The sequence below is a fragment of the Pseudoclavibacter sp. JAI123 genome, assembly GCF_013409665.1.
Taxonomy (GTDB): Bacteria; Actinomycetota; Actinomycetes; order Actinomycetales; family Microbacteriaceae; genus Pseudoclavibacter.
Genome location: NZ_JACCCM010000002.1, coordinates 57,672 through 114,099, shown reverse-complemented (window position 1 = coordinate 114,099; position 56,428 = coordinate 57,672). Strand labels below are relative to the sequence as shown.

The window sequence follows — 56,428 nt, the reverse complement described above, 5'->3', positions numbered from 1 at the left end:
CGATCGCCACGACCGCAACGAAGACGGGCTTCTACGCCGAGGGGTACGTGCTCGAAGAAGGCGGGGCCGCCGAGCAGGCGCTCGAGCGCAGCCACAGCGCCGCCTTCGACGGGGCGAAGCTCGAATCGTTTGTCACCCCCGGCTACCTCGACGGGCGCGTCTTCGCGCAGTACGCCGACACCCCCGCCCTCGTCTACGGCCCCATCTCCGAGGCCATCCACGGCTACGACGAGCGCGTCGACCTCGAGTCCGTGCGCCGCATCACGAAGTCCATCGCGCTCTTCATCGCCGAATGGTGCGGGGTCGAGTAGACGCCGCGCTCGAAGCCTGACCTCATCGGCCGTGCGCGCTCCCCACCGCGGGAGCGCGCACGGCCGATTGCATGCAATCCCATCGCCGCGCTGACCGCACCGCACCGCACCGCACCGCACTACTCGTCGCAGCTCGCCGCTACGCGTCATCGCGCGTCGCAGCTCGCCGCAACGCGCATGCAGCGCACCTTCAGTGCGACCCGTCAGCGATCACGAACCCGCCCTCCCCGTCAGCGCCGACATAGAGCAGCTCGCGCGAGGCGACGTGGCCGGCCAGCAGCGGCACCCCCGTCGCCGCACACTCTTCGAGAAGGGCGCGCCGGGTCGCCTCCGCCGTCTCCTTCATCGAGCAGAAGCTCGAGGTGAGCCCCGGGTTCGCGACCTGCAGGACGTGGTGCAGGGCGTCACCCGAGATGATCGCCAGCGTCGCGCCCGACGAAGGGTCGAGGACCCGCACGACCATGTGCCCCGGAGTGTCCCCGGGCGCATGCTCGAGCACGACGCCCGGCGCCGCCACGTGAGGAAGCCCCACCACGTAGGCCTGCTCTGCGGCGAACACCGGCGCGATCGAGTCGACCCAGAAGTCGCCGTTGCGCTCCAGCATGCCCCGCGCGTCCGGGCCCGTGATGAACGTGCGGTCCAGCTCGTTGAAGAGGTAGCGCGCGTTCGGGAACGTCGGCACCCACGCGCCTGCGGCATCGGCCGTCGTGTTCCAGCCGACGTGGTCGCAGTGCAGGTGCGTGTTCACCACGACGTCCACGTCCGCCGGATCCGCGATGGAGGAGACCGCTTCCAGCCAGTTCGTCTGCAGCCCGCTCCACATCTCCCGGCGACGAGGCTTCCCGTTCCCCACACCCGCGTCGACGACGACGACCTTCCCACCGGAGCGCACCACGTAGCTGCTCGAGGCCATAACGAGGCGGTCGCTGCCCGCCTCGTAGTCATCGGGCCCGAGGGCCGCGATCTGGGGCCTGAGAGGGTCGGTACCGAGGAACATCTCCTCGACCGGCAGCATGGCCGACCGGTACTCCTCGACGCGGTAGACCTCGGTGTCACCTGCACTCAGCAGCGGCCGCATGATGCCCTCCTCATGGTCGTCGCCGCGCGGAACCGGGCGGATCGCGCGGGATAGCGGGCCCAGTGGCCCACGTCCACTCTCGGTTGAGGATGTTGCCTGGAGGTTTCATTGCATGCAATGAGTGTTACCAGCGCGTAAATATGCACCTCTGCCGACAAGATTGCATGCAGTTTGGCATTAGCGTCCATTTCACCGGCTCAGCACATAGCCGAATCGGGATCGAACCCAGCTCCCCCAGCAACACCGGCGCCAGCTCTCGACCTCTCACCTCGACAGCAGCCCGATCCCCAGCACACTCCTCCCCAGCTCACATCGCTCCAGCCCAGCACCTCACCTCTCAGCACTCGGAAAGGACGCCCATGCGTTCCCACAGACTTCGCGTCGGCACCGCCGTCGCCATGCTCGGCGTCACGACGCTCGCCGTCACCGCCTGCTCCACCGGCTCATCCTCGGCCTCCGAAGACACCGCGTTCGCGGTGAACATCGCCGCCCTCGAGGGCGCCCCGACCTTCGACCCGGCCGCCAACATGCGCGGCTCCGCCTTCAACTACGCGGCCGCCGCCTACGAGAGCCTCGTCACGAGCGACGCCGAGGGTGCCCTCCAGCCGGGCGTCGCGACAGCCTGGGAGTACACGAGCCCAACCGAGCTCACGATGGATTTCCGCCTCGACAGCGTCTTCGAGGACGGCACACCGATGACGGTCGAGCTCATCAAGGCCAACCTGGAGCGCTACCAGGAGACGCCAGGCACCTACCAGGCGCGCCTCAACTCGATCGACTCCATCGAGGTCGTCGACGAGGACTCGCTAAAGTTCACCCTCAACACCCCGGACCAGTCGCTGCCCGAGGCCTTCTCGCTCACCGTCGGCATGATGGTCAGTCAGGCAGCCCTCGACGACCCCTCGCTCCTCCTCACCGACACGTACGGCTCCGGCCCCTGGATCCTCGACACCTACACGGAGGACAGCGAGTACAGCTACATCCGCAACCCCGAGTACGCGGGCCCCATGGACGTGCAGGTCGACGAGCTCAACATGTTCGTCATCACCGACCTCACGGCGCAGCTCAACGCCCTCCTCGCCGGCGACGTCGACATCATCTCCGCCCAGTGGAGCCAGCGAGACCAGGCGGAATCCCAGGGCTTCGCGGCCGCCTCCAACGAGTCCAACGTCGGCGGCCTCATGCTCTTCGACCGCGGCGGCGAGGTCATCCCCGAGCTCGCCGACGTGCGCGTCCGCCAGGCCATCAACTACGCCCTCGACCGGGATGCGATCGGCACCGCCCTCTGGAGCGACTACCAGCGAGGCACCTCCTCCGTCTTCGGCAAGTTCACCTCCGCCTACGACGAGTCGCTCGACGACTACTACGAGTACGACCCGGAGAAGGCGAAGCAGCTCCTCGCCGAGGCCGGATACGCGGACGGGTTCGAGCTGCCCATCCTCAGCCGCACCATGTTCGGCGAGAACAAGCGACTCGAGGCGACCATCCCGTACCTCGAAGCCGTCGGCATCACCGCCACCCTCACCGACCGCACCAACGACTACTTCGACGCCATCAGCAACAAGGAGTTCGGCGCCTCGCAGGGCCAGCAGAACGGCGGCATCGACTCCTACGTGAACAGCATGAACATGCTCGCCCCGAACGCCCAGCTCAACCCCTTCGGCACCGACGACCCCGAGTTGACCGCCCTCATCGACGACGCTTCCAGTGAGCTCGACGCCGACGCGGCCGCCACCAAGTGGCAGGCGGTCAACAAATGGGTCGTCGAGAACGCCTGGTTCGCCCCGGTCGCGTTCTACCACACGCACACGGTCTGGGATGCGGAGAAGCTCGGCGGCGTCGAGCTCGCCGCCGGCCAGGTCTTCCCGCTCCCCTTCAGCTGGACGCCCGCCGAGTAGCTCTCCCCGCCGGCTGACGCTGGCCGCAGCCCCGGATGCGCGGGGAGGCTCCCCTCCCCGCGCATCCGCCAAGCACGCTCACCACAGCACCCGCTTCAACCCGAAAGGAGCACACGTGGCCCTCTACATCCTTCGACGAGTCGGCATCACCGTGCTCATGGTCTTCCTCGTCGTCTCGGCCGCCTTCTTCCTCGTGGCCCTCATGCCGAACGACGTGACCCAGACCATCCTGGGGCCCGACGCCACCCCGGAGGCCCGAGCGCAGCTGCGCGACGAGATGGGCTTCAACGACCCGGTGCTCGTGAGCTACGTGACCTTCCTCGGCGGCCTCCTCACCGGCGACCTCGGCGTCTCCTACCTCAGCCAGCAGTCGGTGACCGCGCAGGTGCTCGAGCGCCTCCCCGTCACCCTCACCCTCTCCATGGGAGGCATCCTCCTCACCACGGTGCTCGGCATCGTGCTCGGCATCCTCGCCGCGAGCCGAGGCGGCTGGCTCGACACGATCATCCGCGGAGCCGCAGGCGTCATGCAGGCCATCCCGAGCTTCTGGCTCGCCGTGCTGCTCGTGCTCGTCTTCGCCGTGAACCTCAAGCTGTTCCCCTCCTCAGGATGGGAGCCATTCACCGAGGACCCGGCCGAGTTCGTGCGCCGCATCACGCTCCCCCTCATCTCCATCGGCATCGCCGGCACCGCGGCGGTCGCCCGCCAGGCCAGGGTCGCGATGATCGACGTGCAGGGCCGCGACTTCATGCAGACCCTGCGGGCCACGGGCCTCCCCGAGTGGCGCATCGTGTGGTTGCACGGCCTCCGGAACGCGGCCATCCCCGTGCTCACCGTCATCGGCCTCCAGTTCGTGGCCCTCTTCGGCAGCGCGGTCCTCATCGAGCAGGTCTTCGCGCTCCCCGGCGTCGGCAAGCTCGTCGTCGACTCGGTCAACCTCGGCGACATGCCCATCGTGCTCGGCGTCGTCGTCGCCCTCAGCGTCGTCATCCTCGCCATGAACCTCGTCATCGACATCCTCTACGGCATCATCAACCCGAAGGCGAGGCTCGCATGACCCGCGTCCGACGCACCGACACCGCCCTCTCCAGACTCCTCAGCAAGCCGGGAGCCCTTGTCGCCCTGGCGTTCCTCGTCCTCCTCGGCCTCTCGGTGCTCTTCGCCGACCTCGTCGCTCCCCTCGACCCGCTCGCCCAGGACCTCGCCCTCGCACGGCAGATGCCGAGCGCCGAGCACCTCCTCGGCACCGACGACCTCGGGCGCGACGTCTACTCGCGCCTCATCCACGGTGGCGCCGCGACCCTCGGGGGCGCCGTCCTCGCGGCCGTCGTCGCCATGAGCATCGGCATCCCGCTCGGCATGATCGGCGGCTACTTCCGCGGCTTCACCGACACGCTCGTCTCCCGCTTCGCCGACTTCTTCCAGGCCCTCCCCACCATCGTCATCCTCATGGCCGTCATCGGCGCCTTCGGCAACAACACGACGGTCGCCATGGTCACCCTGGGCGTCGCGATGAGCGACGGCTTCGTGCGCCTGGCCCGGGCGACGACCCTGCAGGTGCGGCGCGAGCTGTACGTGGATGCGGCGAACGTCGCCGGCATCGCCCCCGGCCTCATCCTGTTCCGCCACGTGCTCCCGAACATCCGCGGGCCGCTGCTCGTGCAGCTCTCCATCACGATGGGCGCCGCCCTCCTCATCCAAGCCGGCCTCGGCTTCCTCGGCCTCGGCACCCCGCCCCCGGCGCCCAGCTGGGGCGGCATGATCAGCGAGGCCAGCGAGCTCATCTACCTGCACCCGTGGCTGCTCGTGCCGAGCGGCGTCATCATGATCCTCTCGATCCTCTCCTTCAACGTCGTCGGCGACGCGCTCGCCGGAAACCGGCCGGGCACGACCCTCGTGCGCTCCTTCTTCCGGAAGAGGACGTCAGCGCCAGTGGCGGCGAAGCCGGTCGCGGTCGACGACCCACAAGCTGAGGTCGACGACGCCATCGTCTCGGTGCGCGACCTGAGCGTCTCGTTCACCGACAGCAACGGCGAGTTCGCAGTCGTGCAGGGCGTCTCCTTCGAGGTGTCACGCGGCGAGGCGCTCGGCATCGTCGGCGAATCGGGGTGCGGCAAGTCGGTGACCGCGAAGAGCCTGCTCGGCCTCGTCGCCCCAGGCGGTCGCGTCTCGAAGGGCGAGATCCGCGTCGACGGCACCAACATCGTCGGGCAGACCAACAAGCAGCTCCGAGCCGTCCGCGGCTCGAAGATCGCGCTCGTCTCGCAGGAGCCCATGACGGCCCTCGACCCGACCTTCACGATCGGCGCCCAGCTGCGCGAGGCGATCGCCCACCATACGGGCCGGAAGGCCTCCGAGGCACAGGAGCGGGCGCTCGAACTGCTCCGCCTCGTCGGCATGCCCGACCCGCAGCAGGCCGCGGCCAGCTACACCTTCCAGGTCTCCGGCGGCATGGCGCAGCGCGCCGCGATCGCCATGGCCCTGACGGGTGACCCCGAGGTGCTCGTCGCCGACGAGCCCACCACCGCCCTCGACGTGACGGTGCAGGCGGAGATCCTCGACCTCCTCCGGCGCCTCCGCGAGGAGCTCGGCCTCGCCGTCATCCTCGTCACCCACGACCTCGGAGTCGTCGCCGACACGTGCGACCGCGCGATCGTCATGTACGCGGGCCAGGTCATCGAGGAGGCCGACGTCGACACGCTCCTCACCGCCCCCTCCCACCCGTACACGCGGGCCCTCCTCGCGGCCATGCCCGCCAATGCCGTCGCGGGCGTGCCAATGGACGCCATCAGCGGCGCAGTCCCTGCGCCCCGCGACTGGCCGAGCGGCTGCCGCTTCGCCGACCGCTGCACCTTCGCGAACGAGCGGTGCCGCACCTCCCCGGTCGCCCTCACCCTGCTGCGCCCCGGCGCCGGCCAGCAGCGTCCCACCGCGGGCATCCAGCGCTCGGGCATGGCCCGCTGCGTCCGCGTCGAGGAAGTCGCCAAGGCGACCAGCACCGGCTCGGCCCTCCAGAACTCCAGCGCGAACGAGAGGAGCATCGCATGAACGAGGACCTGCTGCGCATCGACAACCTGCAGATGCGGTTCAAGAACCCCCACGACCGCAAGCAGACCGTCCACGCCGTCGACGACGTGAGCTTCACCGTCGCCCCCGGCGAGATCCTCGGCGTCGTCGGCGAATCGGGCTCGGGCAAGTCCACCATCGGGCGCTGCCTCCTCGGCCTCGAGCGGCCGAGCGGCGGGAGCATCCACTTCGGAGGCCGCGACCTCACGAAGCACTCGCTGCTCCGCAACCGCCGCGACATCGCCAAGCAGCTGCAGGTCGTCTTCCAGGACCCGTACAGCTCGCTCAACCCGTTCCGCACGATCGGGCAGACGCTCGCGGAGCCGCTGCAGGCAGCCCTCCGGCTCTCCGACAAGCAGGCGGATGCGCGGGCTCGCGACATGCTCGAGACCGTCGGCCTCCCGAGGGCCGCCGCCGACCGCTTCCCCGGCCAGTTCTCCGGCGGACAGCGGCAGCGCATCGGCATCGCGAGAGCCCTCATCATGCAGCCGCAGCTCGTTGTGCTCGACGAGGCCGTGAGCGCCCTCGACCTGTCGACGCAGGCGCAGATCCTCAACCTGCTCGCAAAGCTCGCGAAGGAACGGGGCCTCGCCTACATCTTCATCGCCCACGACCTGGACGTCGTCAGGTACATCTCCCATCGGACCCTCGTGCTGTACCGCGGCCGGATCATGGAGCAGGGACCCGCCGGCGACGTCCACCGCGCTCCCCTGCACCCCTACACGGCGGCCCTCAACGCGGCGGCCCCCGTCACCGACCCCGTCGAGCAGCGCAAGCGCCGCGCGGCACGCGCCGCGGCAGCCGAGAGCGCGTCCGCGTCCGCAGCCGCTGCTGACACGGGTGACGGCGCCGCCCCAGCCACGCCGGTCGCCGTCCCCGCGACGGGCCAGGTCGGCTGCCCGTTCGCGGCCCGCTGCGCCTTCGCACAGGAGGTCTGCCTCACGAAACGGCCAGCCGACACCCCTGTCGGCGACCGCACCGTCGCCTGCCACATGTACGACGCGACAAGCGGGCACACCCGACTCGGATCCGGCATGCCGGCCACCGAGCTCATCGCGAGTTGACTCCCTCCCCTCTCACCCACATCACGTTGATCAATCCAGCCGCGACGCCCCGCGCCGCAGCCAACCCGAACACGAACACGAACACGAAGGAGCACGTCAATGCCTGACGTCACCGGATACCGCGCGAAGATCGGCGTCATCGTCCCCTCGACCAACACGGTCGTGGAGCACGATGTCAACAAGCTCGCACCGCACGGCATCACGTTCCACTGCGGCCGCATGCACGTCGAGCAGCAGGCGATGGGCGACCACACGACCTTCATGGGGCTGCAGACCCAGATCCGCGGCTCCATGTCGGTTGCCCTCCGCGACGTCATGACCGCGCAGCCCGACCTCATGATGATGGGCATGTCAGCCCCCACCTTCAGCGGCGGGGTCGCAGGCAACGAGGCCTTCCAGAAGGAGGTCAGCGACCAGATCGGCGGCATGCCCGTCACGACCGGGGCATCCGCCTGCCGTGCCGCCCTCGAAGCCCTCGACGTGAAGAAGATCTCCGTCTTCTCCCCGTACCAGCCCGTCGCCGACGAGTGGGTCGACCAGTACTTCACCGAGGCGAACTTCGACGTCGTCAAGGTCACGGGCCTCCGCTGCCCGACGGCCACGTCGATCGCGAGCGTCACCCCCCGCGACCTCGTCAAGGTGCTCGAGGAGATCGACACCCCGGAGACCGAGGCGATCGTGCAGGTCGGCACGAACCTGTCGTTCATCCGCATGGCCGACGAGGCCGAGACCTGGCTCGGGAAGCCCGTCGTCGCCATCAACACCGCCACCGTCTGGCACACCCTACGCCAAGCCGGCTTCACCGACACCGTCGGCGGCTACGGCACCATCATCCGCGAATTCTGACCGCCACAGCGCACCTAAAGGACCACACCATGACTGCTTCCCCCCAGTTCGATGTCATCGTCGTCGGCGGCGGCCCCGTCGGCACCACCACCGCCCTCAAGCTCGCGAAACGGGGCATGACGGTCGCCCTCTTCGAGAAGCGCGAGGCGAGCACGCTCGAGCACCGCGCATCCACGTTCCACCCGCCGACGCTCGAGATGCTCGAGGAGCTCGGGCTCACGCAGCCCCTCATCGAGGCCGGGATCATCGCCCGCTCCTACCAGTTCCGGGATGCGACGATCGGGAAGATCGTCGAGCTCGACTTCGCGGTGCTCGACGACGACACGGCCTACCCGTACCGCGTGCAGGTCGAGCAGAGCCGCCTCACCGCGGCCGCCCAGCAGGTGATCGCCGGCGAGCCCAACGTCACCTCCGCCCTCGGCGCGGAGGTCATCGCGATCCGCGAGAACGACGAGGGCTTCGAGGTGGATGTGCGCGGCGAGGGCGGAGAGGTGACCACGGCGACGAGCACCTACCTCGTCGCGGCGGACGGCTCCCGCTCGATCGTGCGCGAGCACTACGACATCGACTTCTCCGGCCACACCTACCCGGAGCGCTACCTCGTCATCACGACGAGCCTGCCGCTGCACGAGATCCAAGAGGACCTCGCCGTCGTCAACTACGTCGCCGACCCCGAGAACTGGCACGTGCTGCTGCGCAACCCGAGCGGCTGGCGGGTGCTGTTCCCCTGCGACCCCGCCCTCACGACCGAGCAGCAGACCGACCCCGCCTACGTCGTGAGTCAGCTTCGGCGTGTGGTGCCCGAGCTCGACGGATACCCTGTTGTGCACGTCACCGTCTACGAGGTGCACCGCAAGGTCGCGCAGACGTTCCGCAAGGGCAACGTCTTCCTCGTGGGCGACGCGGCACACGTCAACAACCCGTTGGGAGGCATGGGCATGAACAGTGGAATCCACGACGGGCTCCTGCTCGCCGAGCTGCTGCCCGGCTACGCCAACGGCGAGATCTCGAGCGAGTCGCTCGACGACTGGGCCGAGAAGCGCCGCGCCGTCGCCCGCCACTACGTCGGCGAGGAGACGGAAGGCAACTGGAACGCCCTCCGCGACACGAGCGAGGAGCGCCGCGCCGCGAAGCGCGCCGAGTGGGAAGCCCTCGGCCGCGACGAGACCGCCCGCCGCCAGTTCCTCCTCACGTCGTCCATGCTCGCGAGCGTTCGATGATCGAGACCCCGACGCACGCGCTGCTGCCCGAGAGCCTCACGGGCGGCGACCTCGCGTACGCCGAGCTTCGCTCGCGCATCATGAGCGGCGAGTACGCACCGCACACGGTGCTGCGCGCCCAGGCGCTCGCCGCCGAGTTCGGGCTCAGCAGAACCCCCATCCGCGAGGCGCTCCAGCGCCTCGCGGAGGCGGGGCTCGTGGCGTACATCCCCAACAAGGGCGCCACCGTCATCGGCTACACGACCGAGCAGATGGCCGAGACGTACTTCGTGCGCGCGTCCCTCGAGAGCCGCGCCGCCGGCCTCGCCGCCGACCGCATGACGGACGCGGATGCCGAGCTGCTCATCGACCGCATCGAGCGGATGGACCCCCTCGTCCACGCGAGCGACCAGGACGAGATCGTCGAGCTCGGCCGCCTCAACCGCGAGTTCCACGAGCACATCGTCAAGGTGTCCGGCAGCCTCCAGCTGCAGACGCTCCTGCGCAGCGTCAGCCAGGTGCCCATGATGATCCGCAACTACCAGGCGTACGGCGACACGTTCCGCATCCGCTCGAACCACCACCACCGCGACATCCTGACCGCCCTGCAGTCGGGCGACTCCCTGTGGGCCGAGGTCGCGATGCGCTCCCACATCCTTGCCGCGCGCAACGCCGTGCTCCAGGGGCCCGGCACCTCCCTGCACGCTGACAGCTCCCCGCACGAGGACTGACCCATGTCGCGCACCACCGGGCCCACCACGGGGCCCGAGCAGCAGCATGCCCTGATACCCGCGCCAGACGAGACATCTGAGGCGGACGGAGCGGCCGCCTCAGCCTCAGCCTCAGCCTCCGAAGCACCGACCCACGTCTGGCGAACCCGACGCCCCGGCCGCACGGCGACCCTCGCCGGCATCGGAACAACCGTCGTCACCGCGCTCCCCGTCTTCCTCGTCGGCGGCCTGTCCATGCAGCTGCGCGCCAGCACGGGGCTCACCGAGTCGATGCTCGGCATCGTCGTCGCCGCCTACTGGGGCGCCTCCGCGCTGCTCTCGCCCCTCGCCGGCAGCCTCTCGAGCAGGCTCGGCTTCCGCTGGGGCATGGTCATGGCCTCCTCGATCGGCGGCCTCGCCCTCATCGGCATCGCCGCCTACACGCCGACGTGGCAGTGGCTGCTCGTGTGGCTCATCCTGGCCGGCGCGGGGAACTCGCTCGGGCATCCGCCTTCGAACGCCCTCATCGGTGCAGGCGTCTCCACACGGCGACGGGCCCTCGCCTTCGGACTCAAGCAGGGCGCCGTGCCCCTGGCGACCTTCAGCGCGGGCCTCGCCGTCCCCGCCCTCGGCCTCACCGTCGGCTGGCAGTGGACCTTCGCGATCGCGGGCGCGCTCGCCGCCGTCGCCGTGTGCTTCCTCGCCTGGCGGGTGCCGCGCACCAAGCGCGCGCCCCGCATCGCACGCCGACGCCCCGAGCGACTCCCCCGCGACCTGCGCGTCTTCCTGGTCCTCGCGTCGGCCGCGAGCGGCCTGGGCGCCGCGCAGTCAAGCGTCATCGGCGCCTTCACCGTCACTACCGCCATCGGCGTCGGCTACTCGGCAGCCGTCGCGGGCCTGCTCCTCAGCCTCGGCTCGCTGTCGAACATCATCGCCAGGCCGCTCGCCGGCTGGCTCGCCGACCGCGGGATCGGCGGCACGCTCACGACCGTCTCGCTCATGATGCTCTCCGGCGCCGTCGGCCTGACCGGCATGGCCCTCGCCCTCCCCTGGAGCTTCGCCGTCGGCGTCGTGCTCGCGTTCGGCCTCGGCTGGGGATGGAGCGGGCTGCTCCACTACGCCGTCTCCAACGCCGTACCGCGCTTCGCCGCCCAGGCCACGGGGCTCGTGCAGTCCGGCGCGTACATCGGCAGCGCCGCCGGTCCGCTCGCGATGGGATTCGTCTTCGAGTACTTCGGACCGAGCACCGGATGGATCGCCTCAGCCGGAATCGCCCTCGTCGCCGCCACCGCGGCCGCCATCGCCGCCCGCTTCCACCCCAGCCGCCGCCAGGCCCGCGCCGCCGCGCGAGACAGCGCGGCCCGGGTTGGCGCGGCCCGGAACGACGCCGCCCGGTGAACTCGCGCGGCGCTCCGAACCCGCCCGGCAGAACGAACCCTCTCGCCTTCCGCTTCCAACTCAAGCTCCTCCGCAACCCCACGAAGGGAACCACCATGACCACCACCACGCCAACCGCATCCGCCGCCGAGAACCAGGCCGGGGTCCCCGCCGACAATGACGCCGTGTCGGCCAACAACGACGCCGTGTCCGCCGACAATGACTACGCGGCCGCGGGCTTCGGCCAGCGCCTCGGGTTCGGGAAGAGACCCGCCCTCATCGTCATCGACTTCGTGGACGCGTACCTCGTCGAGACGTCGCCGCTCTACGCGGGCGTCGAGGACGAGCTCGCCTCGGCCGCACGCGTGCTGCAGTCGGCGCGCGCCGCCGGCATCCCCGTGCTCTACACGGTCGTCGAACAGGACACGGGGCCAACCGGTGGCGGCGTCTTCGCCCGCAAGGCCGCTGGCCTCGCGACGCTCGCGACCGGCTCCCCGCTCGGTGCCATCGCCGAGCCCCTCACCCCCGCCACGGGAGAGCCGATCCTCTCGAAGAAGTACGCGAGCTCGTTCTTCGGCACCTCCCTCGCCACCGACCTGACCGTCCTCGGCTGCGACAGCGTCATCCTCGTCGGCCTCTCGACCTCGGGATGCGTGCGAGCCACCGCCGTCGACGCGTGCCAGCACGGCTTCATCCCGCTCGTCGTGCGCGACGCGGTCGGCGACCGCCGCGCGGAGCCGCACGAGGCGGCCCTCTTCGACCTCGACGCGAAATATGCCGATGTCGTCAGCGAGCAGGACGTCGTCGACTACCTCGCTGGCCTCGCCGCCGGCCCCGCAGCCAGCTAGAACCCAGCCTCCGCGCCGGCCTTCGCGGCACGCGCCGCAGGAGAGCCCGCTCCGTCAACGTTGTGGCGAAGTGCTCTCGGGGCCACTCCCGACCGCACTTCGCCACAACTCTGTCCGCCGGATGCGGGTGGGTGCGGTCCGCCGGATGCGGGTGGGTGGGCGCGCGCGCGATGCGGAGGCGGGCGGACGCGTCAGCCGGCGACGACGTGCGCGCTGCTCGCGGCGGCGAATGCCTCGTCGGCCGACAGCGTCGGGTCCCAGAGCTTCGCGATGATGCGCGCCCCGGAGACGTTCGCGCTCTCGGGCGAGCAGAGCCAGACCGCCGGTGCGGCCATGACCTCGGGCGACAGGAGGTTCCCGTCGGCGCCCTTCCGGTCCGGGCCAGCGGGCAGCAGCTCGGTGTCGGCCGCCCCGCCCGGCAGCAGAAGGTTGGCCGTGACCCCGGTGCCGGCGAGGTCGGTCGCCCAGGAGCGTGTCATCGCCTCGAGCGCCGCCTTCGACGGGCCGTACGGGGCGTAACCGGGGCGTACCATCGTCTGCGCACTCGTCGACACGTTGACGATCCGTCCGTCGCCCTGCGCCAGGAAGCGCGGCATGACGGCCTGCGACATGACAAACGGCCCGTTGACGTTGGTCTCGATGATCTGCGCCCACGTCGCCGGGGGCACGTCCCAGAAGTGCACGGGGTCGGTCGTGAAGGTCTCGCTCACGAGCCGCATTCCGCGCCCCGCGTTGTTGACCAGCGCGTGCACGCCCCCGAAGCGCTCGGCGGTCGCGTCGACCACCTCTCTCGCCCGGTTCGGGTCGCCGACATCGGCGATGAGCGGCAGCAGCAGCTCGGCGCCGCCGGGAAGCTTCGCCGCGTCAGCCACCACCTCGTCGAGGGCAGCGGATGTCCCGCTCGCGGTGATCGTGACGGCGTAGCCCTCGGCTCGCAGCGCGAGGGCCATGACGCGGCCGAGGCCGCGCGACCCTCCCGTGACGATGGCGACTCTGACGGTGGTGGTGTGTGCATCCATGCATCAAGATTGCGTGCAATGTGTGCCGCAATAACCCCGAACCGGCAATTTTTCACACGATCGCAACATGGATTGCATGCGATGTACGCAATCGGAGCCGATCATGGTCACATGCATCTCGACTCCTTCATCAACGGGCGCCGCATCGGCTCCCCCGCCGCGATCGACGTCATCAGCCCCATCGACGGGTACACGGTCGTCGGGTCTGTGGCGATGGCGAGCGCCGACCAGGTGCGCGATGCCCTCTCAGCGGCACGCGACGCCGGTGCCTCGTGGGCGCAGGTCCCTGCGACCGACCGCGCACGTCAGCTCATCGACGCGATCGAGGACGCGGCGGCGATCCCCGACCACTCCGGGCAGCTCATCGCGAGCGAGATGGGCAAGCCGGCGCAGGATGCGGACGGGGAGTTCCAGTTCGCGCGACGGCTCGCCGCGTTCTGCGCCGCGAACATCGAGGCGATCTGCGCAGACCAGGTCATCGACGACGACGAGGGAACGCTCCTGCGCATCGTCGAGCCGATGGGCGTGGTCGCCGCGATCACGCCGTGGAACGCACCGGTCATCCTCGCCGCCCTCAAGGTCATCCCGGCCCTCATGACGGGCAACACGATGGTGCTCAAGCCCTCGCCGCTCGCGCCGCTCGCCGTGACGGCCTTCTACTCGGCGATCGCCGCCCGCCTCCCCGATGGGGTCCTCAACCTCGTGAACGGCCAGGGCGAGACGGGGAGCGCCCTCGTGGAGAGCGCCGACGTCGACCTCATCTCCTTCACGGGCGGCCCCGCCGCGGCTCGTGCGATCGGCGCGGCGGCCTCGCGGACCATCCGCCCCACGGTCATGGAGCTCGGCGGCAACGACGCCGCGATCCTGCTCGACGACGCCGACTGGGGGCCCGAGCTGGCCGAGCGGGTCGTGTTCGGCGCGATGCTCACGAGCGGGCAGGTGTGCATGGCGATCAAGCGCGTGTACGTGCCGCGCGAGCGCCACGACCAGTTCGTCGTCGACCTCGTCGCGGCGGCCGAGCGGGTCCTCCGCATCGGCGACCCCAGGCTTGAAGGCGTCACCATGGGCCCCGTCATCAGCGCCGAAGCGCGCACGCGCCTCGAGGCACTGCGGCAGCGGTCGGTGGATGCGGGCGGCACGGTCACCGAGCTGGGCTCACTCGACGAGTCGGTCACCCCGGGCGGCCACTGGGTGCGGCCGACGATCGTCACCGGGCTCAGCGACGCCGACGAGCTGGTGCGTGAGGAGCAGTTCGGTCCGATCCTGCCGATCCTTGCCTACGACACCGTCGATGAGGCCATCGAGCGCGCGAACGGCGTCGAGCACGGACTCGCGTCGTCGGTGTGGAGCGTCGACATCCCGCGAGCGCAGGCCGTCGCGCGGCGACTGCGTGCGGGCTTCACGTTCATCAACTGCGCCAACCGGGCCGGCGTCTCGCTGCGAGCCCCCATGGGCGGTCGCGGAGTGAGCGGCCACGGCCGCGAGTTCGGGGACCTCGGGTTGTCGGAGTACGTGCAGAGCCACAGCATCAACTACCCGGCGACGGCACGCGTCGGCGCGGCGATGGCCGCGAACCGCTACCCGGGAGCCTGACCGGCACGCGACGGGCCGGGGCGGCAGCCGGGGCAGGCGTGGCGAGCGGCGCAGGGCGGGTCAGCGCGTGCCGGCCCCGTGCATCCACTCGTCGCCGTTGCCGCTCAGGGAGTCCTGCACCGCTTCCTCGGCGTCGGCGAGCGCCCGTTCGGCGGCGTCCAGCTCGAGCTTCGTGGCCCGCTCCGCCTCGAGGCGCTCACGGTCAGCCGCCTGACGTTCGGCGCGATCGCGCAGCGACAGCGACTGCGAGTCCGGCTGCTGCAGGTCCTCGCTGCGCAGGGCAGCGAGCCGCGAGCGCAGCTCCCGAGTGCGCAGGTACGCCTCGCGGACGCGGAGCATCAGATCGGGTTCCGACTGCTGGCCTGCTTCGTCTGCGCGCGCGTTCACAGGACAGAGCCTAGGACGTTCCGACGTCGCGGGCGAACACGGAGCACCACCGGGGTCCGCGGCTGGGGCAGAACGATTCGCTGCCGGCGACTCAGGCCGCGAGGGAACTCGTGCTGACGGGCTCCGGGCAGATGCGCATGCCAGCCGGCGAGCTGGCCGAGCTGATGATCGCGCGCACCCATGCGTCGTTGATGGCGGGCATCCGCCCCCCGACGAACCGGAAGCGCAGGTCGGTGGCCGGGCTGATCCACAGCGTCTCGCGGCCGCTGCCCTGCCCAGCGGGGCGCGAGATCGAGAAAGCGACGCTCTGCCCGGCCCGCAGCAGACTCAGCACGGCGATCTTCAGGTGCGCGAGCGGACGGTCGTCGATCTCGAGCTCGTGGCTCTGGCTGCCGTAGTACATGAAACCCATGGGGCCGCCTTCGACTGATGAGGAACCAAGGCGACGGATCCGTCTCGACCGCTCGGTGTGCGCCCCGAACCAGTGAAGGAGGGGCTGGGAAACCGAAGTCCTTCGAGTGTTGCACGCCGCCCGCGCAATGCCTATACTTCCGCCGATTCCCACATCACCGCTGGCTCAGTTCGAGCCGCAGTGCTGCCGACGCCGCGGGCGAGATGTCCGATTCGCCTCCGTCGGAATCGACGCTCCGAGCTGCTGACTGCTCGTCGCCTCGGAGCAAGCGCATCTCGTACGGTGGATGCATGACCGAAGGGACACCGCGACGCGTCGCGCTCATCACGGGCGTGGGCCGCCGGCGCTCGATCGGGGCCGCGCTTGCGGTTGGCCTGGCTCGCGACGGCTGGGACCTGGCGCTCACCTACTGGCAGCCGTACGACGACCGCGTAGGGCTCGAACGCTCCGGCGATGACCCGCGGGCCGTGGCGGAGCTGTGCCGTGATCTCGGCGCGTCCGTCGAGCTCGTCGAGGGGGACCTGAGCGACCCGAGCATCCCAGCCCGACTCGTCGAGGAGGCGCGGACCCTCGGCCCCCTCGCCGGGCTCGTGCTGTCGCACGCAGAATCCGTCGACAGCTCCATCCTCACCACGGACCTCCAGAGCTGGGATCGCCACTTCGCGGTCAACGCCCGCGCGACGTGGCTGCTGATCAAGGCGTTCGCGGAACAGCTGCCCGCGGTGCCCGACCCCGGAACCGCTCGCGCCAGCATCGTCGCCCTCACGAGCGACCACACGGTGGACAACCTGCCGTACGGGGCCAGCAAGGGCGCGCTCGACCGCATCGTCACGGCTGCCGCCGTCGAGCTCGCCGACCGCGGCGTCAGGGCCAACGTCATCAACCCTGGCCCCATCGACACGGGCTGGATGGACGACGCGACCCGGTCGTGGTGCACCGACGCGACCCCGGCGGGTCGCCTCGGCACTGCCGAGGACACCGCCAACCTCGTGCGCTTCCTCTTCTCGCCTGCGGGCGCCTGGATCAACGGCCAGGTGCTCTCCAGCAACGGCGGGTTCACGGTCGGGTAGACCGCATCCGCAACGCGCATGCGTTAGACATGACGCATGACTCCTGATGAGCCTCGCCGGACGATCCGCATGTGGATTCTCGCGAGCGTGATCGCCCTCGTGTTGGCGGCACTCGCGACGTGGCTGCTCTTCCCGGTCTCGCTGGACACGTACTGCGGTCGAACCGGGTTCGGCCCTCTGAACTGCGGCGACGTGAGCTACTCCGCAACTGGAGCGCCGACGAGCTTCGCTCTCTGGATGCGGGGAGCAGGCGCAGCCATCGCGACGCCGCTCGCCGTTGTGGTGGTCACCAGCTTCGTTCGGAAGCAGCGCGCCATGCGCGCCGAGCACGCCCCAGTCCCACCGGCGAATGAGGGAGCCCAGAGCACATGACACCTCCGTTCCTCCGCCCACGATCGACCGCGCGCATCTGGCTCTGGACGGCCGTCATCGTGGTCCTGATCTCGCTCGTCCTGGCGCCGACACACGACTACACGATCTGCGTCGACAACTACACCGACACCTCCCTCTCCTACTGCGAGAGCTACCCGCTGTCCCTTGCCGGCAACCGGACCCACGTGTGGGTCTGGCTCGCCGCAGTGGCCGTGACGGCGCTCACCGGCTGGCTCCTCGCTCGGCGCCAGAAGGCGCGCGACCCGCGATAGGCGCAGCGTGAATCGCTCCGGCGTCACCGCACTTCCGCGCGCGACCTCGCCTCGACACCCTGCCGCTGCCCAGCGCGCCGCACCCGCTTCGCCCGGAGCCGGGCCCGCGGCCGCAGCGAGCTCACGAACGCCGCGAGGATGACCGCCGACCCCACCCATGCGGCGACGGCTCCCGGAATGGGCACGACGAGGCTCGTCCACAGCAGCACGCTGAGCAGTCCGAGCACGTACGCGGCCCCCGCCTTGAGGTGCCGGAGCTTGGAGAGCCCGTCCGCCGAGACGACGCCGGACGTGAGACCCGCGAGGAACACCGCCCCGATGAGCACCGCCGTGCCAGCGACCATCGCCTGCACGGCGGGCACCGGCACGATCGTCACCGACTGCAGCGTCGAGACGCCGTCGGGGATCTCGAAGACAAGGAAGATCACGAGCGCCCGCTCGACGATGACGGTCGACGCGTGCGCGTGCAGGCGGAAGGCGCCGGTGCCGCCGCGGGCCCACTTCGAGACGCCCTTCGACAGCGCGTAGGCGAGCCCGCCCACGGCGCTCCAGGCGAGCACGTGCAGCCGGTCGGCCGGCTCGACGAGGGCTGCGACGAGCAGGGCACCGGCGGCGGCCGTCGCCCACGACCAGGCCCACGGATGCTGCACTCGCGCGAGCGACGCCTCCGCGGCCCCCATCCACGGTCGCCTGGTGAGCCGGTCAGTGTTGAAGAGGTACTCGGCGAACACGAGCCACACGAACACCGCCCCGAACGCGGCGATCGCAGGGCGCACCTCGAGGAGGTCGGCCGCGAACTCGCTCGGCTCGACCACCGCCTCCACCATCGCCCCGCCCGCGTCGCCCTCGTCGGTCGCGACCGCCAGCGGAGGCAGCAGCAGCCGCACGGTCACGACGCCGATCACCAGCCCCAGCGAGAGGAAGAGCTGCCGTGCGCGGGAGTCGATGCGCGACGCGACGCCCGCCATCGGCACCGACGAGTCCGCCGCCATCGCGATCTCGAGCGTCACCAGGAGAACCAGCGCCAGCGCTACCTGCGGGCCGAGTGCGACCCCCGCGACGACCGCCGCGACCGCGGTGAGCAGGGCGGGAACGATCACGATCTGTCGGAGTGCGCGCATCCGGGGTTCCTCTCGTCGCTGTTCGTCGAGCGGAGCCCCATCGCACCAGGACGCCCAGACGAACAGACGAAGGTGAACGCACGCTGGCTGTCTGCGTCAGACAACTTCCGGGGCCGCAGCGCCACTCACGATTCGCGCAACGTGAGCCTGGGACTCGTGCGAAAGCGTGGTACACGGGTCGATGAGGTAGACCGTGTCCGTCCTCCTCAAAGGCACATACTCCGAGCACAGTGCAGAATTCCGACGATCGAGTCGACGCGGAAGACGCCCCCGGCGCCTCTGAGCGCTCCTCGCGCCCCAGGATGCGATGATTCCCACCGTTTTCCCCGCATGTCCGGATAATTGAAAGCACAAACACCTCGTACTGAAAGAATCGTTGCACAATCTGCCCGCCCAACTCATAATTGAGATCATGAATCGTTTCGTCGAAAAGATGCTATGAGTATTGCAAACGACGCTGAAGCAAGAAAAGCTCTCGATGAGATCGGCGAGATGCAACGGTCTGTGGAAGACCGAACCGTTACACCAGATTCCGTAGCAGGAGCAATGATCGAGCGACTAGACGGGGTCGTGTCCCTCTACAGCGACAGTTCAACTCTCTATGAAGCCCTAGTTGAACCCATCACACTCTGGGCTGCCTCCTCACTTGGCCCGCGATTCATCATGGACCCCGAGTCGGCGGATGGCAGACGCGCTAGAGAATTATTCGACGAGATTGGCGCTTTCCACGAGCGCAACCTGCACCGCAAAAGGGAGTAACGGAGCCCATAAGTAACTTGGGAGAGACTCCAGCACTTCAGAAATCAACGCAACCACAAATTCCCAATTGAGAGGACACAGCCATGACCGATCCCCGCCGCGCGCAGCAACTGAGGACAGCGATCAACGACCTCGAGGCCACAATTCGCGGAGAGAAGGGGAAAGTTGCTGATCTCCGCGCCATGGGCCGATCGGACGTGGAGTCCACCATTCGAAACCTCCTGCTGGATATTCGACACAACGAAGAGCAGATCAAACAGCTTCGCATTGAACTAAATGCCTAAGCGAAGTTGATCTCCATGCAAGCGCGGAGATGAACTCAAGAGTCGCGGCTCTCCCTGCTAGCTTGAGCGCGTGGCCTCGCAGATCCCCCCGCAGCTCGCCGACCGGCACACGCATCTCCTGCGCCGCCCGGCCACCGAGAGCACGCCGGAGTTCGACCTGAGCTACGCGCGCACCGGGCCCCGAGCATCCACCCCCGTCGTCGTGATCCCGGGCGGCCCCGGCCTCGGGTCGCTCCTCCCCTACCTCGGCTTCCGCCGGCGCGCAGCCCAAGGTGGGCTCGACGTGATCATGGTCGAGCACCGCGGCGTCGGCTTCTCGCGCGCCGACCTGCGCGGCCGCGACCTGCCGGCGTCGGCGATGCGCATCAGCGACGTCATCGACGACATCGCCGCCGTGCTCGACCACGAGGGCATCGGCCAAGCGCATATCGTCGGCGCTTCCTACGGCACGTACCTCGCCTCGGCGTTCGGGGCCCGCTACCCGGAACGCGTCGCCGGCATGCTGCTCGACTCAGCCCTCCAGTCGGCCGAGTCGCTCAACCTGGAGCGCCACACCGTGCGCGAGCTGTTCTGGCGCGGCGACACCGCCACCGCCGAGGCCGTGCACGCGCTCATCGACCAGGGCGTCGACTCGCGCATCCTGCTCGACGTGGCCAGGGCCGCGTACGAGCTCGGCGGCGACGAGCTGCTCCTCCCCGTGCTGCGGCAGCGCGCCAACCACGCCCACACGGCCGCCTGGAGCGCCCTGCAGCTCTACGCGACCCGCGACCGCTCGATCGTGCGGTTCCCCGGCATCTACGAGTTCGACCTCGCAGGCGTCATCGGCTTCCGCGAACTCGGCTACGGCGGCACCCCGGACGGACTCCCCCTCGACCCCGCCCTCACCTACTCCGAGATCGCCGACCTCTTCCCCGCCTTCGCGGGCGAACCCTTCGACCTCGCCGCCGAGACGCCGAAGTTCACGTGGCCGCTCGTGCTGCTCGTCGGCACACGCGACCTGCGCACCCCTCCGCCCATCGCCCGCGCCGTTGCGGCGACGGCCCAGGATGCGGTGCTCGTGCACATCGAGAACGGCCACTCCGCCCTCGAATCGCACCCGCTCGCACTGCTCAACGCGATCCGCGCGCTCGTGCGGGACCGGGAGCACGCGCTGCCCGGAGCCGCGGCTGCGATCAACCGGCTGCCGCGCCGGGGACTCGCCGCGCGCATCCCGGAGCTGCTCGGGGCTGCCACCCTCGTCGAGAGCACGGTTCGGCCGTAGGGGACGCGCGCGGGCAATCGCGCGACGAGACCCTCAGGCGAGCGAGGCCGGCCTGCGGGCGAGGCCGCCTTGCGGGCGGGGCCGGATGGACCCCGCCCGCCCGGCGACTACTCGCTGATGACCGCGTCGACCTCGACCTCGAGCAGCAGGTCCTTCGCGACGAGGCCAGCGGTGCCGATGAACGCGCACGCCGGGCGGATCTCGCCGAAGACCTCGCCGTGCACGGCACCGACGGCGTCGAAGTCGCGCTCGATGTCGACGAGGAACACTCGCGTGCGCACGACGTCGCTCAGCGAGGCGCCCGCCTGCTCGAGCGCGGCCCCGATGCGTTCGAAGATCTCCCGCGCCTGCTCTTCAGCATCGACACCCGGAGCCGTCGTGCCCGCCACGAAGACGAGGTTGCCGACCTTCACGGCCCGCGAGTAGCCGACCGTCGCCTCGTAGGGCGAGCCGGAGGAGATGTTCGTGCGTTCGGTCATGGGGGCTCCTTCAGGTGAGCAGATGGGGTGTCCGGCCGATGGTGTCCGGCAGCGGTGTCCAGCAGGAGCGAATCTCCGGCAGGAACTGGAAGCATGGCAGACGTTGGTCGTCCTGCCGGCACTGGTGCGCCCGGCAGGCCGCCGCGGCCCGTCGAGGGCGTAGGCGCGAGCTCGCATCTGCAGCCAGACCGCCAGGGCGGAGGCGGAGACCGACGCGCAGGCGAACCGGTTCAGCCGTTGGGCGCGACGAGCACCTTCGCGTGCTGGGTGCTGCCCTCGGCCAGGTCTGCCAAGAGCTGCGGCAGCTCGTCGAGCGTGATGATTCCGGTGATCAACGGGCCAGCATCGACGGCGCCGCCCGCGAGCGCGCGCATGGCTCCGACGAAGTCGCTGTGCGTGTAGGCGAGCGAGCCGATGACGGTGAGCTCCCTCGACTGCCAGTCCCCGTAGGACACCTGCGAGTCGGTCATCGGGTAGCCCAGCAGCGCCAGGGCCCCGCCGCGGCGCACGAGCTGCGCGCTCGCCTGGAAGAGGCCAGCCGCACCCGTGCACTCGTAGAGCACATCCGCGCCGCGACCGTCGGTCGTCTCGAGCACCCGCGCCCTGAACTCGTCACCGGGTTCGAAGACCTCGGTGAAGCCGAGCGCTCGCGCCGTCTCCCGCCGCGACTCGGACGGCTCGACCACGATGACGACTCCGGCACCCGCGTGGCGGGCGTGCTGGGCGGTGAGCAGTCCGATCGGGCCCGCCCCCTGGACGACGACGACCGCGCCGAGCTCCTGCCGCGCCCGCCGCACCGCGTGGAACGTCACGGCGGTCGGCTCGACGACGCCGAGCTGCTCGTCGGAGAGGGCGTCGAGGGCACGCTGCACGCGCCGCTCGGGAACCAGGAGGTGCTGCGCGAACCCGCCGTGCTCGGGCGCATCCGGGTCGACCCCGTTTGCCTCGGCGAACGCCGTGTCGCACTGCTCCGCGTGGCCGGCCCGACACATCGAGCAGTCGCCGCAGGCGGGGCCGACGCTCGCGACGACCCGGTCGCCGACCTCGACGGTCGAGACGTCCTTCCCGACCTCGACGACGGTCCCCGACCACTCGTGGCCGAAGACGGTCTTCGGGATGAACTGGGGCGCGCTGTACCCGTGCGTGTCCGTCGCGCAGACGCCGCAGTAGCGGATGCGCACCAGCACCTGGCCGGGGCCGGGTGAGGCGAGCTCCTCGTCGCGGAGGAGGACGGTGCTCGGGGCGGTCACGGAGGCGATTCGGGTCTGGGTCACGGTCAGCCATTCTATCGGCCGCTCACATAGCGAACTGGGGCGCGACGTCCCCGTCGCACCCCAGTCACGCCAGCCCGGCCGCCCTACTCGATCGCGCCCCGCACCGGCGGCGCCGCGATCCGGCCCTGCTCCGCCTCATCGCCTGACGCGGTCGCCGACTCGGGGTTCTCCTCGTCGTCCTTCACCACGTCGAGCATCCCCGTGGTCGCGTCGGTGTACCACTCGGTCAACGCCGGATCGTCGGAATCGAGCCAGGCACCGGCCCCGTGCTCCGACTCGACGACACTCGCACCGAACACGAAGTCGTCGCCGTGCTCCGCGATGCCCGCGCGCACGCCCTCGTCGATGGCCTCCTTCGCGAAGCGCCGGCGCATCATGTACGGGTCGGTGCGCAGATCCTTCGCCCACGCCCACATGATGCCCATGACGACGAACGCGAACGGCAGCGCCGTGACGACCATGATCGCCTGGAGCCCCGAGAGCGCATCCCGGCCGCCCGCCAGCAGCAGCGAGACCGCGATGAGGCCGAGCATGAGGCCCCAGAAGATCGTCACCCAGCGCGACGGCACGGGTTTCCCCTGCTGGCTCATCGACCCCATGACCATGGAAGCAGAGTCGGCCGAGGTGACGAAGAAGATCACGATCGAGACGAGCGCGACCAGGCTCGTGATGAGCCCGAACGGCAGCTCCTGCAGGAGCGCGAACAGCATGAGCTCCGGCGAGCCCGCCTCGCTGATCGGCACGCCCTGCGACTCCATCCACATGCTCGTGCCTCCGACGACACCGAACCACAGCGTGCAGATGATCGACGGCACCACGATGACGACCGTCACGTACTGGCGCAGGGTGCGGCCGCGGGAGATCTTCGCGATGAAGAGACCCACGAACGGCGTCCACGACACCCACCACGCCCAGTAGTACGTCGTCCACGCCTGCATGAACGCTTCCGTGTCACCGCCCATCTCCGTGTTGCGCATGAGCATCGTGCCGAGCTCGCCGAAGAACGCGACCCCGGATGCGGGAACCAGGTTCAGCAGCAGCAGCGTCGGTCCCGCGATGAAGATGAAGACGCCGAGGAGGCCGGCCACGACCATGTTGATGTGGGAGAGCATCCGGATGCCCCGCTTGACGCCCGAGACGGCAGACAGGATGAAGAGGGCCGTGAGCACCGCGATCGTCGCCACCAGGAACCCATTGCCGAGCTCGCCGAGGCCCGTCACGACCTGCACGCCAGAGGCGATCTGCAGCGCGCCGATGCCGAGCGACACGGCCGTGCCGAAGAGGGTCACGAGGATCGCGAACACGTCGATGATCGGCCCGAACCAGCCCTGCGTGCGCTGCGAGAAGACCGACTCGAAGAGCGCCGAGATGAGCGGTGCCCGGCCGCGACGGTACGACGCGTACGCGATCGCCCCGCCGACGAGCGCGTAGTAGGCCCAGGCCATGGGCCCCCAGTGCAGCACGGTCTGCGCGAGCGCCGTCTGCATCGCATCCACCGTGCCCGAGTCGACGTCGAAGCCGTGCGGTGGGGCGAGGAAGTACGTGAGCGGTTCCATGGGCCCGTAGAAGAGGAGGCCGATGCCGATACCCGCGGAGAAGAGCATCGCGATCCACGACACCATCGTGAACTCGGGCTTCTCGTCGTCGGCACCCAGCCGCACTCCGCCGGTGCGGCCGTATCCGACGACCAGCATGAAGACGGCGACGGCGATCGTGAGCACCGAGAACAGCCAGCCGAAGCTGCCCGTCACCCAGTCGAGCGAGATCGCGCCGACGTCCGAGAGGCTGTCGGGGGCGAGCAGGGCCCACGCGATGACCGCGACGACGCCCGCACCGGCGATGCCGAACACCGACCAGTTCGTGCGGAACGCTCGGCCGGTCGACTCGACGCCGATGCCGGGAACAAGCGCCGGGTGCATCGGGTCAGGGTCGATCACCTCGCGGATGATGCGGGTCACGGGGCCACGTTGGGGCCCGAACGAAGGGGGCTGCTGTTCGAACGAGGAGGGTGGTGTGTCCTGTGAGCTCATGGCGCGGGGAACGTCCGTTTCTCTCGGGGGAAGGCAAACGGGGTGCAACGTTACCCGAAGGGCTTTCCGCGGCCGAGTCGAGTTCGCACCGCTGCGACCGTCCTCTGACGCCGCGACGGGCGCTGAGCAACCTCGGAGGCCTGCGCGCGAGACTTGGCTGAGTGAACCACCTCACACCCCAGCATCGAGGAGACCCAATGCCGCTCAACATCGCCGACCTCACGATCACCAGCCCCGACTTCGAGGCCGGAAGCCGCCTCGCGGACACGTACAGCGCGGACGGAGCCAACACCGCCCCTCGGCTCGAGATCACGGGCGTCCCGGCCGACGCCGTCGAGCTCGCGCTCATCGTCCACGACCCGGATGCGCCCCTGCCGCTCGGCTTCACCCACTGGATCGTGTACGGCCTCCCCGCCCAGGACGGCATCATCGACGCGAACGCAGACCATGCCCGCGCCGCCACGAACAGCGCGGGCAAGGCCGAGTACATGGGACCACAGCCTCCAGCGGGGCACGGCGACCACCACTACTACTTCACGGTCTACGCGCTCGACCACCACGTCGAGGGCACGCCGACCCGCGAGGAGTTCCTCGACGGGTACGCGCACGCGATCCTCGAGCAGAACCGACTCGTCGGCGTGTACTCGAACTAGGCGCATCCCGGAGATCGCGCGACCCCGGCCGCGATCACAGGCAGCGCCCCGGCAGCTCCCCCTACATTGGGGGCCGTGACCCACCCCCGCGATTCCTCCCAGGGTGTCGAGGGCGAGCTCGCCCAGGACACCACGTTCGACGACCGCGTCGTGCGAAAAGCCGACTCCAAGGCGGCGGTCGCCGTCCGCCAGGGCGTCCAGCGCGTCGGCGACAGGGTCGGCCCGAACAGTGCGCTGATCCTGCTGCTCGTGATCGGCGCTGCGATCATCCTCGGCCTGAGCATCCTCGCCGCCGAGATCTACGAGGCCGTCACCGACCGGGACGGCGTCGCGGGCCTCGACCAGCCGCTGCTCGACTACGCGATCACCCTCAGATCCCCGCAAGCCGACGCCATCATCACCGCGTACACGGACATCGCCGGGCAGATCGGCATGCCCGTCATCGCCGTCGGAACGCTGCTGATCCTGTCGATCCGCCGCCGCTCATGGACGCCGGTCATCCTCATCGTGGCGGCGGGCGGTGGCTCACTGCTCATGACGGTCGTCGGCAAGAACTTCATCGGGCGCGTGCGCCCCGAGCAGTCGGAGGCCGTGCCCCCGTACGAGACCTCCGCGTCGTTCCCCAGCGGGCACACGCTCAACGCCGTCGCCGTCATCGGCGTCATCGCCTACCTGCTCATCCTGCGCCGCCAGACCCGGCGCGCCCGAGTCCTCATCGCCCTCGGCGCCGCACTCTTCGCGCTCACCGTCGGCCTCTCACGCGTGTATCTGGGACACCACTGGTTCACGGATGTGCTCGCCGGCTGGGTCCTCGGAGCCGCCTGGCTCGCGTTGGTCATCTGCGCGCACCGCCTGTACCTGCTCATCCGCGAGCAGCGGCATGCTCGCCAGCTCGAGCAGACAGCCCAGGACAGGGCCGCCTGAGGCGCAGTCTGAGGCAATCCGTCTTGCCACGAGTCTCCCAGGAGGCACAGACGACTCGTGGATCCACGATCGCTACGGTCGCCGGCATGGTTAATCTCAAGAAGCGGGTGTCCACTGTCATCGCCGGTGCCGTCGTCGCGGGTGGCCTCATGTTCGGCGGGGCGACCGCCGCCCAGGCGGTGACGCCCAACTACAGCGTCGGCCCATTCGCCACGGCAAGCGAGTGCGAGGCCGCGAAGATCACCTATATCTCCTCCTGGACGAAGATCAGCCAGGGCTGCACGTACTACCCGCAGCAGGGTGGCTTCGTCGACAACGGCTACTACTTCCACTACCGCGCGATCGCCTGATCGAGGTCGCCGGCACCGCGCGGCTCAGCAAGCGATGCCCTCCGCCACACCGTACGTGGCGGAGGGCATCGTCGTTCCCTGGCCACCGCGGCGACCGAACGTGCTGCGAGCGTCACTGCGGCTCGGCGGCAACGCGCGCAGCAAGCGCGGCAGCTCAGGCGGCGGGGCAGCTCAGACGCGCTGCTCGTGCACGGCCTCGAGCGCCGCGCGATCCTCCGGCAGCATGCCGTCGATCGGCTCGCCGTTCCAGACGATGTCCGCGCCAAGAGCCGCGAGCAGCTCCTTGCGCTCCCCGTGCGAGAGCTGGGCCCCGTGCACGATCGTCGCGGGACTCCACAGCATCGCGAGCTCGTCGTGCCAGCCAGCGCCGACGTCGCGCACGTGCAGCAGGTCGTGGAGTGACTTCGGGAGGTGCTTGATGGGCTCGGCGAACGCATCCGCGAGCACCGCGAGCTTCACCTGACGCTCGACGCCCGGCGCGACCACGAACGGCTCCGGGTTGCTGCCCTTGAACGCCTCCGAGACCTCCTCGGCCTCGAGCAGGATGACACCGCTCGTGGGCCGCGGGTTGCATTCGATCGCGAACAGTCCGCCGTCGTTGTCGACGAAGTCGAACGACAGCTGCCCCGTGTAACCCGGGTCGAGGGTGTCGACGAGCTTCTGCGTGTAGTCGAGCGTCTCCGTGCTGTCGATCGCGAGGAACGAGATGCCGGTGCTGTGCGCCCACTGCTCGGGCGCGCGGTAGGTGCAGTGCGCGGTGACACGGCCATCGACGACGATGCTGTACGTGCAGATCATGGGGCCGTCGACGAACGGCTGCACGAGCCACGGCTGGTCGGGCGTCGGCACCGCGTCGTCCACCGACATCTTGCCGGCGAGCGGTCCGGTGTTCGTGAGCAGCCCCACGCCGCCGCGCGAGAACGCGGCGCGCGCGAAGTACCTCGGGTACTGGTCGATCGCCGCCCGCAGCTCCTCGGGGCTGTTCGCCACGATCGTCTCCGGCACGGGCACGCCGGCCTCGATGGCGAGGCGCTTGAAGCTGGCCTTGTCGTGCAGACGGGCGAGCTGCTCGAACCCTCCCGTGAAGACGCTCGTGCCGTCCGGCAGCTCGTGGCCGCGAGCCGCGAGGTAGAACGCCTCCTCGAACGTCGGGATGACGACGTCGATCCCGTGCACTTCCACGATATTCACGAGGTCTTCGATGAACTCGTCCGTGTTGAACCGCGGAGAGTTCGTCACGAAGTGCCCCGCGAGGTACTTCGAGTGATTGCCGATGGCACCCGCGTAGGTGTCGCTGGCGAACACCGTATGGCCCGTGCTGCCCAGCTTTCGGATGATGTCGAGCGCGAACGTGTTCCGGGAACTGGTGACGAGTACTCGCACGGGGAGATCCTCTCGAAAGGGTGGAAGCGGGTCACGCCAGCCTAGTGAAGCACCCGTCTCAGCCTCGCCCCGGGGATCACGAGAAACTCCCCGTCGAACTCCCCACTTCAGCACCTCGGGCCGACGTGCCGGACCACGCTCCCCGTCGATGTCGGTGGCCGGTGCTGTACTTGGCGCATGGAAACTCAGGGGTGGGTTGCGGTGAGCTTCGTGCTCGGCGCAGCCGTCGCAGTCATCGTCGCGCTCGTCTTCAGGTCGCGGGCGAACAAGCGCTGGAAGACCACGCTCGAAGAGCGCGAGAACGCCGCGGAGGCAGAACGGAAGGCGCTGGCCGCCGGCGCAGAGCGGGCACACGCAGCATTCGACGAGCGACAGCGGGAGCTCGTGCGGACCACGGAGGCTCGTCTCGAGCAGCTCGCGCGAGCACATGACGAAGAACTGCAGCGGCGCCAGCTGGTGCTCGAGCGCCACCAGCAGCAAGCCAGGCGCTCCCTGGAATATGAGCTCATCTCGAGGGCGGCGATCCTTCAGAGCTGCGGGACCCTGGGACTGGACGGGGTGCTCGCGACCAACACGTGCATCCTCGTCGAGGAAGGGTTGAGCACCAACAGATACGTGACGCAGATCGACCACGTGCTCATCACAACCGCCGGGGCGCTCATCGTCGAGCACAAGCGCTGGCGCGGAACCATCTTCGACGGCATCCGACCGAGTGCCGCGAGCGCCTCCTACAAGAACCTCATCGACGACTCCAGACTCGATCCACCCTTCGCCGTGCAGATTGCACCCCGAGGCGGGCCTTTCAGAGGCAGTGAAGAAGAAGCCGGCGGGCTCGCCGTGCGCACGCACCTCGGCTCCAAGTCACCACGGAAGCAGGTCAGGGCGCAGGCCGTACACCTCTCCAAGCACCTCGACGAGCAGCTCGGTGGCGCCCCTTGGATCGATACGTGCGTGTTCTATTCGAGTTCCGACGCGACCGTCTTCACCGAGACGCGAACCGGCACCACCCCAGAGGACCAGACAGCCGTCGTGGCCGGCGAGCGAGAGTTCCTCGACCTCCTCGTGCTCCGAGAGCGGACCAAGCGAGAGCGCCTCGACCGAGACCTCGTAGAGCGGATCGCGGCCCTCCTGCACACGGGCGGGGCCAAGATCGATAGCTTCGGAGCGTTCTCGCACGGACCGGCCGCGATCCTCGCCAGCCAGATCGACCCGCCGATGGATACCCCGGCAGCCCCGGCGATGGCGGATGCGCCTCTGGGCTGACCCGGAAAACTGCTCTGGTACGCGAAAAGGCCCCGCGTGGCGGGGCCTTTTTCGTGTTGCTGCTGTTGCTCAAACTGGCTGGGGTACCTGGACTCGAACCAAGAACAAAGGTACCAGAAACCTCCGTGTTGCCAATTACACCATACCCCACTGGCACCGAAGCGCCTCAGAGAGCATAGCGCACTCCGCGAGGCTGGACAAATCAGCGCGTCGCCCGGGCCCCGAGCGCGCCTGACTCGAGGCCGAGGAGGTCCCGGTCCACAGCCATGCCGGTCTGCGCACCGTTCCCCGCCGCGACGATGAGCATCTGCGGCCCGGGCCCCGTCAGCTCCCCCGTCGCGTAGATGCCGGGCACGCTCGTGCGACCCAGCTCATCCGCCGCCACGAGGCCGAACGCGTCGAAGTCGACACCGAGGTCGCTCGCGAAGTCGAGCTTCGCCACGTAGTTGGGGCGCACGAAGACGGCCTCGGTCGTCACGACGTCGCCATCCTCAAGCGCAACCCCCGTCACTCCCCCCGGCCCGCCTTCGACATCGACGACGGCCCGGTTCTCGACGACGACTCCGCGCTCGATGAGGTCGAGCTCCTGCAGCTCAGCAAGCTGCCCTTCCCCCGCGAACACGGTCAGCGCGCCGGTGAAGCGCGTCAGCTGCACCGCCCGCTCGTAGAGATCCGTCACCCCCGGCGCCGCGATCACGGAGACCCGGCGGTCGCGCTGCGTCCACCCGTCGCACTCGACGCAGCTGTGGATGCTCGTGCCGTAGAACGCGCGCAGCATCGGCAACGCAGGCAGCACCTCCGTGAGGCCCGTCGCCAGGATCACCGAACGCGCGAATACCGCCCGCGCTGGCGTGCCGCGCACCCCCTTCGCCTCGACCGCGAACCGGTACGGCACGCGTACCCCATCCCGGCGACGAGATGCGATCTCTCGCGGGTCAGCGCTGACACTCGAACCGTCAGCCGCGGGGACGCCACCCGCCACGAACGCGAACGACCCCTCGAACGCGGCCCCCTGCGAGGCCTCCGCGCCCGCCGATTCCTCGTCGCTCAACGCGCGCACCCGAGAGACCTGGGCGAACTGGATCTCCGCATCCTCGTACGCCTCGACGTCCTCACGCCCCAGCCTGCGCAGCTCGTTCGGGGCGGTGTGGTCGCGCGTCAGGAAGCCGTGCGCCTCGAGCGTCGCCGAATGCCGGGGCCGATTGCCGTCGAGCACCAACGTCGAGTACCGGTGCCGCGCGAGGATCAGCGCCGCCTGCAACCCCGCAGGCCCACCCCCGATGACAACAACGTCGTAGTGCGTGCCCAAGGCCTCGGTCATGCAGTCCTCCCGGAGTCTCCCGCCCGCCGGCTCAGGCAGGCGGGCATCCTCTGAGGGTATCCTCACCCGTCCCGACGTGCGAGGGCTGGCGCGATCCGCGGGCCTCTGGGCGCCATCGCATCAGCCCACTCACGCCGACCGTGCGACTTCACCAGCCCCTCGCCCTCGGATACAAGTCTCGGGATGGGTTAGACGCTTCGGGATGGGAAAGAAACCATCCCGAAGTGAATAACCCATCCCGAAACGAGGTGCGTGCGCGCCCGACGTGCCGCCGAGCGTTCCGCGACACCTGCGGGCGCCATCCCATCGGCCCACTCACGCCGACCGTGCGACTTCAGCAACCCCTCGCCCCCCGACACAAGTCTCGGGATGGGTTAATCGCTTCGGGATGGGAAAGAAACCATCCCGAAGTGATTAACCCATCCCGAGACGAGGGGGTGAGTGCTCGGCACGCGCGAGCGGACACGCGCGAGCGGGTGAGCGCGCGAGCAGCGCGGGCTACGCGGCGAGGCGCGAGGCGAGCGAGCGGATGCGCGCGAGCGACTGCTCGCGGCCGAGCAGCTCGAGCGACTCGAAGAGCGGCGGGGAGATCTTGCGGCCGGAGACGGCGACGCGGATCGGGCCGAACGCGACGCGCGGCTTGAGGCCGAGGCCGTCGATGAGCGCGCCGCGGAGCGCCGCTTCGATCTGCTCCGTCGTCCACGCATCCGGCGCGTCGAGCGCGTCGAGGGCCGTGATGGATGCGTCGAGCACGCCCGAGACGTCGCCCTTCAGCGAGCCGACCGCCGTGTCCTCGACTTCGAGGTCTGCGGCGTCGACGAAGAGGAAGCCCAGCATCTCCGGGGCCTCGCCGAGGAGCTGCATGCGCTCCTGCACGAGTGGGGCCGCGCGGCCGAGCAGCTCGAGCTGCGCATCCGTCGTCTCGAGCGGGAGCACCCCGGCGAGCTGCAGCGGGGCGACGAGGCGTGACGCGAAGTCGTCGGCGCCGAGCAGGCGCATGTGCTCGCCGTTGATGGCTTCGGCCTTGGTGAGGTCGAAGCGCGCCGGGTTCGGGTTGACGTCTTCCACGTCGAACGCGACGATCATCTCGTCCATCGTGAACACGTCACGGTCGGCGGCGATCGACCAGCCGAGCAGCGACAGGTAGTTGAGGAGCCCCTCCGGCAGGAAGCCGCGGTCGCGGTGGTGGAAGAGGTTCGACTCGGGGTCGCGCTTGGAGAGCTTCTTGTTTCCTTCGCCCATGACGTAGGGCAGGTGACCGAAGCGCGGGATGAACTCGGCGACTCCCACGTCGATGAGCGCGTGGTACAGCGCGATCTGGCGCGGCGTCGACGAGAGCAGGTCCTCGCCGCGGAGCACGTGGGTGATGCCCATGAGCGCGTCGTCGACGGGGTTCACGAGCGTGTACAGCGGCTTGCCGTTCGGCCGCACGAGCACGAAGTCGGGGAACGAGCCCGCCTTGAACGTGATCTCGCCGCGCACGAGGTCGTCGAAGGAGAGGTCGGTGTCCGGCACCCGCAGGCGCAACGCAGGCTCGCGGCCCTCGGCCTTGAGGCGGGCGATCTCGTCGGCCGACAGGTCGCGCTCGTAGTTGTCGTACCCCATCTTCGGGTCGCGACCTGCGGCGATGTTGCGCGCCTCGATCTCCTCACCCGTCGCGAACGACTCGTACAGGTGACCGGCGTCGCGCAGCTTCTGGATGACGTCGAGGTAGATGTCGGTGCGCTGCGACTGGCGGTACGGCTCGTGCGGCCCGCCAGCGTTCACGCCCTCGTCCCAGCCGAGGCCGAGCCAGCCGAGGCCGTCGATGATCTGCTGGTAGCTCTCCTCGGAGTCGCGCTCCGCATCCGTGTCCTCGATGCGGAACACGAAGGTGCCCCCGGTGTGCTTCGCGTAGGCCCAGTTGAAGAGGGCTGTGCGGATGAGCCCGACGTGCGGGGTCCCCGTGGGAGACGGGCAGAAGCGGACGCGGACATCGCTGCCCGTTGCGGTGGTTACGAGCGAAGAAGAGGATGCAGTCATGAGGCCCCCAGCTTACCGGGGCGAGCCCACGCGCCGGGAGCTCCGTCGGCAGCTCAGCTGGCAGTTCAGCCGAGCACCTTCCGCCAGGCGCCCTCGCTGATGAACGGACGGAAGCCGAGGGCCTCGTTGACGTTCAGCATCGGCCGGTTCTCTTCGGCGTTGTACGTGTAGACCCGCTCGACGTCGGGGTGCAGGCTCCTCCACGCGAGCAGGTTCTCCGCCTTCACGAGCAGGCCGAGCCGGTGGCCGCGGTGCTCGCTGAGCACGAGCGTGTCCTCCTGGTCGGCCCGCTTCGTGCCGTCGGCCATCCGCTGCAGCTCGGTGAAGGCCACGAGCTCGCCGCTCGGGAGGTGCTGGATCGCGCCGACCAGCACCTGGTCGCCTCGGGCGGTGGCGGTCGACTCGAGCTCCTCGCGAACGCGCTTCGCGTCCCACGACTGCTCGTCCTCGGCGAGGTCGCCCTGCGGGGCGTCCGTGCTCATCCGCGCCTTGAGCTGCGCGTAGCCGTCGATGTGCTCCTCGGGCGTCGGGTACGACCATGAGACGTAGCGGTAGTCGTCGCCGGCGACCTCGGCCGCGCCGTCGCGCAGCCCGCGGAGGCCGGCGTCGCGCTCCTCCCCGAGCTCGAGCACGCTCATCCGCTCGACCTGTCCCAGCTCGAAGCCGCGCCCGACCAGCATCTGGGCGGCCGGATCGAGGGCGGGGATGTCACCCACCCCGGTCGGTGACGGGATGCGCGGCCCGTCGACCTCCCGGTGCACGACCCAGGTGCGGATCTCGGTGCGGCCCGCTTCGCGCACCAGGCGCTCACCCAGTTCGTAGGCGGCGGCCCCGAACCCGCGGCCCCTCGCCTCCGGGTGGATCTCGAGCATCATCTTCGCCATGTGGACGTCCTCCGTGAGCGGGAGGTCGAAGAGGACCCGGCCGACGAGGCGTCCGTGCTCTCGGATGAGACGACCGTCGCGGCGCTCGTAGTCGCTCGCCTCGTAGCCCGGGAGCAGCACCTCAGCAGGCAGGACGAAGTCGTCGTTGCGATACGTCTCCCGGGCGACGGCGTTGCGGAGCGCCGTCATCTCGTGGAACGACTCGGCCGACGCATCGCCGAGCGATGAGGGGATGGCCAGGGGTTCGGCGGTGAACCCGTCTGGCTGACTGGCGGCGGGGGCAGTGGTGTCGAGCGACATCGGATGCTTCCTGTTGGTGCGGTGAAGCTGCGGCATCGCAGCCGGCCAGAATATCGATGGCGGCGCGCTCAACTCAAGCGGGCTGCGTGGCGACCGTCCGTCGCGCATCGCGCTTCAGGTACACAACGACCAGAACCGTTCCAGAACTGGACGCCGGGGTAAGGCAAGGCTTATCTTGGCTCGGTGACTGCTTCCGCTGCTCTCCAGACCCGCCCCGCCTACCGGCCGTACTGCGCCGAGGTCCGCTCGGTGCAGCATCTGTCGCCGGCATTCACACGGGTGACCTTCACGTGCGAAGAGTTCGAGCACTTCGGCACCACCGGGCTCGACCAGCGGATCAAGCTCATCCTCCCCATGGCCGACGGCACGACCAGCGACTTCGGGCAGCGCGACCCTGAGGTCCTCGACGCCGGCCTCTGGTACGAGCGCTGGCGCGAGACGCCGACGGCGCAGCGCAGTCCCCTGCGCACCTACACGGTTCGCCGCGTCGACCCGGACGCGCGCGAGATCGACGTCGACTTCGTCGTGCACCACGGTGCTGGCCCCGCGGGAGCCTGGGCCGAGACCGCGAAGCCCGGCGACGACCTCGTCATCGTGGGCCCCGACCAGCGCAGCGAGCACTCGCACCTCGGCGCCGACTGGCACCCAGGCACCGCCAAGCGCCTGCTCCTCGCGGGCGACGAGACCGCGGTCCCCGCCATCGGCTCCATCCTCGAGTCGCTCGACGAGCGGTGCGACGTGGACGCGCTCCTCGAGGTGCCGACGAGCGCAGACATCATCCGCATCGACGCGCCCGCGAACTTCCGCATCACCTGGCTGCCACGCGACGGCGCCAAGCACGGGGCGCGCCTCACGGAGGCCCTGACCAGCTGGTGCGAGGCCTCCCCCGACGCGCTCGCGCAGGCCGCATCCCCACGCCCGCAGCAGATCGCCGACATCGACGTCGACGTCGACCTCCTCTGGGACAGCCCAGAGGACGGCGAAGGCGAGTTCTACGCGTGGATGGCCGGGGAAGCGGCGACCATCAAGACGCTCCGCCGCCACCTCGTGACCGTGAACGGCGTCGACCGCAAGCGCGTCGCCTTCATGGGGTACTGGCGCCTCGGCCAGTCCGAGCACCAGGAATGATCGCGGGCGCACGCGCGCGCCGCATCCGCCTGGTCGCCGTCGGCGCCGTCGCGCTGCTGATTGCCGCCGTGATCCTGAGCCTCCTCGTCGGAGCCCGCCCCATCGCCCCCTCCGTGGTCCTGGATGCGCTGCTCTCTCCCGATCCAGAGCTCGCGGACCACACCGTCGTGCGAGACCAGCGCATCCCCCGCACGCTGATCGGTCTCCTCGCGGGCGCGGCGCTCGCCGTCGCGGGCACCCTCATGCAGGGCATCACACGCAACCCGCTCGCCGACCCGGGACTCCTCGGCATCAACGCGGGGGCCTCCGTCGCCGTGCTCGTGGCCATCACGTTCTTCAGCATCTCCGCGCCGACCGGATTCGTGTGGTTCGCGTTCGCGGGAGCCGCCGTCGCCGCCGTGGTCGTGGCCTTCGTCGGCACTCGGGGGCCCGACGGCGACAATCCGGCGAAGCTCGCGCTGACCGGGGCCGCGGTCACCGCCGGCCTCACCGCCGTGACCACCCTCATCCTGACGACCTCCATCGTGGCGCTCGACGTCTTCCGCTACTGGCAGGTCGGAGGGCTCACCTCGCGTGGCCTCGACACCGTCGCCGTCGTCGCCATCCCGCTCCTCATCGGCGGCATCATCGCCGTCGCGAGCGCGCGCGGCCTCGACCTCATCGCCCTCGGCGCCGACACCGCGGCAGGCCTCGGGCAGAACGTGGCCCGCACCCGCGCGCTCGGCATCCTCGCCACCGTGCTGCTCTGCGGGGGCGCCACCTCGATCGCCGGCCCCATCGTCTTCATCGGGCTCCTCGTCCCCCACGCGCTCCGCGCCATCGTCGGCGACGACTACCGGCGCCTCCTCCTCATCGGCGCGCCCCTCGGCGGCGCCGTCCTGCTCATCGCCGACATCATCGGACGAGTCATCGCCCTCCCCGGCGAAGTGCAGGCCGGCGTGGTCGTCGCCTTCGTCGGCGCCCCGGTCCTCATCACGCTCGTGCTGCGTCGGAAGCAGGTGGCGCTGTGACCGGATGGGATACGCGCACGCTCGCCCCCGCCGCGGAGCACGCAGGGGCCGACTCGCCACTCGAAGCGGTGCGAGCCCGCGTCCGCCGCCGCCGTTCCGCCGTCTTCGTCGGCCTCAGCGTGGCCCTGGCCGCGGTTGTCCTCGTCGGCGTGACGACGGGCGACTACCCGCTGACGCTCGAACAGCTCGGCCGGGCACTCCTCGGCGGCGGCGACCGGCTCGAGACGTACGTGCTGTTTCAGGTGCGACTCCCCCGGGTCCTCATGGGCGTCCTCGTCGGAGCGTGCCTCGGCGTGGCCGGTGCCCTCTTGCAGGGCGTGCTGCGGAATCCCCTCGCGAGCCCCGACCTCCTCGGCATCAGCGGAGGCAGCAGCGTCGCCGCTGTGTTCCTGCTCCTCGTCTTCGGCGTCACGGGGCCCTTCCTCGCAATCGCAGCGTTCGCCGGAGGCCTCGCGGTCGCCGGCGTCCTCCTCCTCGCGGCTGGCCGGCGCGGCGAGGCCGGCTTCCGCCTCATCCTCGCCGGCATCGGCATCTCGTTCCTCTGCGTCGCCATCATGAACTACCTCATGGTCCGCAGCCAGGTCGAGCTCGCCCAGGCCGCGCTGCTCTGGGTCACGGGCTCCCTCGCCTCCACCGCCTGGTGGCACCTCCTCGTCGTCGGCGTCGTCGCCCTTGCGGCGCTCCCCGCCGTGACGCTCTCGGCCCGCTGGCTGCCCATCACGCAGCTCGGCGCATCCACGTCCGCCGGACTCGGCGTCAGCACCAGTCGGGTGCGGATGATCGCGGTCCTCACCGCGGTCCTGCTCACCGCCGCCACCTGCGCCTTCGCGGGACCCATCTCCTTCATCGCCCTGTGCGCGCCCGCCATCGCCAGGTCGCTGCTCGGCCACGGCGCCATCGGCGTCGGCGCGAGCGCGCTCACCGGAGCGGCCCTCCTCACCGGCGCCGACCTCGTCGCGCAGTTCGCGATCCCCGAGACCTCACTGCCAGTCGGAGTCGTCACCGGAGCCGTCGGCGCCGTGTTCCTGCTCTGGCTCCTCGCCTCCACGAAAGGACGCCAGCTGTGACCGGCGACGACTTCGCGCTTGCCCCCACCGTCGACCCCGCCGCGAGCACCGGCCCGGGCCCACGCCTCTCCGCACGCGGGCTCTCCGCCGGCTACCCGAGCCGCACGGTCATCGAGGGACTCGACCTCGACATCACCCCCGGCCGCATCACGATGATCATCGGCGCCAACGCCTGCGGCAAATCCACCCTCCTCGGCGTGCTCGCCCGCCTCACCACGCCGCTCGCTGGCAGCGTTCGCCTCGACGACGTCGACGTGGCGAGCATCCCGAGGCGCCGGTTCGCGCAGACCGTCGGGATGCTCCCCCAGCATCCGACCGCCCCCGACGGCCTCACGGTCGCAGAGCTCGTCTCCCGCGGACGCCACCCCCACCGCGGACTCTTCGACCGCTGGGGCCAGGCCGACACGAAGCACGTCGACGAGGCCATGCGCCGCACCGGCGTCGCCGAACTCGCCGACCGCCCCGTCGGCGACCTCTCCGGCGGGCAGCGCCAGCGAGTGTGGATCGCGATGTCGCTCGCCCAGAACCCCAAGGTGCTCCTCCTCGACGAACCCACGACGTTCCTCGACCTCAGCCACCAGCTCGAGGTCCTCGACCTGCTCGTGAGCCTCAACCGGCGCGAGGGAACCACCATCGTGGTCGTGCTCCACGAGCTGAACCTCGCCGCCCGCTACGCCGACGAGCTCATCGTCATGCGCGACGGACGCATCGTCGCCAGCGGAGCCCCCACCGACGTCCTGACGAAGGAGGTCGTCGCCGACGCGTTCGCGCTCGACGCGCTCGTCATGCCAGACCCCCTCACCAAGACGCCCCTCATCGTGCCCGTGCCAGGCGGCGCCCACACCGGCAGCGAGCCCGCATAGTCCCGCCGCACCCCGACTTCCTCACGTCACGCCCCCGCTCGAAAGGAACCACCCATGCACCGAATCCTCCGACCGATCGCCGCCGCAGCGGTCACGGTCACGGCGCTCGCGCTCAGCGCCTGCGCCCCCGCGGCCACCGACGCGGGCGACGCGGCCGCCGCCCCCGGCGACGCATCCAGCTTCCCCGTCACCTTCGAGCACATGTACGGCAGCACCACGATCGAAGAGGCACCGACCCGGATCGCGACGTGGGGCTGGGGCGTCACCGACGCGGTCCTCGCCCTCGGCATCGTCCCAGTCGCCATGGCCTCGATGGACTACGGCGGAGGCGACGACCGCATCGCGCCGTGGGTGTCCGACAAGATCGAGGAGCTCGGCGGCGAGACCCCCGTCATCCTCGACAACGCCACCTACGAGCTCTCCGTCGAGGCGCTCCTCGCCACCGACCCCGACGTGTTCATCGCGTCCTACTCGGGGCTCACACAGGAGGAGTACGACGCCGTCACGGCAGCCGGCGTGCCGGTCGTCGCGCCGGAGGAAGCCATCTGGTCGACGCCGTGGCGCGACGTCATCACCGACACCGGCAAGGCCCTGGGCCTCGAGTCGGACGCCACCGCGGTCCTCGCCGACCTCGACCAGCAGGTCGCCGACCAGGCCGCAGAGCACCCCGAGTTCGAAGGCACCACCATCGCCTACGCCTCGGAGGACGTCGACACCTTCTACCTCCTGCTCGAGAACGACCCGCGCGTCGAACTGCTCACCGACCTCGGGTTCACGAGCGCACCATCCGTCGCAGAGCTCGCCACCGGAGAGTCGACCTTCTCCACCACGGTCTCCAGCGAGAACCTCGACCGGATCGACGCGGACGTCGTCTTCACGCAGACCGAGACCGAGGAGCAGCTGCAGACGTTCCTGACCTCGGACCGCACGAAGCTCATCCCCGCCGTCTCGAAGGGTGCCGTCGCGGCGCTCGTCGGCGAAGAGAACGGGGCGGCCATCTCGCCGACCGCGCTCTCCATCCCGTTCTTCCTCCCGACGCTGGTCGAGCAGCTCACCGCCGCCACGGACGTCGCGAACAGCTAGCCGCGGCGCCCACTCCCGCACGGCGCAGATCGCCGCCAGCCAATGTGCCCTTTCGGGACGCCCAGAAGGGCACATTGACTGGCGGCGATGGGCCGACGCAAGGTCGGCGGGGGCTCCAGCTAGACGCGGATGGCGCGGCTGAGCGCGGCGAACTCGCCGGAGAGTGCGGCCCTAGCGCGCGGTGACGGGGTTCGAGAGCGAGCCGATGCCCTCGATCGTGCAGGTGACGGTGTCGCCCTTCGCGAGGGGACCGACGCCAGCGGGAGTTCCGGTGAGGATGATGTCGCCGGGCAGCAGCGTGAACACGCTCGACGCGTACTCGACGAGCTTCGCCACCGAGGTGATCATCTGCGAGAGGTCGCCTTCCTGGCGCAGCTCACCGTTGACCTCGGCCGTGATGCGCCCCTTCGACGGGTCGAAGTCGGTCTCGATGATCGGGCCGAGCGGGCAGAACGAGTCGAAGCCCTTGGCGCGGGCCCACTGGCCGTCGCTCTTCTGCAGGTCGCGGGCCGTCACGTCGTTGGCGATCGTGTAGCCGAAGATGACCTGGCCCGCATCGGCGGCCGGCACGTTGCGGGCGACTTGACCGATGACGACGGCCAGCTCGGCCTCGTGGTCGACGCGCTCCGACTGGGGCGGCAGCACGATGGGGTGGCGCGGACCGATCACCGAGGTGTTCGGCTTGAGGAACATCATGGGGACCTCGGCGGCCTCGTTGCCGAGCTCGTTGGCGTGCTCCGCGTAGTTGCGGCCGAAGCCGATGACCTTCGAGCGCGGCAGCACGGGCGATTGCAGCTGCACCTGGTCGATCGGGATGCGTTCGTCGAGCGTCTCGTAGCCGAGGTAGAGGGGGTCACCCGCCAGCTTGACGTAGACCTTCTCCTCCTCGTCGAGGATGCCGAAAGTGAGCTGACCCTGGTATTCGAAGCGCGCGATCTTCACCGGGCCAGCCTACAGCGGACCGGGCCGACCGCGGTCGGGCGATGCCCAGCCACGTCACGCCAGGCCGGCACGAACTACTGCAGCGCCGGGGCCGGCTCCGCGTCGCCGTCGGCGCCCGTCTTGATCGTCTCGCCGCGGAAGAAGCCGGGGCTGCGGAAGTACTGCACGACCATGAGCACGACACCGAGCAGGAGCACCCCGACACCGAGCACGAAGACGAGGCCTATGCCGTCCTGGGCGATGCCGTCCGCGTCGTAGCTGGTCGCGAAGATCGCCGAGCCGGACCCGAACGACGGCGAGAGCGACGCCCTGGCGGTCTCGAAGAAGAAGTAGAGCAGCGCGAGGCCGCCGAGCAGCGGGAACATGAAGCGGAAGAACACGTTGCGCGTGGATGCGAGCAGCGAGCGACGGAAGTACCAGACGCAGGCGAGCCCGGTCACGCCGTAGTAGAAGCAGACCATGAGGCCGAGGGCCGCGATCGTGTCCCACAGCGCGTTCTCGGAGAGCAGGCGCAGCACGATGTAGAAGGCGATCGCCGCGACGGCCGAGGCGATCGTCGCGACCGACGGCGACTTGAAGCGCGGGCTGACGCTCGCGTACGACTTCGGCAGCGCTCCGTAGTGCCCCATCGCGAGCAGCGTGCGCGACGGCGACACCATGGTCGACTGCAGCGAGGCGGCCGAGCTGAACATGACGGCGACCGTCATGAGTAGTGCGAACGGCCCCATGATCGGCTCGGCGAGGGAAGCGAGGATGCTCTCCTGGTTGTCCGGGTTGCCGGCGCCGAGCCCCTCCTCGCCGATCCCCGCGTACGCGAGCACGGCGAGCGTCATGAGCACGTAGATGGCGACCATGACGAAGATCGTGAGCATGGATGCGCGTCCTGGCGTCTTCTCGGGGTCCTTCGCCTCCTCGTTCATCGTGATGACCGTGTCCCACCCCCAGAAGAGGAAGATCGACAGCGAGACGCCCGCCGAGATCGCGGCGAGCGAGCCGACCTCGAACGGGTTGAACCAGGACAGCTCGACGGGCGTCGCGTCGAACGCGGTGCCGTTTCCGACGTGCACGAACGCCGCGATGATGAACCAGACGATCGCGATGAGCTGCACCACGACGAGCACGTACTGCACCTTCTTCGTCGACTCGACGCCCCGATACGAGATCCACGCCGCCAGCGCGGTGAAGATCACGGTCATCGGGATGTTGATCCACAGCACGCGTGTGAGGTCGGCGAGCGCCGGGTTCTGGAAGATCTGCGCCAGCATGATGAAGAAGAAGTCGACGGCGACGGCCGCCAGGTTGGAGAGCACCAGGACGGTGGCGGCGATGAGCCCCCATCCGCCCATCCACCCGATCCACGGGCCGAACGCGCGGGTCGCCCAGGTGAACGACGTGCCGGAGTCGGGCATCGCCGTGTTGAGCTCCCGGTAGCCGAAGACCACGAGCAGCATGGGGATGAAGCCGACCATCATGATCGCCGGCGTGTACACGCCGACCTCCGCGATGGTGGGGCCCAGGCCGGAGGTGACGGCGTAGGCGGGGGCGATGCAGGAGACGCCGATGACCGCGGCTCCGAGCACGCCGACCTTGCCGGCGGAGAGGCCCTTCGCGCTCAGTCCCCCGCCGTGCAGCTCCTCATTGAGCTTCGCGGCGGCTGCGGTTTCCGAAGTTGTCATTTGGTGATGATGACCCATCGACGGTGACCCGTCAATGGGCCGAAATGGCCCCGAAATATACGTGAATCGACAGAACGGCCAGTGGCCTCCACCGACCCGTCGGTTTGCAATCCGGCCGGGCCCGCGAGAGATTGGCACCTGCTCGCGCGTGTCCTCCCCCTCGAGAGTTGGTGGGCAGCACCCTCGACCGAGAGGCACCATGAAGAGGCCAACAGACCCGCATCCCGTCATCGAGACCCTGCTCGACGGTGCCGACGACGACGCAGCCCGTCCCAGCCCGCGGTCGCCGAGGCGCGCATCCGCACCGTCCGCCCGCCGCCCCAGGGCTGGCGAGGGCCGCCACGTGTCCAGGCGCAGGCGCACGAGCTCGAAGTTCGTGAGACGCCGCATCATGGTCGCCGCGGCGGCGGCGGTCTGCGTGACCATGGTCGCGGGCATCAGCTTCGTGTCGGCCACGTACTTCCAGGTCGTCGGCAACCTCGCCGACAACGCGGTCGGGCGCGCCGACGGAACGGGCACCGAGATCTCCGGGTGGGACGGCGCCGTTAACATCCTCATCATGGGCTCCGATTCGCGGGACGGGCAGACGAGCGCCGACTACGGGGAGGCCGGCGGGGCCAGATCCGACGTCATGATGCTCCTGCATGTGTCGGCTGACCGCGAGGACGCGACGCTCATCAGCATCCCCCGCGACACCATGCTGCCGACCCCGGAATGCACGACTCCGGCGGGCGACATCGTGCCAGCGCAGGAGGCCGCGCAGATCAACGGCGCCCTCGAGAACGGGCCGTTCTGCTCGCTCGACACGATCCGCGCCTTCACGGGGCTCCCCATCGACCATTTCATCGTCGTCGGCTTCGACGGCGTCATCGGCATCACGGAGGCGATCGGCGGCGTCGACGTGTGCGTCGAGAACGACATCGCCGACGACTACTCGGGTCTCTACATGACCGCCGGCACGCACACTCTCAAGGGTGAGGCCGCCCTCGCGTTCCTCCGCACCCGCCACGGCTTCGCCGACGGAAGCGACCTCGGCCGCATCCAGGCGCAGCAGGCGTTCCTCGCCTCCCTCGCCCGGAAGGTGACGAGCGCTGGCACCCTCACGAACCCGGGTGCCCTGTACGGACTCGCCGACTCCGCGTCCAAGGCCATGACGGTCGATGAGGCGCTCGCGCAGCCGAGCAGCCTCGTTGCCCTCGCGCAGACGCTCTCGAACGTCGACCTCAGCCGGATCGTCATGCTGCAGCTGCCCGTCGTGCCGTACTGGGCAGACCCGAACCGGGTGGAGCCGCTGACCGAGGAGACCGACGCGATCTTCGCGACGCTGCGAGCCGACCTGCCGCTATCGTTCCAGGACGACGAGGCGCCGGATGCGCCGGCCGGGATGGCCCCGGAGCCCCAGCCCGACGAGGTGGCGGATGCCGAGGACGCGGCCGGCGCCCCGAGCGAACCCCTGACGCTTTCCGACGACATCGTCGGCCGGACGGCGGAGGACACCACCTGCGCGAGCTGACGAAGCACTCCGCATGAACGCAGAAACTGGGGTTGCGCATCCGATCATCTGGCCGGGATGCGCAACTCCAGTTTCTGTGTCAGGCCCGGCGCGGGCAGGGCGAGAGCGCCCGAGCGCTAGTCCTTCAGCACCTCGATCGACTGCGTGTCGCGGTCGTTGCCGATCTGGATCGTCTCGCCGCGGAAGAATCCGGGGTTGCGGAAGTACTGCACGACCATGATGACGACGCCGAGCAGCAGCACGCCGATGCCGAGCACGAACACGAGGCCGATGCCGTCCTGGGCGATGCCGTCCGCGTCGTAGCTCGTCGCGAAGAGCGCCGAGCCGGAGCCGAACGACGGCGAGAGCGATGCGACTGCTGTCTCGTAGAAGAAGTAGAGCAGCACGATGCCGCCGAGCAGCGGGAACAGGAACCGGAAGAAGAAGTTCCGTGCGGAGGCGAAGAGGCTGTGCCTGAAGTACCAGACGCAGGCGAGGCCCGTGACGCCGTAGTAGAAGCAGATCATGAGGCCGAGGGCCGCGATCGTGTCCCACAGCGCGTTCTCGGACAGCAGCCTCATGACGACGTAGAAGACGACGGCGGCGATGGCCGAGGCCAGGGTCGCGACCGACGGCGACTTGAAGCGAGGGCTGACGTCCGCGAACCGCTTCGGCAGCGCCCCGTAGTGCCCCATCGCGAGGATCGTGCGCGACGGGGAGACCATCGTCGACTGCAGCGACGCCGCCGACGACGAGAGGATGGCGAGCGACATGAGCAGCGCGAACGGCCCCATGACCGGGCCAGCGAGCGCCGCGAAGATGCTCTCCTGGTTGTCCGGGTTCCCCGCCCCGAGACCCTCGGTGCCGATGCCCGCGAAGACGAGCACGGCGAGCGTCGTGAGCAGGTAGATCACCATGATGATGATGATCGTGAGCATGGCGGCGCGGCCCGGGGTCTTCTTCGGGTCCTTCGCCTCCTCGTTCATCGTGATGACCGTGTCCCAGCCCCAGAAGAGGAAGATCGACAGCGAGACGCCGGCGGCGACCAACGACATGTCACCGAGCTCGAAGGGGTTGAACCAGGACAGCTCGACGGGCGTCGGGTCGAAGGCCGTGTTGTTGCTCAGGTGCATGAACGCGGCGATGATGAACCAGGCGAGCGCGATGAGCTGGAACGCGACGAGCCCGACCTGGATCTTCTCGGTCGCCTCGACTCCCCGGTACGAGATCCACGCGGCGAGCGCCGTGAAGAGGACCGTGACGGGGATGTTGATCCACAGCACCCGCGTGAGGTCGGCGAGCTCCGGATTCTGGAAGACCTGCGCCAGCAGGATGAAGAGGAAGTCGACGGCGACGGCGGCGAGGTTCGAGAGCACCAGGACGGTTGCCGCGATGAGCCCCCATCCGCCCATCCACCCGATCCACGGGCCGAACGCGCGCGACGCCCACGTGAAGGTCGTGCCGGAGTCGGGCATCGCCGAGTTCAGCTCGCGGTAGCCGAAGACCACGAGCACCATCGGGATGAAGCCGATGAAGAGGATCGCGGGCGTCTGCACGCCGACCTGCGCGATGGTTGGGCCGAGGCCCGAGGTCAGCGTGTAGGCCGGGGCGATGCACGAGATGCCGATGATGGTGGCGCCGATGACGCCCACCTTGCCGGCGGAGAGGCCCTTGGAGCTGAGCCCGCCCCGCTCCGTGCTGTCTGCTGTCTTCGTCATCGCCCTGTTCCTGTCTCAGTGGATTCGGCACCGGGGGCGGGCTTGGGCGCCTCGGCGGGGAGCACCGCGCGTGGCACGACGATGACCGGCACCGTCAGCACCCGCAGCAGTCGCTGCGCGCGGGCGCCGAGGAAGATGCGGCCTCCCTGCGCGAGTCGGCTGGAGCCGACGAACGCCACGTCGCCCGCACTCCAGTTCGCCTTCTCCAGCGCGGCCTCGAGGTTCTCGCCCTCGACGGTCTCGACGGTCGCCTTCCCTGATTCGAGCAGCGCCTCCGCACGGCCCGCGAGCACGGCGCCGCCGAACTCGCGCACGAACTCCTCGACCTCCTGCACCTGGCTCGGCGGAACGCGGTCGAGCTGCACGAGCGAGAGGAGACGCAGCTGCACGTCGCGCTGGAGCGCGCTCTCGACGGACGTGCCGATGAGCGCGGCCGCGCCGGAGCGCGTCCCGAAGAGGGTCGTGATGCGCGTGACTGGGCCCTCCTCCGCGAAGCCAGCTGGCGCGAGCGCCACCGGCAGCGGCGAGGCGTGCAGGAGCGTGGATGCGACGGTCCCGACCGTGAACTGGCGCAGGAGCGCCGTCGTGGCCGCCCCGATGACGATGGCGACCGCACCGAACTCCGAGGCGACATCCATGAGGCCCTGCGCCTCGCCCGAGGCGCTGCGGACGACGCCCGTCGCCTGGATACCCTCGGGCACCTGGGCGAGCGCTTCGCTCATCCACGTGTCGATCTGCTTGCCGATGATGCTGTCCGCATCGTCGAGCGGCAGCGGGTGCGTGCCGCTGTACGGCGACGTCTCCGGGGTGATCATCGCGATGATGAGCTCCGTGTCCGTGCCTTTGGCGAGGAAGGAGGCGAGGGCGAGAGCGTCATGCCCTCGGTCGCTCGCGATGTAGCCCACTACGAAACGCTGCGTCATGCTGCCTCTCCAGTTCTTCGGGTGTCGTCCGATTTCACGTGCCGTGGGCGCTCAGGACTCGAGGATGCGCTTCGCCGTAGCTTCGCCCATCCGCACTGCCCCGTCAACGTGCTGGTAGCCCTCTGCCGCGAGGTCGGAGCTCGACCAGAAGATGGGGCCGACCGGGTCGTGCTGGATGGCGCCCCAGCGGGCGAGGCCACCGAGGTCGTAGCTGGTGGCGTACGCGCCTCGCGTCCACTCCTCCGCGCCGAAGTCGGAGAGGTAGAACACCTCGGGCTCGAGTGCCTTCTGGCCGAGGAATTCGGCGACGGCCCCGAGCACGGCCGCCTTGCGCTCCTCCTCGCCGAGCGCCCACATGGCTTCGGCCGCCTCGTCGGTGATGAACCCGACGAGCGTGCCGCGCTCGTCTTCGTGGTTGGTGTTGTCGTAGACCTCCTGCACGAGGTGGCCGGCGCCGAAGGCGGTGCCGCTGAGGCCCTCTTCCCGCCAGAACGGCGTCGCGTAGGTGGCGTGCACCTTGATGACGAGGCCCATGGAGATGTGCTGGTGCACGATCATCTGCTGGCGAGGCAGCGCGGGCACGAACGAGACGCGCGAGTAGAGGTTCGGCGGCACGGCCATGATGGCGTGCTGGGCCTTCACGGTGATGTGGTCGGCGATGGCCGTCACCGGGGCGGCCTTGCCTGCGCCGTTGTCGTCCCAGTGGAGGAAGCGCACGGGGTTGTTCAGGAACACGACGTCGTCGCCGAGTTCCGCGGCCATCTGCTGGCTGACCGACTGCATGCCCCCGACGACGCGCTTGTCGAGGATGAAGCTCTCGTCGACGAGGTTCGAGAACGAGCCGGCGGATGCGGCCATGAGCACCGCCTGCAGGGCGGAGAACGCGAAGGCCGGCTTGGTGAGCATGCCGCCCGCGACGAAGAGCCCGATGTTGTTGCAGGCTTCCTCGTCGTCGGACTGCTGACGCAGCCAGTGGTGGAAGGAGATGGTGTCGAGCTCGCGGGCCTTGGCGTGCGCCCAGGGCTCGTGGGGGCCGATCTCGGCGGCGAGGCCGTCGAGGATCGCGATCATGCGGTCCATCTCGGCGGCCGTGTGCTCGCTGACGGGGAAGGTGTCACCCTCGTAGACGGTGCGCTCGCCCTTGGGGCTGATGTAGACGGACTTGCCCTCGCGGTAGCGCGAGAAGGTGTCCTTGCCGAGCTCTTCGAGAAGCGCGAGGAGTGCCGTCTGGTCCGGCGACACCCACTGGCCGCCGATCTCGAAGAACTGGCCGTCGATGATGTTGCTCCACGTGCGCCCGCCGACGCGGTCTCGCGCTTCGAGGACGGCGACGGTCTTGCCCGCCTGGGTGAGGCGGCGTGCCGCCGTGAGTCCGGATGGGCCCGCTCCGATGATGACGACGTCGCGTTCGATGGTCTGCATTTCCGCTCTTTCCGTTGTGACAGCCCCAAGCGCCCTGGCTTCGCCGTCGAAGTGAGTCAGGATGGCGACCGGGTTCGTGACCGTGCCATCCAAATGAACAGGATTAATTTACGTTAGTCGACACCGCGCCCTCGGACAAGGAGCATTTGCGAGGCGATATGGTCGGGAGACGGGAGGGCCAGTGAGCACCAGCGAACATGTCGAGTCCGATGGACAGCGGCGTGCCGGGCGACCCCGCACGCGCATCCTGACGCAGAAGCGCATCACCGACGCCGCCATGCGGGTCGCGAGCCACGACGGCTACGACGCCCTGACCATGGCGAAGCTCGCCAAGGCGCTCGATGTGACCCCCGCCGCGCTCTACAACCACGCGCACTCGAAGCGGCAGATCCTCCGCTGGATCGAGGACCGCCTCATGGCCGCCGTCGACGCCTCCGCCTTCGAGACCGAGCCATGGGACCTGGCCCTGGCCGCGTGGGCGCGCAGCTACCGGCTCGTCATGAAGGAGCACGACTCGCTCGTCGAGGCGATCGCGAAGATGCCCGTGGCAGGTGCGACCGAGACCCTCGCGATGTACGAGAGCGTTGCCGCAGGCCTCCGCCGCGCCGGCTGGCCCGACGCGAGCATCATGCCGGCGATCGTCGCCATCGAGTCGTTCATCTACGGATCCGCGTACGACCTCAACGCCCCGATCGACATCTTCGACCTCGGCGACCAGGCGGATGCGGCGCCAACGCTCGCGGCGGCCGTCGCCGCACATCCACCCCGCGAGCTGCGCGAGCAGGCCTTCGAACGCGGCCTGGAGGCACTCATCCGAGGCCTCGGCGCCGCGGCCGGCCTCGAGACGACGACCCACTGATCAGTTCCGGCCACCGCGCCCCGCCCGTTCCGAACCGTCGCGCTGAATCCGTCCTGGTGCCCAGCCCCGGCGCAGACATATGGAAAATGCAGGCTCGTCTCGAAACGAACCAGCATGAGCCCCATGTTTGCAGCCCGCTCGGCGGGATGCGGGGGCGCGGGCGCGGCGGCGGGCGCGGGCGCGGCGGCGAGCGCGGCGGCGAGCGCGGGCGCGGGCGCGGCGCGGATGCCCGCGGAGACACCTCGACGCCCCGGCGGCGCGGAATGTGCCGGGGCGTCGAGATTCTGGTGCCGGGGCTTCCCGGCGGTCTGGTGCGCGCCCGTGGCGGGCGCGAGCGGGCTACGCCTGCGCGCGGATGGCGGCTTCGAGCACGTCGAGGCCGTCGTTCAGCAGCTCGTCCGTGATGGTGAGCGGCGGGAGGAGGCGCACGACGTTGCCGTAGGTGCCGCACGAGAGGAGCACGACGCCCTGGCTGAGCGCGTCAGCGACGATCGCCTTCACGGCCGCCGGGTGCGGCTTCTTCGTGGTCGTCGCCGTGCCGGCCTCGACGAACTCGAACGCCAGCATGGCGCCGCGTCCGCGGACCTCACCGATGATCGTGTTCTCGCCGAGCTCGGCGCTGAGCGCCTCGAAGCGCGTCTTGACGATGGTCTCGATCTCGAGGGCGCGGGCAGCGAGCTGCTCGTCCTCCATGATGCTGATCGTGGCGAGCGCGGCGGCCGTGGCGACGGGGTTGCCCGTGTAGGTGCCGCCGAGTCCGCCGACGTGCACGCTGTCCATGATCTCGGCGCGGCCGACGACGGCCGAGAGCGGCATGCCGCCCGCGACGCCCTTCGCGATAGTGACGAGGTCGGGCACGATCTCCTCGTGCTCGGACGCGAACCAGGCGCCGGTGCGGCACATGCCGGCCTGCACCTCGTCGGCGATGAAGACGACGCCGTTGGCCTTCGCCCACTCGACGAGCGCGGGGAGGAAGCCCTCGGCTGGGACGATGAAGCCACCTTCGCCCTGGATGGGCTCGATGATGATGGCCGCGACGTTGTTGCCGCCGACCTGCTTCTCGATGACGTCGATCGTGCGGGCTGCCGCCTCGGCGCCGGTCAGGCCGTCACGGTACGGGTAGCTCATGGGCGCGCGGTAGACCTCTGGCGCGAAGGGCCCGAAGCCGTCCTTGTACGGGATGTTCTTCGCGGTGAGGGCCATCGTGAGGTTCGTGCGGCCGTGGAAGGAGTGGTCGAACGCGATGACGGCGTTGCGGCCGGTCGAGTGGCGGGCGATCTTGACCGCGTTCTCGACGGCTTCGGCGCCGGAGTTGAGGAGCACGGCCTTCTTGGCGTGGTCGCCCGGCGTGATCTCGATGAGCTTCTCGGCGACGGCGACGTAGCCCTCGTACGGGGTGATGCCGAAGGCGGTGTGCGTGAAGTGCGACGCGGCTTCCTGCACGGCGGCGACGACGCGGGGGTGCGAGGCGCCGACGTTGGTGACGGCGATGCCCGCGCCGAAGTCGACGAACTGGTTGCCGTCGACGTCGCGGATGATGGCGCCATCGACGTCAGCCGCGTACACGGGGACTGCGGGGACGAGCGACGCGGAGACGCTCGCCTCACGACGCGCAGTCAGGGCCTGCGACTTGGGGCCTGGAATGGCGCCTTCGAGCTTGCGCTCCTGGGCAATGCGGAACTCCGTCACGATGCTTCCCTTCCTCGGGGTTCGACCTCTTGGTATGGCTTGAAGGCTACGCGGTTCTCCCCTCAGCGATGAATGGGCACGCGCACGACGCGTCCCACGGCTGCTGTGCATCCGTCTAGGCGTGCCTACAATCGGGGCATGCTTGCCACCGTCGACACGCTTCTCGCGGACCGCTCCCTCGGCCTGACCCTGCTCACCGGAGCCCCCGGGACGAGGCGGACGGGCATCGAGTGGGTCGCGACGACCGAGCTGCTCAACCCGCAGCCGTTCCTCACGGGAGGCCAGCTGGTGCTGACGACGGGGATGCGCCTGCGCGGCACGCGCGCGTACCGCTCGTTCGTGGACTCGCTCGTCGCGGCCGACACCGTGGCGCTCGGCGTCGGCACCGGCTTCACGCACGAGAGCGTGCCGGAAGCCCTCGTCGCCGCGGCCGAGCAGGCCGGACTCCCCCTGTTCGAGGTGGCCTACGAGACGCCGTTCGCGGCCCTCACCAAGGTCGTCACGCAGGCGAGCACCGACGCGCAGCACTCGCGCCTCGAGGGCGAGCATCGGCAGCAGCAGCAGCTCGTCACCGCGCTGCTCTCCGATGGCGGCGTCGCCGGGCTCGCCGCGCGCCTCGGGCGGCTCACCAGATCGCACGTCGCCGTGACGCGTCTCGGCGAGCTCCTGGCGGGCAGCCTCGACGTGCAGGATGAGGCCGTGAGCGGCTGGGACGCGCTCCCCATCTCCACGGGACAGTCGGCCGGCGCGACGCTCCACATCACGAGCCCGCGTGTCAACGAGGGGCTCGTGAACTACGCGCGCTCCCTCCTGAGCCTGCAGCTCATGCAGGACGCGCGCCGCGTGCGGGCGGCCCGCGACGCGTCGGGTCTCGTGCTGCACGACCTCGTGCAGGGGAAGTTCGCGGTCGAGGACGCCGAGCGGCGGCTGACCGCGCTCGGCGTCGCGACGGGGCAGGCCGCGCGCGTGCTCGTCGCCGAGACCGACGATCGGCGCACGGCGGAACTCACCGCGCTCCCGTTGCCCGCCGAGCTGCAGTCGTCGGTCTCCGCGGTGTTCGATGGCCGCCTCGTCGTGATCGCGCCCGAGCGGACCCGAATGCCCGCGGCGGCTGAGGCGCTCATCGGCCTCGCGCGCTCGGCGGGCATCGCGGCACGAGTGGGCATCGGCGACCTCTACCCGCCGTCGCTCGCGCTGCGCTGGAGCTACTTCGAGGCCCGGGATGCGCTGCGGAATGCCCCGCAGGACGTGGACGTCGCCACGTCGGCCCGCCTCTCCATCTCGTCGCTGCTCCTCGCGAGCCGCGACGTGCCCGTGCTCGAGCTGGCCGCTGAGGTGCTCGGCCCGCTCGAGACGCACGACACCGAGCACGGCTCCACTCTCCTCGCGACCCTCGACGCGTATTTCGCGCACTCCGGCCAGATCGCGCAGGTCGCGGAGGAGCTCGGCACGCATCGCAACACCGTGCGCTACCGACTCGACCAGATCGCGAGCATCACGGGCCTCGACCCCCGCGTCATGGCCGAGGGTGTGCAGCTGTGGCTCGCGGGCGCGGCCAGGCGCCTCAGCCCGAGCGGCGGGATGCGCGACTGAGCTGCCCGAGCGGACGCTGCGGGCCGTCCGCTCTGCCAGACTTGGCGCATGCGCACCTCCGTGACCCTCCCGAACGGCGTCGAGATCGAACGAGACGACGCCGTCGACGTCACCGTCGACGTCCTGGAGGTGGAGGACCTCGCCTTCGCGCACGTCTGCCGCTCCCTGCGCCCGCAGCTGCGGCCACCCGCTGGCCTCATCGTGACGATGCCCGCCGGTGACGACGTGCTCGGCTACGTGTATCGCGAGGAGCAGCGCGAGGACGGCCGCCGCGACGAGCTCGACGACACCGACTCGCTGTTCGTCGACATCCACGAGCTCACGTTCGAGTTCGACGCACCCCGAGACGCCGACATGGACGAGGACGGCGTGCGGGGCCTGCTCGCGCGCGCCCGCCCCGAGACCGCGCTGAAGGTCGAGGGCGTCGAACTGCTCGACCTGCGGGACGGCCCCATGTCGCTCATCACGTGCCGTCCGCCTCGCGCGTGGACCTTCCGTCAGCTCGTGCTGGAGGTGCAGCTGCTCCGCGGCTCCTATATGGCCCTGCACTACAAGAGCTAACGGCGGCGCTGCGTCACCTCTCGCCAGCGGACCGCGCGCGACGGTGCCACGGCGAACGTCAGGAACCAGCCCCCGGAGTACGCGAAGAGCGCGACCAGCCCCATCGCGGCGACCGGACTCGCGAACACGCCGAGCGCCAACATCCCGAGCACCGCCACGATCACGACCACCCGCCGCAGCCAGGCCGGGACGTGCACGAGGTACCTCGTGGTCGCCCACCCGGCGAGGGCGGCGACCACGAGCACGACGGGTCCCAGCCAGAACTCTGCGAGCGCGAGGAACACCGCGAACGCGATCGCCAGGACGAATTCGAGGACCGCCAGCAGCACGAAGCCGCGCCTCGACGGCGCAGCCATGGTCCGCTCCTGAAACTCGGCGCCCTTGCGGGCAGCCCACCCATAGACCATGCGAATGCCGCAGCTACGCCAGGCGCTGCGTCCAGCCCATGAGGTCGGGCAGCTCGCCGTTCTGGATACCCGTCAGCTCGGCGCGGATGCGCATGCTCACCGAGTCCTCCGTGAGCGCCGGGTTCTCGATCGTGAAATCGGGCGACTTGACCTTGCCGATCGGCGAGATGACGGCCGCGGTGCCGCACGCGAAGGCCTCGACGATCGACCCGTCGGCGACGCCCTCGCGCCACTCGTCGATCGTGATGCGCCGGTGCTCGATCCTGCGACCGGCCCGCTCGCACAGCTCCAGCACGCTGTCGCGTGTGATGCCGGGGAGGATGGAGTCGCTCAGCGGGGTCAGGATCGTGCCGTCGGACTTGATGAGCACGATGTTCATGCCGCCGAGCTCCTCGAGGTACCTGTTCTCGGAGGAGTCGAGGAACAGCACCTGCTCGCATCCGTTCGCGTACGCCTCCTCCTGCGGGAGCAGCGACGACGCGTAGTTGCCGCCGCACTTCGCCGCACCCGTGCCGCCGGCACCCGCGCGCGAGTACTCCTGCGAGAGCCAGATGTCGACGGGGCGCGTGGGGTCGGAGAAGTACGAGCCAGCCGGGCAGGCGATGACCATGTAGCGCACCGTCTGCGCCGCACGCACGCCGAGGAAGTTCTCGAACGCGATCATGAACGGGCGCAGGTAGAGGGTCTTGCCCTCGCCGGCCGCCGGAACCCACTGCTCGTCGATCTGCACGAGCTGGCGCACCGATTCGAGGAAGAGCTCCTCGGGCAGCTCCGGCAGCGCGAGCCGCTTCGCCGAGTTCTGCAGGCGCTGCGCGTTGCGCTCTGGCCGGAACCCGAAGACCTCTCCCCCGCCGTGGCGGTACGCCTTGAGGCCCTCGAAGATCTCCTGGCCGTAGTGGAACACCGCCGAGGATGGGTCGACCTGCAGCGGGCCGTACGGCACGACGCGGGCGTCGTGCCAGCCGTCGGCGACCGTCCAGTCGATGATCACCATGTGGTCGGTGAAGTGCTTGCCGAACCCGGGGTCGGCGAGCACCGCCTCCCGCACCTCGGCGGATGCGGGAGCCGGGTTTCGCTCGACCGAGAACTCGAGGGACGCGCCCGCGGTGCGTGCGGCCTGCGTCGTCGTGCCTGGCTGGGTGCTGCTGGTGTCGCTCATGCGTTGGTTCCTTGCGCGGTCAGTCGGGAGATGATGGCGTCGCCGATCTCGGACGTGCTCCTGGATGCCCCGCCTCGCGACGCGAGGTCGGCGCGGCAGGCTGCCTCGAGGGCTGCGGCTGCGTCGATGAGTCCGAAGTGCTCGAGCAGCAGAACGACGGAGAGGATCGCCGCCGTCGGGTCGGCTTTGCCGAGGCCCGCGATGTCTGGTGCCGAGCCGTGGACTGGCTCGAACATGCTGGGGAATTCGCCTTCGGGATTGATGTTGCCCGAGGCCGCCAGCCCGATGCCGCCGGTGATGGCTGCGGCAAGGTCGGTCACGATGTCGCCGAACAGGTTATCGGTGACGATCACGTCGAATCGCGATGGGTTCGTGACGAAGAAAATCGTAGCAGCGTCGACGTGCAGGTACTCGACGGCGACGTCAGGGTAGTCGGTGGAGACCCGGTCGACGACGCGCTGCCAGAGCACGCCGGCGTTGACGAGCACGTTCTTCTTGTGCACGAGCGTGAGGTGCTTGCGGGGGCGGGACTTGGCCTTCTCGAACGCGTACCGCACGGTGCGCTCGACGCCGTAGGCCGTGTTCACGGAGACCTCGGTCGCGATCTCCTGCGGGGTGCCGACGCGGACGACGCCGCCGTTGCCGACATACGGCCCCTCGGTGCCCTCGCGCACGACGACGAAATCGACCTCGCCGGGGTCGCTCAGCGGGGTCTTCACGCCGGGCGAGATCGCGCCAGGGCGCAGGTTGATGTAGTGGTCGAACGCGAAGCGCAGCTTCAGCAGCAGGCCACGCTCGATGATGCCCCCGGCCAGTCGCTCGTCGGCTGGGTCGCCGCCGACGGCGCCGAGGAGGATGCCGTCGTGCTGCGCGAGCGCGTGCAGCTCCGCGTCTGAGATGATCTCGCCGGTCTCGAGGTAGCGGGCCGCGCCGAACGGGTACTCGGTGAGCGTGAGCTCGACGCCTGCCGGCAGCGCAGCCCGAAGCGCGCGCTGCGCCTGGGCGGTGACCTCCGGGCCGATCCCGTCGCCCGCGATGACGGCGATGTCGAGCTTCTCTGGCGCTGCACGTTCCGACACGAGGCGTCCTTTCCTGCCGACGGCGGTCGCGGCTCCCCCAGTTTAGGCCGCAGCCGGGCTAGCGTCTGTCGTCATGACCACCGCGATCCTGCGCCGCAAGGACGATCTGCCGCGTGCGCGCGCCGCCAGCCGCCTCACGGCCTACGTGTACGGCAACATCATCATCCTCGCGACGCTCCTCGGGCTCGTGCACGCGGGCGAGAATCCCGGCGAAGGTGCCATCGTGGTCCTCGCGACCGGGGGCACGACGCTCCTCGCGCACCTCATCGCCGATGCGGTGGGCCACTCCACGAGGGCCGAGGTCGGCGACCGCCGCGAGCGCACGGCGCACATCGAGTTCCTGCACGAGCTGCGGGATGCGGTGCCGATCGCGTCGGCTGCGTCCATCCCGGCCGCGATCCTCGGAGTGGCCGCACTCGGCGTCATCGACGGCGAGACGGCGCAGCTCGTCGCGGAGATCGTGATCATCGTGCGGCTCGCTGCGATGGGCTTCACGGTGCAGCGCATCCGCGGCGAGCGGCCCTCGTTCCGCACCTTCGCCGCCGGCGTCGGCCTCGCCCTCATCGGCGTCGCCATCTCCGTGCTCAAAGCGAACCTCGGGCACTGATCAGCCACACGTCCCGCCCCTCACACCAGCGCTGTCCAACTTGCGTGTTGGATGCGCCAGGGCAGCCCCGCAAAGACCCGCCGACCCGCATCCATCCCGCAAGAGCGTCATGCACGCACGTCCCGTCGGCAGAACGCGACGGCTGCGCAGCAGACCAGTGCCACGACCGCGAGGAGGAACACCGCGTAGGCGCTCCCAGGGTCGAGCGCTGCCGCCGGGTTCGCTGCGGTCACGGCGGCAGCATCGAACAGCTGCGCGCCGGCGATCGTGGGCAGGAACTTCGCCCACGGCGTCAGGAAGACCAGGACAAGCGAGATCTGCGAGACCGCGATGAGCACGAGCAACGGCACCAGGGCCTGGCGGACCAGGACCGCGAAGCTGAACCCGATCAGCGCGATACCCGTCCAGTAGACGACTCCGCCCAGCCAGCGCACCAGGAGCGAGACGGGCACGCCGTCGCTGAGCACACTGAGCGATCCGAGACCGAGCTGACTGCAGATGCTGAGCAGCGGGATCGTCACCGCTCCGAGCAACGTCACGGTGACGGCGAGGACCGAGACCTTCGCGAGGACGAGCCTGAACCGGTTCGGCACCGCGACGAGCGAGGTCTGGATCTGTCCGCCGGAGAACTCACCGCTTCCCGCGAGCACCCCCACGATGATGACGCCGATCTGCCCGAGCGCGATCCATTCGAGGCCGACGACCTCCGGCGTCGTCCCGGCGGCGAGCATCGGGTCGTCGACGCGCAGCCCCTCGCCAACCGAGGGGGCGGTGACTGCGGCCATCAGGACCGGCACGACGAAGCTCACGGCCAGCGTGATGAGGACCGCTCTGAGAGTGAAGAGCTTCGAGGACTCTGACGCCAGCGCCATCTTCACGCGGCACCACCCGCAACATGCTCGGCGCAACCCTGCGTCCAGGCGAAGTACGCGTGCTCGAGGCTGTCGTACTCCGCGACCAGGCTCGTCGCCGCCCCCGCCCTGATGACCGTTCCGCGCGCCATCACGACGAGGTCGTCAGCCATGGACTGCATCTCCCCCATGAGGTGCGACGAGATGAGCACCGTGCGGCCGGAACCCGCCAGCGAGCGCGCAAGATCCCGTATCCAGCGAATGCCCTCCGGGTCGAGCCCGTTCATCGGCTCGTCAAGGATCACGACCTCCGGGTCCCCGAGGAGCGCGGCCGCGATGCCCAGACGCTGCCCCATGCCCAGAGAGAAGGTCCCGACGCGGCGGTCAGCGACGTCCGACAGCCCGACGAGCTGCAGCGTCTCCGGGATGCGCGTGGGCGAGATCCCGTTGCTCGCCGCCATCCATCGGA

53 protein-coding genes and 1 tRNA gene (2 of these 54 only partly in view) are annotated in these 56,428 nt (G+C 69.7%); 30 read left to right on the top strand and 24 right to left on the bottom strand.

All coding sequences use genetic code 11. The features are described 5' to 3' along the window. Positions 1–311, top strand: partial view of an ArgE/DapE family deacylase gene (locus tag HDC34_RS12760; protein WP_179557266.1) — the final stretch only. It extends 1,027 nt beyond the left edge of the window; the window shows 311 of its 1,338 coding nt (coding positions 1,028–1,338); the start codon falls outside the window, past its left edge; it ends in the stop codon at positions 309–311. A gap of 190 nt (positions 312–501) precedes the next feature. Here HDC34_RS12760 and HDC34_RS12755 read toward each other — a convergent pair whose 3' ends face one another. Continuing rightward, positions 502–1,389 (bottom strand): MBL fold metallo-hydrolase, encoded by an 888-nt coding sequence (locus HDC34_RS12755; RefSeq protein WP_179557265.1) that lies wholly within the window; start codon positions 1,387–1,389, stop codon positions 502–504. A gap of 359 nt (positions 1,390–1,748) precedes the next feature. Here HDC34_RS12755 and HDC34_RS12750 point away from each other — a divergent pair, with 359 nt between their 5' ends. The 9 genes from HDC34_RS12750 (at position 1,749) to HDC34_RS12710 (ending at position 12,397) form a co-directional block, all read left to right on the top strand. Further along, positions 1,749–3,287 (top strand): ABC transporter substrate-binding protein, encoded by a 1,539-nt coding sequence (locus HDC34_RS12750; RefSeq protein WP_179557264.1) that lies wholly within the window; start codon positions 1,749–1,751, stop codon positions 3,285–3,287. A gap of 115 nt (positions 3,288–3,402) precedes the next feature. After that, positions 3,403–4,344, top strand: a complete 942-nt coding sequence (locus HDC34_RS12745) for an ABC transporter permease (protein ID WP_179557263.1) — start codon at positions 3,403–3,405, stop codon at positions 4,342–4,344. Then, a complete protein-coding gene (locus HDC34_RS12740; RefSeq protein ID WP_179557262.1) occupies positions 4,341–6,335 on the top strand; it encodes a dipeptide/oligopeptide/nickel ABC transporter permease/ATP-binding protein in 1,995 nt (664 codons plus the stop codon). Before HDC34_RS12745 ends, HDC34_RS12740 begins: the two co-directional genes overlap by 4 nt. After that, on the top strand, positions 6,332–7,417 hold the full coding sequence (locus HDC34_RS12735) for an ATP-binding cassette domain-containing protein (RefSeq protein WP_179557261.1): 1,086 nt from the start codon (positions 6,332–6,334) through the stop codon (positions 7,415–7,417). Before HDC34_RS12740 ends, HDC34_RS12735 begins: the two co-directional genes overlap by 4 nt. Positions 7,418–7,516: 99 nt before the next feature. Continuing rightward, positions 7,517–8,263: an arylmalonate decarboxylase gene (locus tag HDC34_RS12730; RefSeq protein WP_179557260.1), complete on the top strand. Its 747-nt coding sequence runs from the start codon at positions 7,517–7,519 to the stop codon at positions 8,261–8,263. Positions 8,264–8,292: 29 nt separating this feature from the next. Continuing rightward, positions 8,293–9,483, top strand: coding sequence for an NAD(P)/FAD-dependent oxidoreductase (locus tag HDC34_RS12725; protein WP_179557259.1), 1,191 nt, complete (start codon positions 8,293–8,295; stop codon positions 9,481–9,483). Next, complete coding sequence (locus HDC34_RS12720) at positions 9,480–10,193, top strand: GntR family transcriptional regulator (RefSeq protein WP_179557258.1); 714 nt, start codon at positions 9,480–9,482, stop codon at positions 10,191–10,193. The genes HDC34_RS12725 and HDC34_RS12720 overlap by 4 nt, the downstream gene beginning before the upstream one ends. Before the next feature lie 3 nt (positions 10,194–10,196). Further along, positions 10,197–11,570, top strand: a complete 1,374-nt coding sequence (locus tag HDC34_RS12715) for an MFS transporter (protein WP_179557257.1) — start codon at positions 10,197–10,199, stop codon at positions 11,568–11,570. Positions 11,571–11,665: 95 nt separating this feature from the next. Further along, positions 11,666–12,397 (top strand): isochorismatase family protein, encoded by a 732-nt coding sequence (locus HDC34_RS12710; RefSeq protein WP_179557256.1) that lies wholly within the window; start codon positions 11,666–11,668, stop codon positions 12,395–12,397. A 191-nt stretch (positions 12,398–12,588) separates the two neighbouring features. Here the strand turns inward: HDC34_RS12710 and HDC34_RS12705 are convergent, their stop codons facing one another. Continuing rightward, positions 12,589–13,416 carry an SDR family NAD(P)-dependent oxidoreductase gene (locus HDC34_RS12705; protein ID WP_179557255.1) on the bottom strand — a complete coding sequence of 276 codons (828 nt, stop codon included), beginning with the start codon at positions 13,414–13,416 and terminating at the stop codon, positions 12,589–12,591. A 111-nt stretch (positions 13,417–13,527) separates the two neighbouring features. Here HDC34_RS12705 and HDC34_RS12700 point away from each other — a divergent pair, with 111 nt between their 5' ends. Continuing rightward, the gene (locus HDC34_RS12700) at positions 13,528–15,009 is read left to right on the top strand and encodes an aldehyde dehydrogenase (protein WP_179557254.1); all 1,482 of its coding nucleotides are present in this window, start codon (positions 13,528–13,530) and stop codon (positions 15,007–15,009) included. A 60-nt stretch (positions 15,010–15,069) separates the two neighbouring features. On the opposite strand, the gene HDC34_RS12695 is transcribed toward HDC34_RS12700, so the two are convergent. Continuing rightward, complete coding sequence (locus HDC34_RS12695; protein ID WP_179557253.1) at positions 15,070–15,396, bottom strand: hypothetical protein; 327 nt, start codon at positions 15,394–15,396, stop codon at positions 15,070–15,072. A 91-nt stretch (positions 15,397–15,487) separates the two neighbouring features. Then, complete coding sequence (locus HDC34_RS12690) at positions 15,488–15,808, bottom strand: hypothetical protein (protein WP_179557252.1); 321 nt, start codon at positions 15,806–15,808, stop codon at positions 15,488–15,490. 290 nt (positions 15,809–16,098) lie between these two features. Between HDC34_RS12690 and HDC34_RS12685 the strand changes: the two genes are divergently transcribed. Genes HDC34_RS12685 through HDC34_RS12675 form a run of 3 tightly spaced genes read left to right on the top strand, consistent with a single transcriptional unit; the run spans position 16,099 to position 17,522 of the window. Then, positions 16,099–16,878, top strand: coding sequence for an SDR family oxidoreductase (locus HDC34_RS12685; RefSeq protein WP_179557251.1), 780 nt, complete (start codon positions 16,099–16,101; stop codon positions 16,876–16,878). A gap of 36 nt (positions 16,879–16,914) precedes the next feature. Beyond that, positions 16,915–17,250 carry a hypothetical protein gene (locus HDC34_RS12680; protein ID WP_179557250.1) on the top strand — a complete coding sequence of 112 codons (336 nt, stop codon included), beginning with the start codon at positions 16,915–16,917 and terminating at the stop codon, positions 17,248–17,250. After that, positions 17,247–17,522, top strand: coding sequence for a hypothetical protein (locus HDC34_RS12675; protein ID WP_104311134.1), 276 nt, complete (start codon positions 17,247–17,249; stop codon positions 17,520–17,522). The genes HDC34_RS12680 and HDC34_RS12675 overlap by 4 nt, the downstream gene beginning before the upstream one ends. 23 nt (positions 17,523–17,545) lie before the next feature. On the opposite strand, the gene HDC34_RS12670 is transcribed toward HDC34_RS12675, so the two are convergent. Continuing rightward, a complete protein-coding gene (locus tag HDC34_RS12670; RefSeq protein WP_179557249.1) occupies positions 17,546–18,643 on the bottom strand; it encodes a DUF475 domain-containing protein in 1,098 nt (365 codons plus the stop codon). 842 nt (positions 18,644–19,485) lie between these two features. On the opposite strand from HDC34_RS12670, the gene HDC34_RS12665 reads away from it, so the two are divergent. Beyond that, a complete protein-coding gene (locus tag HDC34_RS12665) occupies positions 19,486–19,686 on the top strand; it encodes a hypothetical protein (protein ID WP_179557248.1) in 201 nt (66 codons plus the stop codon). Between the two features lie 70 nt (positions 19,687–19,756). Continuing rightward, positions 19,757–20,947, top strand: coding sequence for an alpha/beta fold hydrolase (locus HDC34_RS12660; RefSeq protein WP_308807343.1), 1,191 nt, complete (start codon positions 19,757–19,759; stop codon positions 20,945–20,947). A 107-nt stretch (positions 20,948–21,054) separates the two neighbouring features. Here the strand turns inward: HDC34_RS12660 and HDC34_RS12655 are convergent, their stop codons facing one another. From HDC34_RS12655 to HDC34_RS12645, 3 genes are all read right to left on the bottom strand, one after another. After that, positions 21,055–21,426 (bottom strand): RidA family protein, encoded by a 372-nt coding sequence (locus HDC34_RS12655; RefSeq protein ID WP_151424474.1) that lies wholly within the window; start codon positions 21,424–21,426, stop codon positions 21,055–21,057. 230 nt (positions 21,427–21,656) lie between these two features. Next, on the bottom strand, positions 21,657–22,700 hold the full coding sequence (locus HDC34_RS12650; protein WP_179557247.1) for a zinc-binding dehydrogenase: 1,044 nt from the start codon (positions 22,698–22,700) through the stop codon (positions 21,657–21,659). Between the two features lie 83 nt (positions 22,701–22,783). Beyond that, complete coding sequence (locus tag HDC34_RS12645) at positions 22,784–24,658, bottom strand: BCCT family transporter (protein ID WP_308807342.1); 1,875 nt, start codon at positions 24,656–24,658, stop codon at positions 22,784–22,786. Between the two features lie 269 nt (positions 24,659–24,927). Here HDC34_RS12645 and HDC34_RS12640 point away from each other — a divergent pair, with 269 nt between their 5' ends. The 3 genes from HDC34_RS12640 to HDC34_RS12630 all read left to right on the top strand — a co-directional run bounded on the left by HDC34_RS12640 (position 24,928) and on the right by HDC34_RS12630 (position 26,657). Next, positions 24,928–25,383, top strand: a complete 456-nt coding sequence (locus tag HDC34_RS12640; RefSeq protein WP_179557245.1) for a YbhB/YbcL family Raf kinase inhibitor-like protein — start codon at positions 24,928–24,930, stop codon at positions 25,381–25,383. Between the two features lie 75 nt (positions 25,384–25,458). Beyond that, a complete protein-coding gene (locus HDC34_RS18235; protein WP_179557244.1) occupies positions 25,459–26,307 on the top strand; it encodes a phosphatase PAP2 family protein in 849 nt (282 codons plus the stop codon). Positions 26,308–26,393: 86 nt separating this feature from the next. After that, a complete protein-coding gene (locus HDC34_RS12630) occupies positions 26,394–26,657 on the top strand; it encodes a hypothetical protein (protein WP_179557243.1) in 264 nt (87 codons plus the stop codon). Positions 26,658–26,828: 171 nt separating this feature from the next. Here the strand turns inward: HDC34_RS12630 and HDC34_RS12625 are convergent, their stop codons facing one another. After that, positions 26,829–28,040, bottom strand: a complete 1,212-nt coding sequence (locus HDC34_RS12625) for a carbamoyl-phosphate synthase large subunit (protein WP_179557242.1) — start codon at positions 28,038–28,040, stop codon at positions 26,829–26,831. Between the two features lie 177 nt (positions 28,041–28,217). Between HDC34_RS12625 and HDC34_RS12620 the strand changes: the two genes are divergently transcribed. Continuing rightward, entirely contained in the window at positions 28,218–29,303 is a 1,086-nt protein-coding gene (locus tag HDC34_RS12620; RefSeq protein WP_179557241.1) for a nuclease-related domain-containing protein, read from the top strand. A gap of 75 nt (positions 29,304–29,378) precedes the next feature. Here the strand turns inward: HDC34_RS12620 and HDC34_RS12615 are convergent. The 4 genes from HDC34_RS12615 to HDC34_RS12600 all read right to left on the bottom strand — a co-directional run bounded on the left by HDC34_RS12615 (position 29,379) and on the right by HDC34_RS12600 (position 33,830). Further along, positions 29,379–29,453 (bottom strand) — tRNA-Gln (locus tag HDC34_RS12615). 52 nt (positions 29,454–29,505) lie between these two features. Then, positions 29,506–30,624: an NAD(P)/FAD-dependent oxidoreductase gene (locus HDC34_RS12610; RefSeq protein WP_179557240.1), complete on the bottom strand. Its 1,119-nt coding sequence runs from the start codon at positions 30,622–30,624 to the stop codon at positions 29,506–29,508. A 498-nt stretch (positions 30,625–31,122) separates the two neighbouring features. Beyond that, positions 31,123–32,646 (bottom strand): glutamate--tRNA ligase, encoded by a 1,524-nt coding sequence (gltX, locus tag HDC34_RS12605; protein WP_104311120.1) that lies wholly within the window; start codon positions 32,644–32,646, stop codon positions 31,123–31,125. A gap of 65 nt (positions 32,647–32,711) precedes the next feature. Further along, a complete protein-coding gene (locus tag HDC34_RS12600) occupies positions 32,712–33,830 on the bottom strand; it encodes a GNAT family N-acetyltransferase (protein WP_179557239.1) in 1,119 nt (372 codons plus the stop codon). A gap of 183 nt (positions 33,831–34,013) precedes the next feature. Between HDC34_RS12600 and HDC34_RS18230 the strand changes: the two genes are divergently transcribed. From HDC34_RS18230 to HDC34_RS12575, 5 genes are read left to right on the top strand one after another with little or no spacing between them, the layout of a single operon-like run. After that, complete coding sequence (locus HDC34_RS18230) at positions 34,014–34,958, top strand: siderophore-interacting protein (protein ID WP_179557238.1); 945 nt, start codon at positions 34,014–34,016, stop codon at positions 34,956–34,958. Then, on the top strand, positions 34,955–35,968 hold the full coding sequence (locus tag HDC34_RS12590) for an iron ABC transporter permease (RefSeq protein ID WP_179557237.1): 1,014 nt from the start codon (positions 34,955–34,957) through the stop codon (positions 35,966–35,968). The genes HDC34_RS18230 and HDC34_RS12590 overlap by 4 nt, the downstream gene beginning before the upstream one ends. Beyond that, a complete protein-coding gene (locus HDC34_RS12585; RefSeq protein ID WP_308807341.1) occupies positions 35,965–37,035 on the top strand; it encodes an iron ABC transporter permease in 1,071 nt (356 codons plus the stop codon). Before HDC34_RS12590 ends, HDC34_RS12585 begins: the two co-directional genes overlap by 4 nt. After that, positions 37,032–37,898: an ABC transporter ATP-binding protein gene (locus HDC34_RS12580; protein WP_179557236.1), complete on the top strand. Its 867-nt coding sequence runs from the start codon at positions 37,032–37,034 to the stop codon at positions 37,896–37,898. The genes HDC34_RS12585 and HDC34_RS12580 overlap by 4 nt, the downstream gene beginning before the upstream one ends. Positions 37,899–37,952: 54 nt before the next feature. Continuing rightward, positions 37,953–38,981 (top strand): iron-siderophore ABC transporter substrate-binding protein, encoded by a 1,029-nt coding sequence (locus HDC34_RS12575; RefSeq protein WP_179557235.1) that lies wholly within the window; start codon positions 37,953–37,955, stop codon positions 38,979–38,981. Between the two features lie 171 nt (positions 38,982–39,152). Here the strand turns inward: HDC34_RS12575 and HDC34_RS12570 are convergent, their stop codons facing one another. After that, the gene (locus HDC34_RS12570; protein WP_104252379.1) at positions 39,153–39,923 is read right to left on the bottom strand and encodes a fumarylacetoacetate hydrolase family protein; all 771 of its coding nucleotides are present in this window, start codon (positions 39,921–39,923) and stop codon (positions 39,153–39,155) included. Between the two features lie 74 nt (positions 39,924–39,997). Further along, the gene (locus HDC34_RS12565) at positions 39,998–41,599 is read right to left on the bottom strand and encodes an APC family permease (RefSeq protein WP_179557234.1); all 1,602 of its coding nucleotides are present in this window, start codon (positions 41,597–41,599) and stop codon (positions 39,998–40,000) included. Positions 41,600–41,798: 199 nt separating this feature from the next. Between HDC34_RS12565 and HDC34_RS12560 the strand changes: the two genes are divergently transcribed. Continuing rightward, positions 41,799–43,112, top strand: coding sequence for an LCP family protein (locus HDC34_RS12560; protein WP_179557233.1), 1,314 nt, complete (start codon positions 41,799–41,801; stop codon positions 43,110–43,112). Between the two features lie 116 nt (positions 43,113–43,228). On the opposite strand, the gene HDC34_RS12555 is transcribed toward HDC34_RS12560, so the two are convergent. The 3 genes from HDC34_RS12555 to HDC34_RS12545 are packed head-to-tail and all read right to left on the bottom strand — an operon-like array spanning position 43,229 to position 47,154. Then, positions 43,229–44,809: an APC family permease gene (locus HDC34_RS12555; RefSeq protein WP_104311112.1), complete on the bottom strand. Its 1,581-nt coding sequence runs from the start codon at positions 44,807–44,809 to the stop codon at positions 43,229–43,231. Beyond that, positions 44,806–45,732, bottom strand: coding sequence for a universal stress protein (locus HDC34_RS12550; RefSeq protein WP_179557232.1), 927 nt, complete (start codon positions 45,730–45,732; stop codon positions 44,806–44,808). Before HDC34_RS12550 ends, HDC34_RS12555 begins: the two co-directional genes overlap by 4 nt. Positions 45,733–45,783: 51 nt before the next feature. Continuing rightward, positions 45,784–47,154, bottom strand: a complete 1,371-nt coding sequence (locus HDC34_RS12545) for an NAD(P)/FAD-dependent oxidoreductase (protein WP_179557231.1) — start codon at positions 47,152–47,154, stop codon at positions 45,784–45,786. Between the two features lie 181 nt (positions 47,155–47,335). Between HDC34_RS12545 and HDC34_RS12540 the strand changes: the two genes are divergently transcribed. After that, positions 47,336–48,013, top strand: coding sequence for a TetR/AcrR family transcriptional regulator (locus HDC34_RS12540; RefSeq protein ID WP_308807340.1), 678 nt, complete (start codon positions 47,336–47,338; stop codon positions 48,011–48,013). Between the two features lie 339 nt (positions 48,014–48,352). Here HDC34_RS12540 and gabT read toward each other — a convergent pair whose 3' ends face one another. Then, complete coding sequence (gene gabT, locus HDC34_RS12535) at positions 48,353–49,702, bottom strand: 4-aminobutyrate--2-oxoglutarate transaminase (protein WP_258067985.1); 1,350 nt, start codon at positions 49,700–49,702, stop codon at positions 48,353–48,355. 138 nt (positions 49,703–49,840) lie between these two features. Here gabT and HDC34_RS12530 point away from each other — a divergent pair, with 138 nt between their 5' ends. Further along, the gene (locus tag HDC34_RS12530) at positions 49,841–51,295 is read left to right on the top strand and encodes a PucR family transcriptional regulator (RefSeq protein WP_179557230.1); all 1,455 of its coding nucleotides are present in this window, start codon (positions 49,841–49,843) and stop codon (positions 51,293–51,295) included. Between the two features lie 48 nt (positions 51,296–51,343). Continuing rightward, complete coding sequence (locus HDC34_RS12525; protein WP_179557229.1) at positions 51,344–51,856, top strand: hypothetical protein; 513 nt, start codon at positions 51,344–51,346, stop codon at positions 51,854–51,856. Here the strand turns inward: HDC34_RS12525 and HDC34_RS12520 are convergent. The 3 genes from HDC34_RS12520 to HDC34_RS12510 form a co-directional block, all read right to left on the bottom strand. After that, on the bottom strand, positions 51,853–52,212 hold the full coding sequence (locus HDC34_RS12520; RefSeq protein WP_104311105.1) for a hypothetical protein: 360 nt from the start codon (positions 52,210–52,212) through the stop codon (positions 51,853–51,855). The two genes, HDC34_RS12525 and HDC34_RS12520, sit on opposite strands and share 4 nt — an antisense overlap. 64 nt (positions 52,213–52,276) lie before the next feature. Continuing rightward, entirely contained in the window at positions 52,277–53,422 is a 1,146-nt protein-coding gene (locus tag HDC34_RS12515) for a branched-chain amino acid aminotransferase (protein ID WP_179557228.1), read from the bottom strand. Further along, positions 53,419–54,501 carry a 3-isopropylmalate dehydrogenase gene (locus tag HDC34_RS12510; RefSeq protein WP_179557227.1) on the bottom strand — a complete coding sequence of 361 codons (1,083 nt, stop codon included), beginning with the start codon at positions 54,499–54,501 and terminating at the stop codon, positions 53,419–53,421. The genes HDC34_RS12515 and HDC34_RS12510 overlap by 4 nt, the downstream gene beginning before the upstream one ends. A 73-nt stretch (positions 54,502–54,574) precedes the next feature. On the opposite strand from HDC34_RS12510, the gene HDC34_RS12505 reads away from it, so the two are divergent. Then, positions 54,575–55,108: a hypothetical protein gene (locus HDC34_RS12505; RefSeq protein ID WP_179557226.1), complete on the top strand. Its 534-nt coding sequence runs from the start codon at positions 54,575–54,577 to the stop codon at positions 55,106–55,108. A gap of 107 nt (positions 55,109–55,215) precedes the next feature. Here the strand turns inward: HDC34_RS12505 and HDC34_RS12500 are convergent, their stop codons facing one another. Further along, positions 55,216–55,986, bottom strand: coding sequence for an ABC transporter permease (locus tag HDC34_RS12500; protein WP_179557225.1), 771 nt, complete (start codon positions 55,984–55,986; stop codon positions 55,216–55,218). Further along, positions 55,983–56,428, bottom strand: partial view of an ABC transporter ATP-binding protein gene (locus HDC34_RS12495; RefSeq protein ID WP_179557224.1) — the 3' portion only. 280 nt of this gene lie beyond the right edge of the window; the window shows 446 of its 726 coding nt (coding positions 281–726); its start codon lies off the right edge, out of view; it ends in the stop codon at positions 55,983–55,985. The genes HDC34_RS12500 and HDC34_RS12495 overlap by 4 nt, the downstream gene beginning before the upstream one ends.

Excerpts from the sequence above, each read along its gene's own strand:
- HDC34_RS12560 (WP_179557233.1), top strand. The coding sequence starts at position 41,799 with ATGAAGAGGCCAACAGACCCGCATCCCGTCATCGAGACCCTGCTCGAC.
- HDC34_RS12545 (WP_179557231.1), bottom strand. The coding sequence starts at position 47,154 with ATGCAGACCATCGAACGCGACGTCGTCATCATCGGAGCGGGCCCATCC.
- HDC34_RS12755 (WP_179557265.1), bottom strand. The coding sequence starts at position 1,389 with ATGCGGCCGCTGCTGAGTGCAGGTGACACCGAGGTCTACCGCGTCGAG.
- HDC34_RS12705 (WP_179557255.1), bottom strand. The coding sequence starts at position 13,416 with ATGGATGCACACACCACCACCGTCAGAGTCGCCATCGTCACGGGAGGG.
- HDC34_RS12505 (WP_179557226.1), top strand. The coding sequence starts at position 54,575 with ATGACCACCGCGATCCTGCGCCGCAAGGACGATCTGCCGCGTGCGCGC.
- HDC34_RS12620 (WP_179557241.1), top strand. The coding sequence starts at position 28,218 with ATGGAAACTCAGGGGTGGGTTGCGGTGAGCTTCGTGCTCGGCGCAGCC.
- gltX (WP_104311120.1), bottom strand. The coding sequence starts at position 32,646 with ATGACTGCATCCTCTTCTTCGCTCGTAACCACCGCAACGGGCAGCGAT.
- HDC34_RS12725 (WP_179557259.1), top strand. The coding sequence starts at position 8,293 with ATGACTGCTTCCCCCCAGTTCGATGTCATCGTCGTCGGCGGCGGCCCC.
- HDC34_RS12700 (WP_179557254.1), top strand. The coding sequence starts at position 13,528 with ATGCATCTCGACTCCTTCATCAACGGGCGCCGCATCGGCTCCCCCGCC.
- HDC34_RS12750 (WP_179557264.1), top strand. The coding sequence starts at position 1,749 with ATGCGTTCCCACAGACTTCGCGTCGGCACCGCCGTCGCCATGCTCGGC.
- HDC34_RS12515 (WP_179557228.1), bottom strand. The coding sequence starts at position 53,422 with ATGAGCGACACCAGCAGCACCCAGCCAGGCACGACGACGCAGGCCGCA.
- HDC34_RS12610 (WP_179557240.1), bottom strand. The coding sequence starts at position 30,624 with ATGACCGAGGCCTTGGGCACGCACTACGACGTTGTTGTCATCGGGGGT.
- HDC34_RS12525 (WP_179557229.1), top strand. The coding sequence starts at position 51,344 with ATGCGCACCTCCGTGACCCTCCCGAACGGCGTCGAGATCGAACGAGAC.
- HDC34_RS12710 (WP_179557256.1), top strand. The coding sequence starts at position 11,666 with ATGACCACCACCACGCCAACCGCATCCGCCGCCGAGAACCAGGCCGGG.
- HDC34_RS12720 (WP_179557258.1), top strand. The coding sequence starts at position 9,480 with ATGATCGAGACCCCGACGCACGCGCTGCTGCCCGAGAGCCTCACGGGC.
- HDC34_RS12680 (WP_179557250.1), top strand. The coding sequence starts at position 16,915 with ATGACTCCTGATGAGCCTCGCCGGACGATCCGCATGTGGATTCTCGCG.
- HDC34_RS12520 (WP_104311105.1), bottom strand. The coding sequence starts at position 52,212 with ATGGCTGCGCCGTCGAGGCGCGGCTTCGTGCTGCTGGCGGTCCTCGAA.
- HDC34_RS12590 (WP_179557237.1), top strand. The coding sequence starts at position 34,955 with ATGATCGCGGGCGCACGCGCGCGCCGCATCCGCCTGGTCGCCGTCGGC.
- HDC34_RS12555 (WP_104311112.1), bottom strand. The coding sequence starts at position 44,809 with ATGACGAAGACAGCAGACAGCACGGAGCGGGGCGGGCTCAGCTCCAAG.
- HDC34_RS12690 (WP_179557252.1), bottom strand. The coding sequence starts at position 15,808 with ATGGGTTTCATGTACTACGGCAGCCAGAGCCACGAGCTCGAGATCGAC.
- HDC34_RS12640 (WP_179557245.1), top strand. The coding sequence starts at position 24,928 with ATGCCGCTCAACATCGCCGACCTCACGATCACCAGCCCCGACTTCGAG.
- HDC34_RS12685 (WP_179557251.1), top strand. The coding sequence starts at position 16,099 with ATGACCGAAGGGACACCGCGACGCGTCGCGCTCATCACGGGCGTGGGC.
- HDC34_RS12670 (WP_179557249.1), bottom strand. The coding sequence starts at position 18,643 with ATGCGCGCACTCCGACAGATCGTGATCGTTCCCGCCCTGCTCACCGCG.
- HDC34_RS12715 (WP_179557257.1), top strand. The coding sequence starts at position 10,197 with ATGTCGCGCACCACCGGGCCCACCACGGGGCCCGAGCAGCAGCATGCC.
- HDC34_RS12550 (WP_179557232.1), bottom strand. The coding sequence starts at position 45,732 with ATGACGCAGCGTTTCGTAGTGGGCTACATCGCGAGCGACCGAGGGCAT.
- HDC34_RS12600 (WP_179557239.1), bottom strand. The coding sequence starts at position 33,830 with ATGTCGCTCGACACCACTGCCCCCGCCGCCAGTCAGCCAGACGGGTTC.
- HDC34_RS12730 (WP_179557260.1), top strand. The coding sequence starts at position 7,517 with ATGCCTGACGTCACCGGATACCGCGCGAAGATCGGCGTCATCGTCCCC.
- HDC34_RS12665 (WP_179557248.1), top strand. The coding sequence starts at position 19,486 with ATGACCGATCCCCGCCGCGCGCAGCAACTGAGGACAGCGATCAACGAC.
- HDC34_RS12735 (WP_179557261.1), top strand. The coding sequence starts at position 6,332 with ATGAACGAGGACCTGCTGCGCATCGACAACCTGCAGATGCGGTTCAAG.
- HDC34_RS12630 (WP_179557243.1), top strand. The coding sequence starts at position 26,394 with ATGGTTAATCTCAAGAAGCGGGTGTCCACTGTCATCGCCGGTGCCGTC.
- HDC34_RS12575 (WP_179557235.1), top strand. The coding sequence starts at position 37,953 with ATGCACCGAATCCTCCGACCGATCGCCGCCGCAGCGGTCACGGTCACG.
- HDC34_RS12530 (WP_179557230.1), top strand. The coding sequence starts at position 49,841 with ATGCTTGCCACCGTCGACACGCTTCTCGCGGACCGCTCCCTCGGCCTG.
- HDC34_RS12740 (WP_179557262.1), top strand. The coding sequence starts at position 4,341 with ATGACCCGCGTCCGACGCACCGACACCGCCCTCTCCAGACTCCTCAGC.
- HDC34_RS12655 (WP_151424474.1), bottom strand. The coding sequence starts at position 21,426 with ATGACCGAACGCACGAACATCTCCTCCGGCTCGCCCTACGAGGCGACG.
- HDC34_RS12675 (WP_104311134.1), top strand. The coding sequence starts at position 17,247 with ATGACACCTCCGTTCCTCCGCCCACGATCGACCGCGCGCATCTGGCTC.
- HDC34_RS12565 (WP_179557234.1), bottom strand. The coding sequence starts at position 41,599 with ATGACAACTTCGGAAACCGCAGCCGCCGCGAAGCTCAATGAGGAGCTG.